Annotated in this window: 38 protein-coding genes and 2 tRNA genes (2 of these 40 cut by a window edge); 16 read left to right on the forward strand and 24 right to left on the reverse strand. The window is 72.7% G+C overall.

Features of this window, described 5'->3' with window-relative positions; all coding sequences use genetic code 11:
• A protein-coding gene (locus tag QSK20_RS26315; protein WP_285791294.1) for a MerR family transcriptional regulator crosses the window boundary here: on the reverse strand, nt 1–85 show its beginning. The gene continues 908 nt to the left of window position 1, outside the view; the window shows 85 of its 993 coding nt (coding positions 1–85); the start codon lies at nt 83–85; its stop codon lies beyond the left edge, outside the window.
• A 139-nt stretch (nt 86–224) separates the two neighbouring features.
• The gene (locus tag QSK20_RS26320) at nt 225–1,460 is read right to left on the reverse strand and encodes a trypsin-like serine peptidase (protein WP_285791295.1); all 1,236 of its coding nucleotides are present in this window, start codon (nt 1,458–1,460) and stop codon (nt 225–227) included.
• Nucleotides 1,461–1,698: 238 nt separating this feature from the next.
• Between QSK20_RS26320 and QSK20_RS26325 the strand changes: the two genes are divergently transcribed.
• Nucleotides 1,699–2,499: a hypothetical protein gene (locus QSK20_RS26325; RefSeq protein ID WP_285791296.1), complete on the forward strand. Its 801-nt coding sequence runs from the start codon at nt 1,699–1,701 to the stop codon at nt 2,497–2,499.
• Between the two features lie 12 nt (nt 2,500–2,511).
• Here the strand turns inward: QSK20_RS26325 and QSK20_RS26330 are convergent, their stop codons facing one another.
• The gene (locus tag QSK20_RS26330) at nt 2,512–3,267 is read right to left on the reverse strand and encodes a HEAT repeat domain-containing protein (protein WP_285791297.1); all 756 of its coding nucleotides are present in this window, start codon (nt 3,265–3,267) and stop codon (nt 2,512–2,514) included.
• A gap of 43 nt (nt 3,268–3,310) precedes the next feature.
• A complete protein-coding gene (locus QSK20_RS26335) occupies nt 3,311–3,700 on the reverse strand; it encodes an MmcQ/YjbR family DNA-binding protein (RefSeq protein WP_285791298.1) in 390 nt (129 codons plus the stop codon).
• A 146-nt stretch (nt 3,701–3,846) separates the two neighbouring features.
• Here QSK20_RS26335 and QSK20_RS26340 point away from each other — a divergent pair, with 146 nt between their 5' ends.
• Nucleotides 3,847–4,494 (forward strand): TOPRIM nucleotidyl transferase/hydrolase domain-containing protein, encoded by a 648-nt coding sequence (locus QSK20_RS26340; protein WP_285791299.1) that lies wholly within the window; start codon nt 3,847–3,849, stop codon nt 4,492–4,494.
• Nucleotide 4,495: 1 nt separating this feature from the next.
• Here QSK20_RS26340 and QSK20_RS26345 read toward each other — a convergent pair whose 3' ends face one another.
• The gene (locus QSK20_RS26345; RefSeq protein WP_285791300.1) at nt 4,496–5,890 is read right to left on the reverse strand and encodes a serine hydrolase domain-containing protein; all 1,395 of its coding nucleotides are present in this window, start codon (nt 5,888–5,890) and stop codon (nt 4,496–4,498) included.
• 174 nt (nt 5,891–6,064) lie between these two features.
• Between QSK20_RS26345 and QSK20_RS26350 the strand changes: the two genes are divergently transcribed.
• The 7 genes from QSK20_RS26350 (at nt 6,065) to QSK20_RS26380 (ending at nt 16,279) form a co-directional block, all read left to right on the forward strand.
• Entirely contained in the window at nt 6,065–7,792 is a 1,728-nt protein-coding gene (locus tag QSK20_RS26350; protein WP_285791301.1) for a DUF8189 domain-containing protein, read from the forward strand.
• A 399-nt stretch (nt 7,793–8,191) separates the two neighbouring features.
• Nucleotides 8,192–9,019, forward strand: coding sequence for a peptidoglycan-binding domain-containing protein (locus tag QSK20_RS26355; protein ID WP_285791302.1), 828 nt, complete (start codon nt 8,192–8,194; stop codon nt 9,017–9,019).
• 49 nt (nt 9,020–9,068) lie between these two features.
• Entirely contained in the window at nt 9,069–10,031 is a 963-nt protein-coding gene (locus QSK20_RS26360) for an exonuclease/endonuclease/phosphatase family protein (protein ID WP_285791303.1), read from the forward strand.
• A gap of 213 nt (nt 10,032–10,244) precedes the next feature.
• The gene (locus QSK20_RS26365; protein WP_285791304.1) at nt 10,245–13,088 is read left to right on the forward strand and encodes an AfsR/SARP family transcriptional regulator; all 2,844 of its coding nucleotides are present in this window, start codon (nt 10,245–10,247) and stop codon (nt 13,086–13,088) included.
• A gap of 30 nt (nt 13,089–13,118) precedes the next feature.
• A complete protein-coding gene (locus QSK20_RS26370) occupies nt 13,119–14,225 on the forward strand; it encodes a CapA family protein (protein ID WP_285791305.1) in 1,107 nt (368 codons plus the stop codon).
• Nucleotides 14,226–14,321: 96 nt separating this feature from the next.
• Nucleotides 14,322–14,984: a GntR family transcriptional regulator gene (locus tag QSK20_RS26375; RefSeq protein WP_285791306.1), complete on the forward strand. Its 663-nt coding sequence runs from the start codon at nt 14,322–14,324 to the stop codon at nt 14,982–14,984.
• On the forward strand, nt 14,981–16,279 hold the full coding sequence (locus tag QSK20_RS26380) for an MFS transporter (RefSeq protein WP_285791307.1): 1,299 nt from the start codon (nt 14,981–14,983) through the stop codon (nt 16,277–16,279). The genes QSK20_RS26375 and QSK20_RS26380 overlap by 4 nt, the downstream gene beginning before the upstream one ends.
• Nucleotides 16,280–16,335: 56 nt before the next feature.
• Here the strand turns inward: QSK20_RS26380 and QSK20_RS26385 are convergent, their stop codons facing one another.
• The 8 genes from QSK20_RS26385 to QSK20_RS26420 all read right to left on the reverse strand — a co-directional run bounded on the left by QSK20_RS26385 (nt 16,336) and on the right by QSK20_RS26420 (nt 24,966).
• Nucleotides 16,336–17,541 (reverse strand): vWA domain-containing protein, encoded by a 1,206-nt coding sequence (locus QSK20_RS26385; RefSeq protein ID WP_285791308.1) that lies wholly within the window; start codon nt 17,539–17,541, stop codon nt 16,336–16,338.
• Nucleotides 17,538–18,710 carry an AAA family ATPase gene (locus QSK20_RS26390; protein WP_285791309.1) on the reverse strand — a complete coding sequence of 391 codons (1,173 nt, stop codon included), beginning with the start codon at nt 18,708–18,710 and terminating at the stop codon, nt 17,538–17,540. Before QSK20_RS26390 ends, QSK20_RS26385 begins: the two co-directional genes overlap by 4 nt.
• On the reverse strand, nt 18,707–20,431 hold the full coding sequence (locus QSK20_RS26395; protein WP_285791310.1) for an ankyrin repeat domain-containing protein: 1,725 nt from the start codon (nt 20,429–20,431) through the stop codon (nt 18,707–18,709). The genes QSK20_RS26390 and QSK20_RS26395 overlap by 4 nt, the downstream gene beginning before the upstream one ends.
• A complete protein-coding gene (locus tag QSK20_RS26400) occupies nt 20,428–21,564 on the reverse strand; it encodes a leucine-rich repeat domain-containing protein (RefSeq protein ID WP_285791311.1) in 1,137 nt (378 codons plus the stop codon). Before QSK20_RS26400 ends, QSK20_RS26395 begins: the two co-directional genes overlap by 4 nt.
• A complete protein-coding gene (locus QSK20_RS26405; protein ID WP_285791312.1) occupies nt 21,561–22,967 on the reverse strand; it encodes an SDR family NAD(P)-dependent oxidoreductase in 1,407 nt (468 codons plus the stop codon). Before QSK20_RS26405 ends, QSK20_RS26400 begins: the two co-directional genes overlap by 4 nt.
• 176 nt (nt 22,968–23,143) lie before the next feature.
• Nucleotides 23,144–23,218: transfer RNA gene (locus QSK20_RS26410), tRNA-Trp, on the reverse strand.
• A gap of 157 nt (nt 23,219–23,375) precedes the next feature.
• The gene (locus QSK20_RS26415) at nt 23,376–23,834 is read right to left on the reverse strand and encodes a GNAT family N-acetyltransferase (RefSeq protein WP_285791313.1); all 459 of its coding nucleotides are present in this window, start codon (nt 23,832–23,834) and stop codon (nt 23,376–23,378) included.
• A gap of 436 nt (nt 23,835–24,270) precedes the next feature.
• A complete protein-coding gene (locus QSK20_RS26420) occupies nt 24,271–24,966 on the reverse strand; it encodes a GntR family transcriptional regulator (RefSeq protein WP_285791314.1) in 696 nt (231 codons plus the stop codon).
• Nucleotides 24,967–24,973: 7 nt separating this feature from the next.
• Here QSK20_RS26420 and QSK20_RS26425 point away from each other — a divergent pair, with 7 nt between their 5' ends.
• The 4 genes from QSK20_RS26425 (at nt 24,974) to QSK20_RS26440 (ending at nt 35,039) form a co-directional block, all read left to right on the forward strand.
• The gene (locus tag QSK20_RS26425) at nt 24,974–27,832 is read left to right on the forward strand and encodes an FAD-binding and (Fe-S)-binding domain-containing protein (protein ID WP_285791315.1); all 2,859 of its coding nucleotides are present in this window, start codon (nt 24,974–24,976) and stop codon (nt 27,830–27,832) included.
• Nucleotides 27,833–27,892: 60 nt separating this feature from the next.
• A complete protein-coding gene (locus QSK20_RS26430) occupies nt 27,893–28,243 on the forward strand; it encodes a hypothetical protein (RefSeq protein ID WP_285791316.1) in 351 nt (116 codons plus the stop codon).
• 7 nt (nt 28,244–28,250) lie between these two features.
• On the forward strand, nt 28,251–31,835 hold the full coding sequence (locus QSK20_RS26435) for a CHAT domain-containing tetratricopeptide repeat protein (protein ID WP_285791317.1): 3,585 nt from the start codon (nt 28,251–28,253) through the stop codon (nt 31,833–31,835).
• 75 nt (nt 31,836–31,910) lie between these two features.
• A complete protein-coding gene (locus QSK20_RS26440; protein ID WP_285791318.1) occupies nt 31,911–35,039 on the forward strand; it encodes a hypothetical protein in 3,129 nt (1,042 codons plus the stop codon).
• Nucleotides 35,040–35,323: 284 nt separating this feature from the next.
• On the opposite strand, the gene QSK20_RS26445 is transcribed toward QSK20_RS26440, so the two are convergent.
• Nucleotides 35,324–38,683: a LamG-like jellyroll fold domain-containing protein gene (locus QSK20_RS26445; RefSeq protein WP_285791319.1), complete on the reverse strand. Its 3,360-nt coding sequence runs from the start codon at nt 38,681–38,683 to the stop codon at nt 35,324–35,326.
• Nucleotides 38,684–39,096: 413 nt separating this feature from the next.
• On the opposite strand from QSK20_RS26445, the gene QSK20_RS26450 reads away from it, so the two are divergent.
• Entirely contained in the window at nt 39,097–40,332 is a 1,236-nt protein-coding gene (locus tag QSK20_RS26450) for a MalY/PatB family protein (protein WP_285791320.1), read from the forward strand.
• 351 nt (nt 40,333–40,683) lie between these two features.
• A complete protein-coding gene (locus QSK20_RS26455) occupies nt 40,684–45,084 on the forward strand; it encodes a S8 family serine peptidase (RefSeq protein WP_285791321.1) in 4,401 nt (1,466 codons plus the stop codon).
• A 147-nt stretch (nt 45,085–45,231) separates the two neighbouring features.
• Here the strand turns inward: QSK20_RS26455 and QSK20_RS26460 are convergent, their stop codons facing one another.
• The 7 genes from QSK20_RS26460 to QSK20_RS26490 all read right to left on the reverse strand — a co-directional run bounded on the left by QSK20_RS26460 (nt 45,232) and on the right by QSK20_RS26490 (nt 54,076).
• The gene (locus QSK20_RS26460; protein WP_285791322.1) at nt 45,232–46,767 is read right to left on the reverse strand and encodes a TROVE domain-containing protein; all 1,536 of its coding nucleotides are present in this window, start codon (nt 46,765–46,767) and stop codon (nt 45,232–45,234) included.
• Nucleotides 46,768–47,603: 836 nt separating this feature from the next.
• Nucleotides 47,604–47,663: transfer RNA gene (locus QSK20_RS26465), tRNA-OTHER, on the reverse strand.
• Nucleotides 47,664–47,762: 99 nt separating this feature from the next.
• Entirely contained in the window at nt 47,763–48,239 is a 477-nt protein-coding gene (locus QSK20_RS26470) for a hypothetical protein (RefSeq protein ID WP_285791323.1), read from the reverse strand.
• Nucleotides 48,240–48,429: 190 nt separating this feature from the next.
• Nucleotides 48,430–50,013, reverse strand: coding sequence for a hypothetical protein (locus tag QSK20_RS26475; RefSeq protein WP_285791324.1), 1,584 nt, complete (start codon nt 50,011–50,013; stop codon nt 48,430–48,432).
• A gap of 262 nt (nt 50,014–50,275) precedes the next feature.
• Nucleotides 50,276–52,549: a catalase/peroxidase HPI gene (katG, locus tag QSK20_RS26480; protein WP_285791325.1), complete on the reverse strand. Its 2,274-nt coding sequence runs from the start codon at nt 52,547–52,549 to the stop codon at nt 50,276–50,278.
• 23 nt (nt 52,550–52,572) lie between these two features.
• Nucleotides 52,573–53,001 (reverse strand): Fur family transcriptional regulator, encoded by a 429-nt coding sequence (locus QSK20_RS26485; RefSeq protein ID WP_285791326.1) that lies wholly within the window; start codon nt 52,999–53,001, stop codon nt 52,573–52,575.
• A 91-nt stretch (nt 53,002–53,092) separates the two neighbouring features.
• Nucleotides 53,093–54,076 (reverse strand): NAD(P)-dependent alcohol dehydrogenase, encoded by a 984-nt coding sequence (locus QSK20_RS26490; protein ID WP_285791327.1) that lies wholly within the window; start codon nt 54,074–54,076, stop codon nt 53,093–53,095.
• 116 nt (nt 54,077–54,192) lie between these two features.
• Here QSK20_RS26490 and QSK20_RS26495 point away from each other — a divergent pair, with 116 nt between their 5' ends.
• Complete coding sequence (locus tag QSK20_RS26495; RefSeq protein ID WP_285791328.1) at nt 54,193–54,909, forward strand: TetR/AcrR family transcriptional regulator; 717 nt, start codon at nt 54,193–54,195, stop codon at nt 54,907–54,909.
• Between the two features lie 70 nt (nt 54,910–54,979).
• Here the strand turns inward: QSK20_RS26495 and QSK20_RS26500 are convergent, their stop codons facing one another.
• The 3 genes from QSK20_RS26500 to QSK20_RS26510 all read right to left on the reverse strand — a co-directional run.
• Nucleotides 54,980–56,452 (reverse strand): NAD-dependent succinate-semialdehyde dehydrogenase, encoded by a 1,473-nt coding sequence (locus tag QSK20_RS26500; RefSeq protein WP_285791329.1) that lies wholly within the window; start codon nt 56,450–56,452, stop codon nt 54,980–54,982.
• Nucleotides 56,453–56,567: 115 nt separating this feature from the next.
• Nucleotides 56,568–57,329 (reverse strand): IclR family transcriptional regulator, encoded by a 762-nt coding sequence (locus QSK20_RS26505; RefSeq protein ID WP_285791330.1) that lies wholly within the window; start codon nt 57,327–57,329, stop codon nt 56,568–56,570.
• An 11-nt stretch (nt 57,330–57,340) separates the two neighbouring features.
• Nucleotides 57,341–57,671: the 3' end of an ABC transporter ATP-binding protein gene (locus tag QSK20_RS26510; RefSeq protein ID WP_285791331.1), read on the reverse strand. 761 nt of this gene lie beyond the right edge of the window; 331 of the gene's 1,092 nt are visible here — the last part of the coding sequence; its start codon lies off the right edge, out of view — the gene reads right to left on this strand; its stop codon occupies nt 57,341–57,343.

A 57,671-nucleotide genomic window follows, 5' to 3' on the forward strand; every position in this document is an offset into this window, starting at 1 on the left:
CGTCCGCGTAGTGCCGGACCGCGCTGACGCTCAGGCCGGTCCGCCGGGCGACGTCCCCGATGGCGTACAGCTCGTTCATGTCCACGACGCCCACTATGCGATCTCAAGCGGCTTGAGATGCAAGTCCGGCCCCGGGGAACGAACGAGCCTCACACCGGGCGATCGCACTGATCACGGGCCGCCGGGGGCGTCGTGCACCCCGGCGGCCCGTGGTCGACCGTCGGTCAGCCGTTGTTGTCGATCAGGCTGGCGATCTCGTTGTAGATCAGGTGCGCCTTCGCGCCCTGGTTCGACGGGCAACCGCCGAGGTGGTGCAGGGCGATCACCCGGTGGCTGCCGTTCAGCACCGGCGAGCCCGAGTTTCCGCCCGAGGTGTCACAGCTGTAGCTGATGTTCCAGCTGTTGTAGTTGGCGTTCTTGACGGTGCAGTTCGCGCCGTTCTGGGTGTCCTCGAAGATCGACAGTCGCTTCGGGCTGCCGTCACCGTGCCCGGGGATGTACATCCGGGTGCCGGTGGTGGTGGCGGTCGTCGCCAGGTACAGCGTGCCGAACCCCTGGATGCTGCTGAAGTTGTTCACCGAGTACAGGGCGTAGTCGAGCTCACCGGAGCCACCGGTGCTCACCTTGTAGAGGGTGAGGCCGCTGACCTTGGTGCCGGCACCGGGGTTCGAGCCGCCACAGGTGGCGCACTGGTAGTTGAACTGCGTCTCGCTGGCGCTGACGGCGGCCTGCGTCGAGAAGCAGTGCTTGTTGGTCAGCAGGCGGTTGGTGTTGCCGACCCGCCAGGCGGTGCACATGCCCCCGCCACTCATCAGCAGTCGCGCCACCGCCCGACCCCGGGCGAACTCGGTGGGGTGGCTGTTCTGGTAGCAGACCACGTCGCGGCGGGCGTCGGTGCTGCAGACGGACTGCGTGGAGAAGTTGTACTGCTTGATCTCCGTGGCGTCGTAGCCGCGCCAGAAGCGGTCGATGGTCGCGGCTTCACCCCGGCCGGCGCGGCTGCTGTGCAGCGTCACCACGGCGGTGTCACCCTCCACCGACATGGCCCAGAAACCCGGCTGGCCGTCGGTGGTGTAGTCCGAGCCGGTCGCCCGGTCCAGGTCGCGGTCGTACCGGTAGCTCTCCCGACCGTCGGGGCTGGCCACGGTCACGTACTCGCCGGGGGCCAGTCGCAGTGCGCTGAAGTGCACCTTGACGTACGACGCCCCGGGATGCCGGATGATCTGCGTCCGGCTGTCCCGAACGCGGGACAGCGAGCCGTCGACGGTACGGAGTTCACCGACCGTGGTGACGCCCTCGACCGAGAACTGCTCCGACTCGGGCGCCCGCTCGGACTGCGGTGCGAGCGGTTGCACCGAGGGCGCCTCGGCGGCGGCGGGTGCCGACAGCAGGCTCAGCCCGAGTGTGCAGGCGCTGAGCGCGACCGCCGCCGTTCGCAGGCGGCGCAGGGTGTCATTCATCGTCGCTCCTCCCCAGGAACCAGCACCAGACGTGCCTGGAGTCTTCATACACGAGCGAAGCAAGACATGCAAATGTATCGATGATTTGGAGTCGTTGAGGTTCCACGCACCGGGCCAGGCCGCACCGTTGATCGGTGCCGCCACCCGGCATAGCATCGCCGCATCTCCTGTCGCGACCCCGGCGGCGGCCACGGCCGTACGGGCTGAAACGTCGACTCTTCACGAAAGGGACGACGTCATGCACCCGATGCTGCGCCGGCTGGACGATCTCGCCACCCACCTCGCCACCCGGCCGGACACGGTGGCCCTCCTCGGCCTCGGTTCGGCGGGGCACGAACACGATCGGCTCGACGAGCACTCCGACCTCGACTTCTTCGTGGTCGTCGCCGACGGCGCCGTCTCCCGCTACGTCGACTCCATCGACTGGCTCGCGGCGCCCTGCCCGGTGGCGTACAGCTTCGCCAACGACCGCAACGGCCGCAAGGCGCTCTACGCCGACGGGATCTTCGTCGAGTACGCGGTCTTCACCGTCGACGAGTTGACCCGGCTGCCGTTCGCCGGCGCCCGCGTCGTCTGGCAGCGACCCGACGCGCCCGCCGGCCTCGCCGAGAGTCGGCGTCCTCCGGCGTGCCCGCCCCACGACACGCCCGCCTTCCACCTGAACGAGGCGCTGACCAACCTCTACGTCGGCCTGCACCGCGAGCTGCGCGGCGAGCATCTGTCCGCGTCGCGGTTCATCCAGTCGTACGCCGTGGACCGGGTCCTCGCCCTGCTCCGGCTCACCTCCCCCGGCGTCGCCCACCGACGCGACCCGTTCGATCCCGCCCGACGGGTGGAGCAGGCGTACCCGCCCGGGGCGCTGCCGTTGGCCGCGATGGTGCCCGGCTACCGGGCGAACCGTGCGGCCGCCCGGGTCGTCCTCGAATGGCTGGAGGCACGGTTTCCGGTGGATCCGGTGATCGCAGTCGCCATCCGGAACCTGCTGGCGACCTCGCCGCCGAACCCGCCGGACGGCGGCCCCGAGTCCGGTCGGGCGTAACGATCAGGTCACTCAGCAGCTTTCCGGAGTCGACGGCGCCGCGTTGTCGAGCTGTAGCCGCGCGCGAAGCCGTCGCGCTTCGCGACCGCGGTACGCACGCAGGGCGCTTTCGAGGGTGTCGCGTACGTGCGGATCGGGATGGTCCGCCAGGTACGCCAGCTCCTCGGCACCGCCGCGCCGGCCACGACCCAGCTCCCACAGCACGTCGATGATCTCGTCGGCGGTGGCTGCCGTCCGCAGTCGGGCCATCAGCTCGCCCTTCGGTCTGGGCGGCTCGTTGTCCGGGAACCGGCGGCGCAGCTTGGCGACATTGCGGGCTCCGCGCGGCAGGCAGGCTGGACACGGACAGGGCCGCCGGCCGTGAGCTCCCGGCAGGTACCGCCAACCGACTCCCTGCGGGACGTCCTGGATCCGGCGGACCTCGGCGGTGGTGACCGCGCGGGGCACGAACACCTCGCAGCCGCGCGGGTCGTCGAGCCCACGCACCGCCGCAACCGCTTGTGCGGCGGTGACCGCGCGCGGTGGGGCACCGTAGTGCCCGACGGTCACCGGCTCGTCGTCGGGCAGCCGCAGATGCACCGCGACCAGTACGCCGGAATGCCAGCGCCGCAGCTCACGCACCCACTGGTAGGTGAGAGTGAACGAGGGCAACACCGGCATGCAGTAAACGCCCCGTCCACCGGCGTGCCCGGTGCTGCGTGCCGCGATCCCCGACCGCTGGATGCGTCGAGCCGAGCGCGCGAGGGTGACATGCACGAACTCCGCCATCGCCACGGATGGTAGCCAACTGCCGGATGGCGGTGGTCGCGATTTATCCGGGACCCGACGAGCCCGTGGCCGCGTCGAGGTCGGCGACGAGCGAGTCCGGGGCACGCATGTGCCACGCGTCGGTGACCAGTTCCGTCAGGCGGTCGACGTCCACCTGCGCCAGCCGCAGCATGACCAGGGGCAGCCCGTCGTACGCGGGCGTCGTGAAGAAGACCTCGGGCTCCCCGAGGAGCAAGGCCTGCTTCTCCGCTTCGTCGCCGACGTAGAGCACCGCGACGTCGGTGCGGATGAGGCGCGACGCGCCGGGTCGGCGTTCGGGGTAGGACCAGACGAACCCCTTGTCGGCGACCCGGAAGTCGAAACCGTCACTGTCGATCTCGGCGACGTGAGGCAGCGCCAGCGCCAGGCGACGGACGTCGTCGGCGTCAGCCATCGAGGTTGCTCCTGAGAACCATGTCCCGCACCCGCACAGGCTACAGCCGCCCACCGACATCGTTGCTCCGGCGCGGAGCCTGTCGACGGGATGAGCCGTGGTAAATCCCTGGTCGGCGGAGGTGTGTATCGCCGATGATGGCGGCCATGTCCACGACTCGACGAGCCGACGTCGACGGCTACGTCAGTGGTCCCGACGCCTGCACCCTGGCGACGGCCCGCGCCCTGGCGAAGGTCGACGACGCGGTGGCCGTGGTGCTGGTCGAGGGGATCAGCGACCAGATCGCCGTGGAGACAGCCGCCGTCGGTCGCGGCCGGGACCTCGCGGCGGAACGGATCGTGGTGGTGCCGATCGGCGGGGCGCACGCGATCGGCCGCTTCCTGACGGGGTCGGGTCCGCTGGGCGCCCGGGTGCGGCTCGCCGGCCTGTGCGACCTGCGGGAGGAGGAACTGTTCCGACGCGGGCTCGCCGCCCGGATCGGCTCGACCCCCACCCGCGCCGAGATGGAACGCCTCGGGTTCCACGTCTGCGTCGACGATCTGGAGGACGAGCTGATCCGCGCGGTGGGCGCGGCCGGGGTCGAGGCGCTCTTCGACGCGCAGGGCGACCTCGGGTCGTTCCGCTCGTTGCAGAGCCAGCCGGCCTGGCGCGGTCGGCAGCCCGAGGCGCAGATGCGGCGGTTCCTGGGCAGCGGCGCGCGCCGCAAGCTGCGCTACGCACGGCTGCTCGTCGAGGCGGCCGTCGGTCGGGACGCCCTGCCTCGGCCGCTCGACGCGCTGCTCACCGCCGTGTGACCTACCGGTCGTCCGCCCCTCGACCGGTCCGCCACCCGGCCGGGTCGACACCGCCGGGCACCGGTGCCGCCGGATCGTAGGGCGCCCGGGTGAAGACGAAGGTGCCGAGATCGAGGTGGCTCACCGCGCCAGCGGCGTCGCGTTCCACCCGCAGCCGCTCGCCGGCGAAATAGCCGTTGAGCCCCTCCCACCGGCCGTCGCCGGTCGGGCGCAGCCGGGTGCCGCGTCCGCCGCCGGACATCGAGGCCAGTTCCAGGAAGCCGTCGGCCAGCGGGCGCAGCAGGTAGGGAGCGGGTCCCCAGTACCACGGGCCGGCGAGGTCCAGCAGCTCCGGATCGACCGTGGGCAGCGGACGCCACGGCTCCGGGATCCTCGGCTCCCGCTCGGCGACCGTCCGCAGCAGGTCGGCGGCGACCGCGCCGGCGGCGAGGCCAGCCGTCACGTTGCCCAGCACGACGGTGCCCAGACCGTCGTCGGCGCTGACCCAGACGGCGGCGACGAAGCCCGGCATCGAGCCGGTGTGACCGGCCAACAGTCGGCCGTCCCGGCGCAGCAGTTGGGTGCCGAGCCCGTAGCCGCTGTCCCAGCCGGTCGCCTCGGGCGGGCAGGCGGGGGTGCGCATCTCCGCCAGCGTGTCCGGGTGCAGCACCCGCTCGTCGCCGTCGGTGAGGAAGGCGACGAACCGGGCCAGGTCCGCCGCCGTCGACCAGAGCTGCCCGGCCGGCGACATCCGCCCCGTGTCCACGGCGGGCTCCGGCAGCAGCACGTCGGCCCAGGGGTGGACGGCCCAGCCGGTGGCGTGCGGCGCGACCGGCAGCAGGGTGGTGCGGGTCATCCCGAGCGGCGCCAACACCTCACGCCGCAGCACCTCGTCCCACTGCTCGCCGCGCACCCGCTCGACGAGCGCGCCGAGCAGCGCGTAACCGGGATTGGAGTAGTGGTGGCGCTGCCCGGCCGGATGCACCTGCGGGTCCTGGCCGAGCACGTCGGCCAGGTCGGGCCGGAGCGCGCCCGGGGTCCGCTCCCACCACGGGCCGGGCGGCTCGGCGGCGAGCCCGGCGGTGTGCGCCAGCAGTGCGCCGACGGTGGCCGCACCGGCCACGGTGCCGGGCAGGTGCGCGGCCAGCGGGTCGGTGAGGGCGAGCCGCCCCTCGTCGCGCAGGCGCAGCACCAGCAGCGCCACGAAGGTCTTGGTCACCGACCCGATCCGGTACTGGGTGTCGCCGTCCGGCGGGTCACCGTCCACGCTTCCCCGGCCGTCCATCCACACCGGACGACCGTCACGCACCACGGCGGCGACGACGGAGGGCGCGCGCCCCTGCACCTGACGGGTGGCGAGCAGGTGACGCAGCGCGCGTCGCGTCTCGGGCAGCAGTTCCGTCTCGGTCGGCGACATGCCGGCAAACGTACCCCGGCAGCCGTGGCGGTCGGTGTCGGTTTTCGCCGTCGGTGGCTGCGGCACGGGTGGTCGGGACGGGAACCCGACAAGATCTGTCCACCGCAGGAGTCGAGAGGTTCTCATTGCCAGGTGCCGGGCCACCGTCGGGCACGGGTGACGAGGAGGCCTTGGGTGCGGAGGATCGCGGTGGGGTGGCTGGCGGCGTTGAGCGTCGCGGGCACGATGCTGGTGGGCACGCCGGCAGCGGCGCAGCCGGTGCCGGACGGCGCGGCGCTGGAGCGGCTGAAGGTCCGGTTGGACCAGGCCACGAGCGTTCCGGCCGAGGTGACCGGCTGGCACGCCGACGTGGACGGCGGGGCGCTGGTGATCCAGGCGCTGCCGGGTGGAGCCCCGGCCGCCCGGCGGTTCGCCCAGGGCGTCGGGGCGCCGGAGAGCAGGGTACGCGTCGTCGAGGTGGCCGGGCGACCGCAGCAGCAGGCCGACCGGTTGAGCGCCGGCAACGGCTATCTGATCGGCGGGACGGCCGGCTGCACGACCGGCTTCGCCGTGACGGAGAACCTCAGCGGGGACGCCGGGTTCCTCACCGCCGGACACTGCGCCCTCGAGGCGCCCCCCGGGGCGCTCACCGCGCAGGGCCGGCCGCTGGGCGTCTGGGGCGGCTACTCCTTCCCGTCCGCCGACATGGCCTGGGTGCGGACGTACGCCGACTGGCGTCCGAACGCCGAGGTGCTCGGTCTCGGCCCGGTCAACGGCGACGAACCGGCCGCCGAGGGCGCCTCGGTCTGCCGTACCGGCGTCACGACCGGTGTGCGGTGCGGGACCATCCTGGCCAAGAACGTCACCATCGTGTATCCCGGTAGGAACGGCGGCCCGGACAAGGTGGTCACCGGCCTGACGATGACCGACGCCTGCTCCGAACCGGGCGACTCCGGCGGCCCCTACGTCGCCGGTGACCAGGCCCAGGGGGTGCTCTCCGGTGGGCGCAACCTCCCCTGCGGTGACGAGGACGACCGGTCGTACTTCCAGCCGATCCGACCGATCCTGCACACCTTCGGCCTCACCCTGACCCGCTACTGGCAGGGCGCGCTCCCGGTGCCCGGCGGTCAGCCCGTCGCCTCCAGCCCGGCGGTGACGAACTTCGGCGGCGGCGAGCACGTCTTCGCCCGCCGCGCCGACGGCCAGATCGTCTACACCGTCCGCACGGGCACCCACTGGTCGGGTTGGCTCCCGGTGCCGGGTGGTCGCACCACCCCCAGCGCGCCAGCGGTCGCCGTCCACCACAACATGCTGTACCTCTTCGTCCGCGACGACGCCGGCCGGATCCACGTCAACACGTCCACCCGCACCGCGTGGTCCGGCTGGGTCGAGTTGCCCGGCGGCGGCACCACCCCGAGCGCCCCCGCCGTCGCGGTCGTCGGCGACAAGCTGCACCTGATCGTCCGGGCCGGCAACGACAAGCTCGTCGAGAACGTCCACGGCGCCACCGGCTGGTCCGGCTGGAACGTGCTGCCCGGCAACGGCTCCACCCCCGACGCGCCCGCCGTGACCGAGTACAACGGCACGCTGCGCCTGGCCGTGCGCGCCACCGACGGCCGCATCTACCTGAACACGTCCTCGGCCGGAGTCTGGACCGGTTGGGTCCCGGTGCCCGGCAACGGCTGGACCGCCAGCCCGCTCGGCCTCGCCAGTTACGACGGCCTGCTGCGCCTGTTCGCCCGGGGCGGCAACGACCACCTGTTCAGCGTCACCTCCAACGGCACCACCTTCAACCGTTGGACTCCGCTCTCCGGTGCCGGCACGACCCCGAGCGGCCCGGTCGCCAACGTCTACGACGGCGAACTGCACCTGTTCGTCCGTGGGCCGGACGACCAGCTCCACGTCGACACCGCCCGGGTCTGACGCCCGGGGGCCGTTGCCGCCGGAGCCCTCCATGCCGCCGGACATGGAGTCATGAACCCGCCGGCAACGGCCCCACCGGACCCGGCTCAACCGATGCGGCACCGTTACACGCTGCGGCTGCCCGAGGCGGAGGTGGACGGACCACGGGTGACGCGCCCCGCCCCGAGGCCGCCTCGACCGGCTGGTCCCGCGTTCCACCACATGCCGTGGCGTACATTCCCGGCACATCCGGAGCCCATTATCGACGATCATCTTGACCGTCCTGCCGTACGCCCCGATAGTCGGGCGAAAGCGACCTCCGGCTTTCCGGCAGAAGAGCCGTCCCCGGCTCCGGCACCCGCAGCGTCCACGCGACGTTCCGCGCTGCCGACCATCCACAGCGCACCCCACGGAGAACATGTGATCACGAGAAGAAGTCTGCTCGTCGCCGCCGGCGCGGCCGTGGCCGCCGCCGGTCCGTTGGCCCGCCCGGTCTCCGCCGCGCTGCCCGAGGTCAACATGGAGGCGCTGATCAAGGCGGCGCAGATCGACCCGCGCCGCGCGGACACCGCCCTGACCGACGGCGCCAAGGACAGCGTCCTGCTGGTCGAGCGCGCCCTCCAGGCCAGAGGGCTGCTCTCCGCCACGTACGTGGACGGGCACTTCGGGACCAGCACGGTCGCCGCCTACGCCGCCTACCAGCGGTCCCTCGGCTACACCGGCCTCGACGCGACCGGACTGCCCGGTCCGACGTCGCTACGGCTGCTCGGCGAGGGACGCTACACCGTCGCCCGGGCCATCTCGCCCGGCACCGTCGTGAGCCTGCGCGGCGTGCGCGTCAACACCCGGACCCGGTCCATGTTGTTCGAGGCGGAACGTCTGCTCGGACGCCAGCTCACCATCACGCAGGGGTCGTACAACACCGGGGTCGGCGCGTCCGCGGGCACCCACGACGGCGGTGGCGCTCTCGACCTGTCGGTGAGCGGGCTCTCCTCGGCCACCCGGACCGACATCCTGCGCCGACTGCGCACGGTGGGCTTCGCCGCCTGGCTGCGCACGCCGAGCCAGGGCGACTGGGGTTACCACATCCACGCCATCGCGCTCGCCGACACCGACCAGTCGACGGGTGCGCAGAACCAGGCCGGCGACTACTACCTCGGCCGCAACGGGCTGGCGAACCGGGGTCCCGACGACGGTCCGGCGGTCAGCCCCAAGCGGACCTGGGAGGAGTACCAGCGGACGCTCTGACCGCACGCCGCGATTCGACACCCGCAGTTCAGCGCGTTCAGGAGGAACGTTGTCCACTCGTACCAGCCGCGTCGTGCGCGGTGCCGTCGCCGCGCTCACCACGGTCCTCACGACGGCGGTGGTCGGCCTCACCGGTGCCACCGCCGCGCAGGCCGCCGTGAACACCTCACCGAACTATCTGGTGGTCTACAACAACAACATCGAGAACTGGCTGCCGGCCTCCTGTGCCGACGGTCTCGTCTGGGACCGGCTGATCACCTACCTCAAGGGCCGGCCGCTGAGCCCCGACATCTTCACGGTGCAGCAGGTCTCGAACCAGACGCAGCTCAACCTCCTGACCCAACGTCTCTCCGACGAGTTGCCCGGCACCTACGCCGGACAGATCGCGATCGCGAACCCCGGCTCGATGGGCTACACCAGCACCTGCGGCAAGATGAAGAACCAGCAGACCAACGCGGTCGTCTACCGGTCCGACCGGTTCACCTACGAGGCCGCCACCCGCTGGCGGTCCGACGCCCCGGAGGACTACGACGCCGGCACCGGCCCGTGCCGGAACCTGGAACCCACCAGGAGCAGCCAGGACCGGGTCCACAACATCGCCGTCCGGTTGCACGACAGGGTCGCCGGACAGGACGTCTCGGTGGCGTCGATCCACTGGCCCACCAACACCTGGCACGCCCCGAAGTGCGCGGACGAGAACATCAAGGAGGCCGACGAGGCGATGGGACGTCTCGGCGGCGACCTGAAGATCGTCGCGGGTGACACCAACGCCGAGCCCGACACGGCTGGCTGGTGGAACGACGGCAGGGCGTACGGGTACCGCGACCCGATCGCCGAGAAGTGCGGCAGCCGCAACTGCTCCTCGGCCTACGACACCCTCAACAGCCGGCGGATCGACTTCCTGCTGGTCAAGAGCGGCAACGGGTTCAGTAACGTCGCCACCGTCACCGAGTCGATGACGGGCGGCGCGTACTCCGACCATCGGGCCGTCACCGCCTACGTCAACTACTGAGGACCGGCGTCGCCGACCGCCCGTACCCGCTGGTCGGGACGCTCGTCGGCAGGCCGACAGCCGACGTTTCCCGGACTCCCGGCGCGCACGCGTCCGCCGCCGGGGGTCCGGGCCGGACCCGGCACCTCCCGCCACGAGACCGAACGTCTAGGCTCACCGCGTCCATGGATGGATGGCGATCGGATCTCCAGGGATCGTGGGAGGTTCGCGGGTATGACGATCGAGTTCGGTCTGTTGGGGCCGGTGACCCTGCACGTCGGCGGTGACCAGGTCGCGCTGCCGGGTGGTCGGCCCCGGCTCCTGCTGGCCGGGTTGCTCCTGGGTCGAGGCCGGCGGGTGCCCGCCGACCGGCTCCTGAGCGGTCTGTGGGCCGATCCCCCACCGTCGGCGCAGGCCAACCTACGGACCTACGTGACCCGGTTGCGGGCGGCGCTGGGGCCATACCGTGACCGGCTGACCTGGGTGAACTCCGGTTACACACTGCTTGTCGAACCGGGTGAGCTGGACCTCGACCGGTTCGAGAGCGACGTGCGGGACGCCCTGGGCCCCGGCCGCGCGACCCGACCGGAGCAGTGCGCGGACCTGCTCGCCGCCGCGCTCCGCCGCTGGCACGGCGAGGCGGCCGAAGGGCTGCCCCGCCACGGCGCGCTCGGCCGCAGCCTCGACGCGCTCGACGAGAGCCGGTGGATGGCGGTCGAACGGTACGCCCGGACATGCGTCGAAGCCGGCCGGCATCAGCCCGCGGTCGCCGCCCTACGGTCGCTGCTCGCCGACCAGCCGGCACGTGAGTCCGCCTGGGAGGGCCTGGTCCAGGCTTTGGTCTCCTCGGGTGACCGGGCCGAGGCCATGGCGGCCCTGACCGCGGCGGACGCCGCGCTGCTCGGCGCGGTCGGCCGGCGTCCCGGGAAGGTGCTCCGGGAGGTCGAACGCGAACTGCTCGACGGGGCGTCCGGCCCGGCCCGCCGCCCGACGCCCGTGGTCCGTGACGCGTCACCGCCGGAGGGGACGCCCTCCACCCTGCCGCCGCCGGTGGTCCTGGTCGGTCGGGAACACCTGCTGGCCCGGGTCGAGGCCGAACTCGGCAGGGCGAACATGATCGTGCTGCACGGGCCGGCGGGGGTGGGCAAGTCGGCGCTGGCCGGCGCCCTCGCCACCCGGCTGGCTCCGTCGTGTCCGGGTGGACAGCTCTACCTCGACCTCTGCGGCAGCAGCCCCGGCCTGGCCCCGATGACGGTCGAGGAGGCGATCGGCAGCCTGCTCCGCGCGCTCGGGGGTGACCGGTCCGGCGGTACGCCGGGCGCGGAGGCGGCCGAGCTGCGGGTACGAGCCGGCGAGCGCCGGGTGCTGGTGGTGCTGGACAACGTGGTCGACGCCGGTCAGGTGCGACGGTTGTTGTCGCTCCTGCCCGGCGCCACGGTGATCGTGACCAGCCGAACGACGTTGCCGACGCTGGACGTCACCCACCTCGCCGTCGGCACGTTGGGCCCCGAGGAGTCGGTGACGCTGCTCGCCCGGCACGCGGGTCCGGAGCGGTTCACCGGTTCCGCCCGGCAGGCCGAGGCGCTGGCCGCGTTGTGCGGCCACCTTCCGCTCGCGCTGCGGATCGTCGGCGCCCGGCTCGCCGGACATCCGGAGTGGACACTCGCCGCCATGGTCGCCCGGCTCGCCGACGAGCAGTACCGACTGGACGAGTTGAGCTGTGACGACCTGGCCGTACGGGCGAGCCTCGCGGTCACCTGCGATGTTCTCGCCGAACGGCCCGGTGGGCCGGAGTCCCTGGAGTTGTTCGACCGCTGGGGCATGGTCTGCGCGCCGGTGCTCGGCCTCGACCTGGCCCGGGTACTGACCGGGGCCACGGCGCGGGCCACCCGTGCGGCGCTGGACCGGCTCGCGGACGCCGGCCTCGTCGAGACGTGCGGGATGGACCGCTACCGCCTGCACGACCTCGTACGGATCTTCGCGACCGAACGCGGCCGTCGTGACCCGGCGGCACGGGTGGCCGCCGTGCACGCGGCCCGCTGCTACTTCCTCGACACCGCGCGGCGCGCCCGGGACCAGATCCGGCCCGTCTCCCGTCGGCCGTCGGACGGGTTCGTCGAGACGCCCGCCACGGTGACCTTCGCTCATCCGCAGGAGGCCCTCCGGTGGCTGGAGACGGAGCGGGACAACCTCGTCGCCGCGGCGCGCGTGGCGGCGCAGGACGGCACGCCCGAGGGGGACCTGTTCGCGGTCCGGTTGTGCGCGGAGCTCTACCCGTTCCTGCCGATGCGGGGTTACTACCGCGAGCTCCGGGAGGTGGCCGGCGGCGCGTTGCGGTCCGCCCGGCGGCTGGGCAGCCGTCCGGACGAGGCCACCTCGTTGACCTACGTCGCGGTGGCCCGGTCCCGGCTGGGCGAGACCGACCAGGCCGTCGACGCCCTTCTGGTGGCCCTCGCGCTGCGGGAGGCCGACGGGGACCTGCACGAGGTGGCGGTGACCCTGGACCATCTCGGTGTCCTGCTGGCCGCCGCCGGCCGCCTCGACGAGGCCCGGACCGGCTTCCTGCGGGCGCTGGAGATGCACCGCCGGGGCGACGACCGACGGCGGGTCGGTCTCACCCTGAACAACCTGGCCGACGTGCTGCTGCAACTCGGCCAGACCGGCAGCGCGCTGGTCCACCTGCGGGAGAGCCTGCGGCTGCGCCGGGAACTCGGTGACGAACTCGGCCTCGGCATCACCATGGTGACCATGGGTCAGGTCTATGCCCGTCGGGGCCAGTGCCGGCAGGCGTACGGGTGGCTCGGCCGGGCCCTCACCGTCGCACGGTCCACCGGGAACCGTGAGGCGGAATGGCGGGTGCTCACGGTGCGCGCGGAGGTGCACCGCGCCACGGGGCAGTGGCGGGCCGCACGCGAGGACCTGCACCGGGCGCTCGCTCTCTCCGAGCAGATCGGTGACGTCAACGGTACCCGCGAGGTTCGTCGGGCCCTGGTCGTGCTCCGTCAGCCTCCGGACGTTCCTCGAACGGCGGCACCGGCAGGTGAGCCGGCGGCGGTACGCGGGGTCGCCGGCAGGTGAGCCGGCGGCGCGACGGGGAAAGCGGCCCGGATGCCCGAGCTGACGTTCTTCCTCGGCGGCGACGTGATGACCGGCCGGGGCGTCGACGCGATCCTGCCCGCGCCCGGCCCGCCCGAGCTGCGGGAACGGGCGATCCGCGACGCCCGCGACTACGTCGACCTCGCCCGCTCCGTCAACGGGCCGGTCCCGCGTCCGGCGCCCCCGGCCTGGCCCTGGGGCGAGGCGCTCGACCTGCTCGACGCGCTCCGCCCGGACGTACGGGTGGTCAACCTGGAGACAGCGGTGACTCGCCGGGGCGCGCACGCGTCGGCCAAGGCGATCCACTACCGGATGCATCCGGGGAACCTGGCGTGCCTCACCGCGGCCCGGCTCGACGTGTGCGCGTTGGCCAACAACCACGTCCTCGACTTCGGTCCGGTGGGGCTCACCGACACCCTCGACGCGCTGGCCGGCGCCGGCATCGCCACGACCGGCGCGGGCCGGGACGCGGTGTCCGCCGGCCGACCCGCCCGGGTGCCGCTCGGCCAGGGCCGCGACCTGCTCGTCTGGTCGGTGGCCGCGCCGTCGAGCGGCGTGCTCCCGTCCTGGGCGGCCACCTCGGGCGGGCCCGGGGTGGCGTACCTGCCGGAGGTCTCGGCCGCCTCGGCGGACGCGCTGGCCGGGCGGATCGCCGCCGTGGCCGGGCCGGCGGACCGGGTGCTGGTCTCCGTGCACTGGGGCACCAACTGGGGGTACGACGTGCCGCCCGGACACGTCGACTTCGCCCACCGGCTGATCGACGGCGGCGTGGACGTGGTGCACGGCCACTCGTCGCACCATCCGAGGCCGGTGGAGGTGTACCGCGACCGGCTGGTCCTCTACGGCTGCGGCGACCTGATCGACGACTACGAGGGGATCAGCGGGTGGGAGGAGTACCGGCCGCACCTGCGGCTGCTGTGGCTGCCGACCCTCGACGCGGCCACCGGCGCGCTGCGGCGACTGCGGGCCGCCCCGATGCGGATGCGCCGGATGCGGTTGGAACGGGCCGCGTCGGACGACGCCCACTGGTTGGCCGAGCTGCTCGGCGGCTTCGGCCCGCCGTTCGCGCCCGGGTTCGACGTCGCGGCCGACGGACTGCTGACCCTGCGCCCGCACTGACCGGGTGCCGATCGGCATGGCTGGTCGGGCCGTGGCGCAGGCCACCTTCGACGGGGGCGCGGCGGCACCGTCCGAGGCGGGATTCACCATAGATACATGCCGCATCCCTCCCCCTCGGGCCGGACGACCGCGCCCTCGGCCGCCGAACGCGCCTACCAGTACCTCAAGCGCGCGATCCTGGAACAGATCCACCCGGGCGGCTCGCTGGTCAGCGAGGGAGAGATCGCCGAGGCCACCGGGGTCTCCCGCACCCCGGTCCGCGAGGCGCTGCTGCGCCTGGAGGCCGAGGGGCTGGTCCGGCTCTATCCCAAACGGGGCGCGCTGATCCGTCCCGTCTCCGCCCGAGAGATCACCGACGTGATCGAGGCGCGGCGGCTGGTCGAGCTGCACGCCGCCGAGCAGATCTGGCCCCGGCGCGAGTCCCTGCGGACCGACCTCGCCGCTCGGCTGGCCGAGATGCAGGAGGCGTACGCCGCCGGTGACCTGCGCGCGCTGATCGAGGCCGACCGGGCGTTCCACGCCACGGTCGTGGACGCGGCCGGCAACGAGATCCTCGCCGAGCTGTACCAGCGGCTGCGCGACCGGCAGCTGCTGATGGGGATCACCAGCTTCCGGCTCTCCCCCGGCTCGGCCGAGCGGGCGATCGCCGAGCACGCCGACCAGCTCGCCGCGCTCGACTCCGACGATCCCCGGCGCTGGCTCGCCGCCGTCGCCGCGCACATCGACAAGGTCGCGGACGTGTTGCGGACACTGCGGTGACCGCACCGACACCAGCGGTCAGCCCGCGCAGGTCGGCGCCCGGACTGGTCTGGGGCGTGGCGGTGACCGCCTACCTGGCCGCCGTGTTCCACCGCAGCACGCTCGGCGTCACCGGCGTCGACGCCGCGCACCGCTTCGACATCAACGCCTCGGCACTGGCCACCTTCTCCGTCGCCCAGCTCGCCGTGTACGCGGCGATGCAGATCCCGGTCGGCGTGCTGCTCGACCGGTTCGGGTCCCGCCGGCTGCTGGTCGTCGGCGGCGCGCTCATGGTCGCCGGTCAGCTGAGCTTCGCCCTCGCCACCGACGTGCCCCTCGCGATCGCCGCCCGGGTGCTGATCGGGCTCGGTGACGCGATGACCTTCATCAGCGTGCTGCGGATCGTGTCGCTGTGGTTCCCGGGGCGGCGTTACCCGATGATGACCCAGCTCACCGGCATGCTCGGCCAGCTCGGGGCGATCCTCGGCGCGGTGCCGCTGGTGGCCCTGCTGCACCAGGTGGGCTGGACCCCGACATTCCTCACCGTGGCGGCGGTGGGGGCGACGGTGCTGCTGATGATCGTCGCCGCCGTCCGGGACACCCCGGACGGGGAGGGTGCGGCCGGTACGGCGCCCACCCTCGCCGACGTCCGGCGGAAACTCGCCGACGCGTGGGCGCACCCGGGCACCCGACTGGGGTTGTGGACGCACTTCGTCACCCAGTTCTCCGGCACCGTGTTCGGCCTGCTCTGGGGTTATCCGTTCCTGGTGCAGGGGCAGGGGCTCAGCCCGACCGCAGCCGCGTCGCTGCTCACCCTGATGACGGCCGCCATGCTGGTGACCGGGCCGGTGGTGGCGCACTTCTGCGCCCGGCACCCGTTCCACCGCTCGGCGCTGGTCTTCGCGATCACCGGCGCCACCGCCGTCGTCTGGGGCGTGGTGCTCGCCTGGCCGGGACGCGCCCCGGGCTGGCTGCTGGTCACGCTGGTGCTGGTGCTGGCGGTCAACGGCCCGGGCTCCCTGATCGGGTTCGACTACGCGCGCAGTTTCAACCCGGTCAGCCGGATCGGCAGCGCCACCGGAGTCGTCAACGTCGGCGGTTTCGTCGCCTCGATCCTGCTGGTCCTGGCCGTCGGCGTGGTGCTCGACCTGGCCACCCCGGCGGGCCGGGCCGCCCCGGACCTGGCCGCCTTCCGGTGGGCCTTCGCCGTGCAGTACGTCCTCTGGGCACTCGGCGCGGTCCAGGTGCTGCGGTACCGCAACGCCGCCCGCCGCGACCTGACCGCGCGGGCGCGCGCCACCGCCGCGCCCGCCTGACCGGCGCACCGGCGTCCGGCACACCACGCCCCGCGCCGACGCCCGACCCGGCCCGATCAGTCGTCGATGGTGATGCTGGTGATCCAGGACGGCGGCTGCGGCGCACCCGTGCCGATCAGCCCCGCGACGACCCGGGTGGACTCCAGCGGCGCGGCCGGCCACGGCGTCAGCCCGTCGGTCAGCACCACCACGATGTGCGGTCGGTCGCGCAGCGCGGCCTCGATCCCCACCCGCATGTCGGTGCCGCCGCCCCCGGCCAACCGCACCTCGCCGACGGTGTGCACCCGCCGTACGACGTGCACGGCGGCGTCGCAGGAGAGCACCGTCACCCGGTTGCCGCCGACGCCCACCGCCCGGAGCACCCCCGAGACCTCGGCGAGCGCCGCGGCGAGCTGCCCGTCGCCCATCGAGCCCGACGTGTCCACCACGATGGCCACCCGGGGCACCGGTTGGCGCAGGCTGGGCAGCACCACCCGCCGCATGGCGGCGGCGCGCCGCGAGGGCCGCTGGTAGGTGTAGTCGACCGCGCCGACCGCCCAGGCCGCCGCCTCACGGACCGCGCCGGTCAGCGCCCGACGCCAGTCCACCCGGGGTTCGAGCACCTGGGCGGCCCAGCGTTCCCAGCCGGCCGCGACGGTGCCCCGGGCCCGCACGTGGGCGCGGACCGCGTGCGCGGTCTCCCGGCGGATCGCTCCCGCCTCGACCGTGCTGACGCCACCCACGCTGCCGCGCTCCCACGGCCGGTCGACGCCGTGCGCCCCGGACCCGCAGTCGTGCCCACCGGACCCCGACGCGCAGTCGTGCGCCCCGCCGCACATCCCCGCAGGCAGCAGCGGCAGGTACGCCTCGAACAGCAGACCTTCCGGCAGCCCGAAGGTCCTCGGCTCGATCCGGTCCGGCGGCAGCGGCAGACGGTCGGCCAGCAGGTCGTCGTTGATCTCGCAGTCCTGCGCGACGTTGACCCGGTGATGGTCGCGCCGCTGCCCGACGGGGATCCGGTCGGCGCGACCGTGGTGGTCGCGGAGCAGGTGGGCCACCTCGTGGATCCACACCGCCGCGAGTTGGGCCACCGGCAGCCGGTCGACGAACCCCGGCGAGACGTAGCAGCGCCAGTGCCGGTCGACGCCCATGGTGGGCACCTGCGGGGACTCCACCACCGTGACGCTGTACAGCGCGGTGGCGAGGTAGGGCCGGTCCTGCGCCGCCCGGAACCGGGCCGCGAGCAGTTTGGTGCGGTCCAGCCGGCCGCCACCCGGGCTCATCCGGGCAGGCGTCCCGACAGCCGCAGCACGTCGGCGAAGGCGTGGATGCTCGGCGGCACCGGCCAGGACGTGTCCCGCAGCGCCGCGAGGTCCATCGCGGCACGCGCCGCGACGTCCGGCACGCCCGCCTCGACCGCCTTGCCCAGCACCACCCAGCCGGCCTCCCAGCGGGACCGGTCGACCTTCGCCTGCACCGCCGAGATCACCGCGGTGAGGAACGCCAACTGCCGGTCGCCCCGCTCGGGCAGCCGGAACGCGTCCGGGTCGGCGAGCACCCGCTCCGGGTCGGGCAGGTCGAGGTTCTCCAGGTAGGTGACGAACTCCAGGCCCGCGCCGTCACCCACCGCGCCGATAACGGCCAACGCCAACGCCTGCGCGTCGGTCCCGGCCGCGTGGTGGACGGTGAGCAGCCGCAGCACCATCTCCCAGGTACGCGGCGACGGCCAGGCGCCGCCCCGGGCCTCGGCGTCGGCGGGCAGGTGGTGGGTCAGCCCCGGCCGGGCGGTGAGGAAACCCGCGATCGCCCCACGTGCCCGGGCCAGCGCCGTCGCGGTGCGGCCGGGCCGGACCGCCGGCACGGTCACCGCCGGCCACGTGCCGGCCAGGCCCCGCGCGACGGTGCGCGGGTCGTGCGTCCAGTGCAGGTGCACGAACCGGTTCGCCAGCGGCGGGGCCAGGTGCCAGCCGTCCGCCGCGCTGGTCGGCGGGTTCGCCGCCGCCACGATCCGCACCGACGGCGGCAGCGCGAGGCTGCCGACCCGCCGCTCCAGCACCACCCGCAGCAGCGCCGCCTGCACCGCCGGCGGCGCGGAGGAGAGCTCGTCGAAGAAGAGCAGGCCCGATCCGGTACGCGCCAGCCGGACCGCCCAGTCCGGCGGGGCCATCGGCACCCCGTCGGTGGCCGGGGAGTCCCCGACGATCGGCAGCCCCGCGAAGTCCGACGGCTCGTGGACGCTGGCGATGACCGTCTCCAGCGGCAGGCCCAGCCCCTCGGCGAGCTGCTGGAGGGTGGCGGACTTGCCGATGCCCGGCTCACCCCAGAGCAGCACCGGCAGGTTCGCCGTCACCGCCAGGGCCAGCGCCTCGACCTTCGGGTCGGCGGCCGGCTCGGTCCGCCACCCACGGGTCGCGGCGACGAGGTCGTCGGCCGCCGCGAGCGCACCCGTCACCGCTGCGTCCCCTCGGTCAGCACGTCCCGGATCCGGAGCACCGGTCGCCCGTGCTCGTCCTCGTCGTCGTACATGCCCGCCTTGCCCTCGGCCAGGTCGAACGGGGTGAGGTCGCCCCCGTCGGGGGCGTGCGGGTCGGCGCCGGCGTCCAGCAGCGCGCGGACCATCTCCGGGCTGCCACCGTCGCCGACGGCCACGTGCAACGCGGTACGCCCCCGGCGGTCCCCGGCCATGACCGGCACCCCGGCGTCGAGCAGCCGCCGGACCAGCGACACGTCCCCCACCGCCCGCAGGTGGTGCAGCAGCGTCCCGCCCCGGCCGTCGCCCATCCTCGGGTCGAGCCCCGCGTCGAGCAGCGCGGTCAGCGCCGCCGCACCGCCGTGCTGGATCCGCAGCAGCACGTCGCGTCGCAGCGCGCGCAGTGCCCGGGGCAGCCGGCCCTCGCCGCCACGCCACGCCTGCACGGCGGCGAAGCAGCCCGCCGACCGCCCGCCCAGCGCGCGCAGCAGCTCCTCCCCGGCGACCTCCTCGGGGGTGTGCGAGATCGGGTCGAGCCGGCCGTCCCCGTGCACGAGGGTGTGCCATTCGCCGCCACACCGCACCGGCACCTTCACCCGCAGGCCGCCCGCCTCGGACGGGGCCGCGTCCGGTCGGGCGGCGTCCGTCGCGGTTGGACGGTCAGCCACCAGGACCGCGTCGCGCGCCACGGCGGGTGCGGCCGGAAACAGGGCCCGACGCACCAGGGGGTGCAGCTCGGCGGGACGGAGCAGGCCGTGCCACAGCAGGTCCAGGTCGACGGGGCGCTCGTGGACCACGCCGACGACGCGGACGCGGTTGACCTGCCTCGGGTCGTACCCGACGAACCGGGCGGCCACCGTGCCGTCGTCCCGTCGCCGCAACTCGACCCGCCGCCCGGCGGACCAGGTCATGACCCGGTCGACGCCGTAGCGATCATGAATTCGGGCCAGCTCCGCGTCCAGCCTGAGCGGAACCAGGCGGCCGAGCACGGCTCGCTCCGAACCGTGAGCGCGGTGGTAGGTGTCCCGGGCCTCCGGGTCGAGGTCGACGCCGGCCACCGCCCACGCCTCGACCAACTCGCCGTCGGCGACCAGCCGGTCGAAGACCTCGGCGCGGCTCGCCGGATCGCCCGGGTCGACCACCGTCGCGTACGACTCGAACGGCCGCCGGGTGCCGTCGGGTGTGAATCCGGGCAGCCGGGCCGGGGAGCCGCCGTACGCGCCGGCGAGCCCGTCGACGGCGACGGCGCTCCAGTACACCGACGGCAGGTCCTGGACAGGGTGGTCCCCGGCCAGTGCGGAGCCGACGGTCAGCCGCAGCCGCTGCGACCCGTCGACGGTCTTCGGCGTGTCCACCACCAACACGACGTCGTGCTCGTCGAACCGTCCGTTTCCGGTGGACAACACGAACCGCTCGTGGGTGGCCACCCCGGTGCGGCCACCGAGCACGCGCGGCAGGTGCCAGCGCAGCAGGTCCGGGGCGAGCACGTCGAGATCCGCCTCGACCCGGTCGGCGCGGGCCCGGCCGTGCTCCCGGGCCACCTCGGTCAGGTCGAACGCCACGTCGATCCGCCCGGCGGCGCAGGCGGCCCGCCAGTCGCCGGCCGCCCGGGCGGCGGCGCACGCCTCGACCATCGCGGCCGGCACGGCGTACCGGCGGACACGCTGCCAGGTGCGGATCTCGTCGATCACGGGCGGTTTCACCGGTAGACGCTCGCGATCGCCCGGATGTCCTCGTGCGGCGGGGTGACCGGCCGCTCGGCGAGCAGCGCCGAGGCGCGGCGCCGCTGCCGGCGCGGCACTCCCCCGTTGATGCCCAGGTACTCCAGCGTCGGGTGGCCCTCGACGGCCTCGACGAGCCGCCGCGCGCCCCGCCCGCCGACCTCCGTACGCCGCAGGTCCAGCCGGCGCAGCCGGGCTGCGGGCAGCGCGTCGGCGAGCAGCGCCGCGCCGTCGTCGCCGACCACGTTGCCGCGCGCTCCGAGAGCCCGCTCGGACGGTGGCCGGGCCAGGTCCAGCGCCCGCCAGGCACCCAGGTGCCGGGCCAGCGCCGCCACCCCGGCCGGGGTGATCCCGTTGCCGCCCAGCCCGATCGTCACCGGCACCCCGTCGAGCAGCTCGGCGAGGGCGGCGGCGCCGGCGTCCCCGAGGTGGTTCGCCGCCAGGTAGAGCTCCCGGACCCCGGCGTCCCGCACGAGTGCGCCGAGCGCCGGCACGGCGTCCGGGCCGAAACCGTTGCCGCCGAGGAAGAGCCGCTGCACCGGCTGCTCCCGGGCGGTCAGCGCGGCGGCGAGCGCATCCAGCCCTCGAACGCTCATCCCGACGTTGACCAGGTCGAGCGTGCGGATGGCGGAGTTCACCGCGAGCGCGCCGGCGAGCCGGCGGACCCCCTCGTCGCCGACCGGGTTGCGCTTGAGCCACAGCGCGCGCACCGTGTCGTCGTCGGCCAACCGGGTGGCGAGGGCCTCGACGCCGGTCGGGTCGATCCGGTTGCAGCCCAGGTAGAGCGTCTGGAGGCGGTGCCCCGGACGCAGTGCCTCGGCGACCGCCCGCGCGCCGTCGGCGCCGAGGCCGTTGGTGCCCAGCAGCAGGTGCCGCACCAGCGGCGAGTCGACCACGGCGGCCACGATCCGGGCGGTCTGCGCCGGGCCGATGCCCTGCTTGCACAGGTCGAGCCGGCCGTCCGGCTGCACCGTGCCGCGCGGGAACTCCTCGGCCGCCACCACGGCGTCCGGCACGGCGAGGCGGGCCAGCAGCGGGTCGAAGTCGCCCGGGTGGGCGAGACCGGCGTCGGGGTCGGCGATGGCCGGGCAGCGCACCGGCGTCGGGTCGGTCACCAGGGCACGCTCCGGTAGTCCTTGAGGAACTGGCCGCTCACCGGGGCGCCGCGCACGCCCCGCACGATCGGGTCGTAGACGCGGGCGGCCCCGTCGACCACGTCGAGCGGAGGCCGGAAGCCGAGTTCCCGCTGGGCGGCCTTGTCGGGATGGGGACGCTCGTCGGTGACCCAGCCGGTGTCCACACTGTTCATGTGGATGCCGCTGGTGAGGTAGTCGGCGGCGACCGTACGGACCAGCATGTTCAGCGCGGCCTTGGCCATGTTGGTGTGCGGGTGCCGGGTGGTCTTGCCGGAGCGGGAGTAGCTGCCCTCCATCGCGGAGACCTGCACGACGTGCCGCTGCGGGTGGGCGCTCGCCTCCATCAGCGGGCGCAGCCGGGAGGTGAGCAGGAAGGGCGCGAAGGCGTTGACCACGTGCACCTGCAACCATTCGTGCGGGCTCACGTCGGCGTCGCTGAGCACCCACGAGTTGACCGCACGCAGGTCGAGCGGCTGACCCGTCTCGTCGACCTGTCCGGCGGGGAAGAACGCGTCCAGCCCGACGGGCAGGTGCCGTGACGCGGTGGCGGCCGGGGCGGCGCCGACCGCGATCCGCGCCGCCGGCCCCGCCAGCGCCGTGGACTCGGCCGCCCGCACCTCCCGGTGGTACGCCTCCGGCCGGTACAGCGTCTGGGCGGCGTTGTTGACCAGGACGTCCAGCCCGGCGAAGCGCCGCCCGACCAGGGCCACGAAGTCGAGCGTCCCGGCCAGGTCGAGCAGGTCCAGTCCGTGCACGTAGAGCCGGTGGGCCCAGTCGTCCGCGTCCGGCACGGCGGCGAAGCGGCGGGCGGCGTCCCGGGGGAACCGGGTCGTCACGATCACCTCGGCGCCGTCGCGGAGCAGCTTGAGCGCGGTGTGGAAGCCGATCTTCACCCGGCCGCCGGTCACCACGGCGGTACGGCCGGTCAGGTCGCAGCGGGCGTGCCGCCGCTCGCGGTTCTCCGCCGCGCACGGCGGGCACATCAGGTGGTAGTCCACGTCCACCTGCCGGTAGGGCAGCTTGCACACGTAGCAGTACCGCTCGCGGCGCAGCGATCCGTGCCCGGTCTCTGCGACCGACCCGACGGCGTCCCGGTCCACGCCGTTCCCCACGGCAGCGGGCCGGTCGGTGGTGGCTCGATCGGCGGTGGGCGGGGCGGAATCCGGGATCTCGGTGTGGAAGCGGGTGGCGCCGGCCAGCAACGCGCGGTCCGCCGCCCGGGTCGCGGCGTCCCGACGGGCCTTGGCCCGCTTCTTGACCCCCCGGTGGGCGACGGCGACCGCCCGCTCCAGCTCCTGCCGCGTCACCTCGTCCAGGTCGGCGTCGTCGAGGCGGGCCAGGACGGCCAGGCAGGCCGTCAGCTCGGCACGCTCGACGGGCACGGTGCTCCTTCGGGAAGGGTGGGGGCGAGACCGACCGGATTCGAACCGGCGTCCTCCAGCTTGCCGTCAAGGCGCGTCGACCTCTGCGCTACGGCCTCGCCGCGCGGCAGCATACCGAAGGCCACCGACAGTCGTTCTGCCACCGTCCGATCAGCATGCCGCGCCGGTGTCCGGCGGCGAGTGGGCCGGAATCGAACCGGCGTCCTCCCGGTTTTGGAGACCGGGCGCGACGACCTCTGCGCTACCACCCGCCGGGAGCGAGTGTAGGCAGCCCTGAACTGCTTGCTGCGGCCACACACCCCCTAAACCGTCCTAGGACATTGATGTCCGGAGTGCACTCGGCTCCACTTGCGGCATGTCGGGGTCTCCGGCCGGTCCGACACCCCGACGTGCCGCAACCCGAGTTGATCATCTGTAGTTGTAGACGATGTAGCCCCGGTAGCGGCCCACCTTCTCGTACAGCGCGCGAGCGTCGGCGTCCACTTCGGTGTTCCAGTAGAGACGTGGGGCGCCGTGCTCCTCGGCGTCCCGTGCCACCCACGCGATCAGCGCGGTGGCGACACCTCGCCGTCGTACCTGCGGTTCCACGAACAGGTCCGCCAGATAGCATCTCCCGACCGACCAGACGCTGGCGGGGAACAGGTAGTGCGCGATGCCGACCATCCTGTCGTCGAGCCTCGCGGAGATGCCACGTATCTGCCCACGGTCGAGCAGGCGTTGCCAGGTGTGTTCGTAGCCGCCGTCGTCGACCCTGGTCTCGGGCCGACCCGGCCGGCCGGCGAAGTGCGCGTGAAAATCACGGGCCAGCCCTTCCCACTCGTCCCGGTCGCGAACCGTCAAGGGGCCGATCGTCAGCACGGTCGCCATCCTCGCACCGTCCCAGCGCCGTCGGTGCGCACCGCGGCTCGCCTCACCGCCGGAAACCGGCAGAGGGGACCGCCAGCTCTCGACCCCGGCCCGAGACACCCCCAGTCACCGTGACGGTGGGATCTCACGATGCGTGACCAGATGCCGGGGCGGCAATCTCCCCCGGCTTCCTTTGCTCTGCACCCGAATAGGCGACACGGGTCCCGAGCAGCGTTTCGGGCGTGCGGACCAGTTTCGGCCCGGAAGGGAACCAATGACCGAGCGTGTCTGGCGCGTGCGGGGGTGCAGAGCAAAGGGCGTGGAGGCGGGGCATGTCAGGCTGTCGCGACTCAAGCTGCGACGTACGGCCAGATTCGTGCGACGGGCCAGCGCCGGGCTGCCCTGACGGCGTCCGACGTTCCGTACGCGGTTGTCCCTGCTCCGGAGCGGGCCGGCGTCATGCCACGACGGCGTCCCAGATCTGCGCCACCGCCGGCGCGTCGGGCGGCAGGCCGGCGACCTGGGCGACGAGGAGCCGGCCGGTGTCGACGAGGTGCCGGCGCATCGCCGCCTCGGCGGTGGCCCCGTCGCCCCGCGTGATCGCCGCGATCACCGGTTCGTGCTCGCCCCGGATCTCGTGCAGCGATCGGCCTCCGGCCGACGTGGGTGGCGCGAGCAGTTCGGTCGTCGCGCGAAGGGACGCCACGATGTCGGCCGCGCGTCGGTTGCCGGCTTCCCGCAGGATCCGGTCGTGGAGCATCCGGTCAGCCGCCCAGAAGGCGCGCTCGTCGTCGTGCCGGAGGGCGGCGTCGAGGGCGTCCAGGGTGTCGGCGACGTCCAGGCCGGCGTCGGCCGCCCGGCGCGCGGCCGGCGGCTCCAGAGCGAGCCGGACCGCGAAGATCTCGGCGACGTCGCGCGGGTCGGGCAGGACCACGCGGAAGCCACGGTTGCGTTCGAACTGCACCAGTCCCGTCTCGGCCAGGCGGAGCAACGCCTCCCGGACCGGGCTGCGCGACACGCCCAGGAGTTCCGCGAGCTGGTACACGGAGTACAACTCGGTGGGCACGAAGCGGCGGGTCCTGATCCCGTCCCGCACGACCTCGGCCACCCGGTCGGAGAGGTTCGGCGGCACACTGAGGGGCAGGTCAGGCATGAGTAACATGTTACATGTGACGCGCGATCCATCCCCCTCCCCCGACCTGGTCGGAGAACTGCGCCGCGCCGGGCTCGAGGTGCGAGACGACACGGGGACCAGAGCCATGTACTCCACCGACGCCTCGCTCTACCGCATCCCGCCGCTGGCGGTGGTCCGACCGCGCGCGGCGGACGAGGTCGCGGCCACCCTGGAGATCGCCCGTACGACGGGTGTTCCGGTGACCTCGCGAGGGGCGGGCACCTCGATCGCCGGCAACGCGGTCGGGCGGGGTGTCGTGCTCGACTTCAGCCGTCACATGAACCGGGTGCTGAGCGTCGACCCCGAAGCGCGCACGGCGATCGTCCAGCCCGGCACGGTCCACGCCGCCCTGCAGAAGGCCGCGCTGCCGTACGGGGTCCGCTTCGGCCCCGATCCGTCGAGTCACACCCGGTGCACGATCGGCGGGATGATCGGCAACAACGCGTGCGGCAACCGCGCGCTCGGTTACGGCCAGACCTCGGACAACGTCGTCGGTATGCGGCAGCTGCTGGCCTCCGGCGAGTCCCTCGTGACCGGGTACGACGCCGACGGCCGTCCGGTCGCCGACGGCCCGGCGGGCCTGCTGGCCGCCCTGCGTCAGGTGACGGGCCGCCACCTGGCCACCGCCCGCACCGAGTTCGACCGGCTCGGCCGGCAGGTCAGCGGCTACGCGGTGCAGCACCTGCTGCCGGAACGCTTCGACCTGAACCAGGCCATGGTCGGGTCCGAGGGCACCCTCGCCGTCGTCACCGAGGCGACCGTCCGTCTGGTCGAGGATCCCCGCCACCGCGTCCTCGTCGCGATCGGTTTCGACGACATCGTCGGCGCCGGTGCGGCGGCTCCGACGGTCAAAGCCTTCGGGCCGACCGCCTGCGAGGGCATGGACGAGCGACTCGTCGCGGTGCTGCGGTCGCGCCGGGGCGACGCCGCCGTCCCGCCGTTGCCCCGGGGCCGGGCCTGGCTGTTCGTCGAGATCGCCGGGAACGACCGGGTGGAGGTGCTCGACCGGTCCCGCGCGCTCGTCCGGGCCGGACTGGGCGTGGAGTCGATCCTGGTCGACGATCCCGCCACCGCCGCGAGACTGTGGCGGATCCGCGAGGACGGAGCCGGCCTCGCCGGCCGCGCGCCGTCCGGCCAGCCGGCCTGGCCCGGGTGGGAGGACGCGGCGGTCCCGCCGGAGCAGCTCGGCTCCTACCTGGCCCGCTTCGACGAGCTGGTCACCTCCTACGGCATGACCTCCGCGCCGTACGGCCACTTCGCCGACGGCTGCATGCACGTCCGTCTCGACTACCCGCTCGACCGGCCGGACGGCCTGCGGCTGCTGCGCCGGTTCCTCGTCTCCGCCGCCGAACTGGTCGCCGAGTACGGCGGCTCGCTCTCCGGCGAGCACGGGGACGGTCGGGCCCGGGCGGAACTGCTGCCGAAGATGTACTCCAGTGACGCCATCGCGCTCTTCGGCGAGATCAAGCACGCGTTCGACCCCGACAACCTGCTCAATCCCGGGGTGCTGGTCGACCCCGACCCGTTCGACGCCGACGTGCGGGTCGCGGCGGTGGCGCCGTACCGCCGACGGCTGGCCTTCGCGTACGAGGACGACGGCGGGGATCTCGCGCAGGCGGTGCACCGGTGCACCGGGGTCGGGAAGTGCCGGGCGGACAACTCGGCGGCCGGCGGGGTGATGTGCCCGTCGTACCTGGCCACCTTGGAGGAGAAGGACTCCACCCGGGGGCGGGCCCGGGTGCTCCAGGACGTCGTCCGGGGCGCCGTCGACTGGCGGGACCCGGCGGTCGCCGAGTCCCTCGACCTCTGCCTGGCCTGCAAGGGCTGCGCGTCCGACTGCCCGACCGGCATCGACATGGCGACGTACAAGGCGGAGGCCCTGCACCAGCGGTACCGGGGCAGGCTGCGTCCGCTCGCGCACTACACCCTGGGCTGGCTGCCCCGGTGGAGCCGGCTGGCCGGTCACGTCCCGTGGCTGGCGAACCTCGCCCTGCGGCTACCGCTGCTGCGCCGGCTGGTGCCGCTCCTCGCGGGCGTCGACCACCGGCGGTCTCTTCCGACCTTCGCGCGTACGCCGTTCCGGCGCCGGTGGGCGGCGCGGGTGACGCCCACGGCCGGCACCGGCAGACCGGTGATGGTCTTCGTCGACACCTTCACCAACTCGTTCTCGCCGACGGTGGCCGAGGCGGTGGTCCGGCTGCTCCGGTCGGCCGGCTTCGAGCCGCGCCTGCCGGCGACGCAGGTGTGCTGCGGGCTGACCTGGATCAGCACCGGACAGCTCGACTCCGCCCGACGCATCCTGGGCCGGACCGTCGCGGAGCTGGCCGTCGCGGCACGGGCGGGTGTGCCGGTGGTGGGCGTCGAACCGTCCTGTACGGCGGTGCTGCGCTCCGACGCGGTCGAGTTGCTGGCCGACACCGACCACGCGGCCGACGCCCGCGCCGTCGCGGCGGCCACCACGACCGTCTCCGAGCTGCTGGCGACCGCCGACGGCTGGAGCCCACCCGATCTGACCGGCACCGTCGTCGTGGCGCAACCGCACTGTCACCACCACGCCGTGCTCGGCTGGTCCGCGGACCGTGCCCTCCTCGAACGGACCGGGGCCACCGTGACCACCCTGGCCGGGTGCTGCGGGCTGGCGGGCAACTTCGGCGTGGAACGGGGCCACTACGAGGTCTCCGTCCGGGTCGCCGAGCAGAACCTGCTGCCGGCCCTCGACGTCCACCCGGAGGCGGTCGTGCTGGCCGACGGCTTCTCCTGCCGTACCCAGGTCGCCGACCTACGCGACAGACCGTCGCTGCACCTGGCCGAACTGCTGGCCGGACCGGGTTGCTCCTCGGGTTGACAATTGCTCCAGTCGTTGCATCGACTGCCGTGACCCGACGTGAGCGAGGAGCGCATCCCGATGCCCGAGGTTCAGGTTGACGTGGAACGGGCCGCCATGGCGGCCGTCGAGAGGGTCGGTGGCGGAGAGGAGCTGCGCTCGGGCGTGCTCGCCGCGTTGCACACGCCCGGCCAGCCATCGCAGCGGTACAACGAGACGATCGACCTCATCGCGCTGATCGTCAGCGTGGCGACGTTGGGTTGGACCGTGTTCTGGAGTCTGCGCGGCCCGACGTCACGGCCGAACCCGGAGGTCGTCGCCCGGCGGATCCGCGTCGAACTGTCCGCCCCTGCCACGATCACCCCCGAACAGCGTGACCTCGTCATCGACGCGGTGGTCGAAGAGATCCTGTCCACGGACCAGGACCGGTAAGCGCGCGGTGCGGGTCCGGTTCCCGGAACCACACCGGGTGGTGGTGTCGGCGGCCGCCGGTGACCTCGATCTGCTCGACGACGCGGAGATCGGTGAGCTCCGCTGGTACCTCGAGGACTATCTCCAGGCCCCGTTCGGGGTCTACGCGACACGCGGGACACAGGTGGCGGGCCGGCTGGCGACGTGGGGCCAGCGGATGTTCGAGGCCATCTTCGCCGACGTTTCCGAGCAGTACGAGTCACTTCGGGCGGCCGCCGCACCGGAGATCGTGCTGTGCGCCGACCGGGCCGACTGGCTCAGCCTGCCGTGGGAGCTGCTCACCGACCCGAACCGGCCGACACCGTTGGCCCTCGACGGGGTCCGGATCACCCGGATGCTGGCCTCCGCCGACGCGGTGCCGGGATTCGCGGTGCCCGACGACCGGCTCCGGGTGTTGATGGTCATCTCCCGGCCGGACGGCCCACGGGACGTCGCGTTCCGCAGCATCGCCCGGCCGATGCTCGACGCCGCCGAGGGACGGGCGGACGTGGTGGTCCTGCGGCCGCCGACGGTGGAGGGCCTCGCCGAGACGCTCCTCGACGCGCGGGCGCAGGGCCGCCCCTTCCAGATCGTCCACCTGGACTGTCACGGACGGTTCGACGGCGAGGCCGTGCTGCTCTTCGAGCAGCCGGGTGCCGGCGCCGAGCGGGTGCCCGCCTCCCGCGTGGCGCGGGTGCTGGCCGACGCCCGGGTGCCGGTCGTCGTGCTCAACGCCTGCCAGTCGGGCACCATGGGAACCGTGCTGGAAGCGGCCGTGGCCACCCGGCTGATCGCGGGTGGCGCGGTGTCGGTGGTGGCGATGGCCTACACCGTCTACGCCGTCGCGGCCACCGAGTTCATGTCCGCGTTCTACGGCAGCCTCTTCACGGGTCGCACCACGGCCGAGGCGGTGCTGGCCGGACGTGCCCGGCTGGCTCGCCGGCCGGAACGACCGAGTCCGTCCGGGCGGCTGCCGTTGGAGGACTGGCTGGTGCCGGTTCACTACGCCCGCGCCGATGTCCGCTTCACGCGACTGGGTGACTCCCCCGCCCCGCCCCCGGAGACCGGCCCCCTGGGTGCCGTCGGGACCTTCGTCGGCCGGGATCACGAGTTTCACCGGTTCGAGGCGTCAGCGGCGGACTCACCGGTGATCCTGCTGCACGGCCCGGCCGGCGTCGGGAAGTCGGAGCTGGCGAAGGCATTCGGACGGTGGTGGCGCGACACCGGCGGTGTCCGCTCGGCGGCGCACGTGGTGTGGCACTCGTTCGATCCCGGACTGCCGACCTTCGGGGTCGAGGGGGTCGTCACCACGATCGGACTCCAGGTCGTCGGCGCGCCCTTCGCGGCGGCTGACGGCGAGCGGCGGCGGGTGATCGTCCGGGAGCTGCTGCGCCGGGAACGCGTGCTGGTCATCTGGGACAACTTCGAATCCGTCGGCGACGAGCTGTTCGCCGACCTCCAGAGATTCCTGGACGAGACCGGGCGCGGCGTCGTGCTGATCACCAGCCGGACGCCGGAGCCCCGCCTCGGTGACGTACGTCGGATCAAGCTGTCGGGTCTGTCCCCCGAGGAGGCCGGTGAGTACGCCGACCGTCTCCTCGCCCCGTACCCGGACGCGCTGCCCCGCCGCCGGATGGCCGCGTTCCAGGAGTTGCTCGACTGGATCGGCGGGCATCCGCTGACCATGCGCGTGATCCTGCCCCACCTGGACACCACCGATCCCGCCGCGCTCCTCGCCGGCCTGCGCGGACTGACCGATCTACCGAGGAGCTACGGCACCGACCGCACCGGCTCGCTGGAGGCCAGCCTCACCTACTCCGTCTCCCGCCTGCCCGCACGCTGCCAGGAGCTCCTCCTGGTCACGGCGCTGTTCCGCGGCGTCATCGACGCCGACGTGCTGGCCCTGGTGTCGCTGCGCGTCCAGACTCCCGCTCGGTTCCGTGACGTCACCCCCGACGAGTGGGGAACCGTGCTGGACGAGGCGACCCGGGTGGGACTCCTCGTCGACCTGGGCGGCCGGATCTACCGGCTGCACCCGGCCCTGCCCGGCTTCTTCCTGAACCGGTGGCGTGCCGCGACCAGCGACGTGACCACGGAGACGGAGGCCACCCGCCAGGCCCTGGTCCACGCGATGGCGGTGCTGGCCGACTGGTCGTGGCGGCAGCTCACCGAAAGCGACGAGCAGACCGGTCACCGGGTCGCGCTGGCCCACCGCGCCAATCTCACCCAGGCCCTGCAGGAGGCGCTGGACCTGCGCCTGTGGCCGCAGGCGCTGAGCCTCGGCCGGCTGATGAACGAGGTGTGGGGCCGGAGCGGCCGGACCGATGAGGCCAGCGGGTGGACCGACCGGGTCCGGCTCGCGCTGGAGGACGAGGAGGGCAACCCCCCGACCACCCACGAGGACGGCAGCACGCTCTGGCTCCTCTTCGTCAGCGCCCAGCTCAACCGGGCCACCGCAGCGACGAGCATCGCGTCGGAGCCGCTGTACCGCAAGGTGCACGACACGTTGGCCAACCAGCCCGAGACCCCCGAACGGCAACGACAGCTGGCGGTCGTGGCGAACCATCTCGCCGTCCTCTGTCGACAGACGGGACGGCTCGCGGAGGCGACCTCCTGGCTCGACCGGGCCCTGGAGATCGTGCAGGGGTTCGACTACCTGCCCGCGGTCGCGCAGATCCACCACTCGTACGGCGACGTCGCTGTCGCGCGCGGGCAGTGGGACGAGGCCGAACGGTGGTACGGCCAGGCGCTCGCAGCCTCCCGTTCGGCACGCCACCCGGCAGGTGCCGCAGCCGACCTGCAGGCTCTCGGCTGGGTGGCGTGGATGCGGCGCGACTGGGACACCGCCGAGCGGCACTACCGGGCCGCGTTGGACCTCCGCAGCACGGCCGGGGACCAGCCGGGCACGGCGGCCTCGATGCGCGCGCTGGGGGAACTCGCCCAGTACCGCGAGGACCACGAGGGTGCCGAGCGTTGGTACCGGAAAGCGCTCGTCGTCCTGGAGACGCTCGGCGATACCACCGGCGCTGCCGTCGTCTGCTACGCCCTCGGTGCCCTGGCGCAGGCCCGCCAGCGCTGGGTCGAAGCCGAACAATGGCTGCGGCGCACTCTTGCCGTCCACACGACCGTGTCCGACTTCGCCCAGCTCGGTATGTCTCGCCATGCCCTGGGGACACTCGCCGAGGCGCAGGACCGCCTCGGCGAGGCCGAGGACCTATACCGGCAGGCTCTGGCCGACTTCACCGCAGCGGGCAACCGAATCGGTGTGGCGTCGAGCCACGGCTCCTTGGGGCTGGTCGCGGAGAAACGGGGTGATCTGACGTCGGCCCTGGAGCACACGGTGCGGGCCATCCTGCAGTTCGAGGACTTCCCGAATCCCGCGACCGGCCCTGCGCCCGACCACGTCCGTAGGTTGACCGAGATGCTGGGCGTCGAGGCCCTCGCGGACGTGTGGCTCCGACTCACCGGCGACAAGCTGCCCACCGACGTCCGGGAACACGTGACGGGCGCCCCGGACGCGTCCCCTCGCGAGAGCCCGGTTCCCGGCGACGACGGCGCGGTGCCGCAGGAGTGACCAGAAGCGGTAGGGACGGATCGTGGCCGCCGCCGCACACCGGGTCCGGGTCCACAGTGGCACTACGATGCGAGCGTGACTCACGTTACCCGGGTCCGGAGGCCGTATCCGCTGTTGGTCGCCGTCGTCGTCCTGTTGGCGCTCGGCGCGGCGGTGGCCTGGGGCGTCGGCGACACGCTCGGGCTGAGCCACTCCCCCGCCGACGTGCCGCACGAGGAGGTCACCGCCGCGCCGCCCCGGGTGGCGGCACCGGCGCCGCCGCTGGCGTCCCTCGCCGTACCCGACGAGCTGCGCACCCGGAAGGCCGCGACCGCCGTCGCCGACGCGCTCGCCTCCCGGGGCCTGCCCCGCCCGGTCGTCACCCCGGCCGCGCCGCGTCCCGGCACGACCGCCACCGCCCCAGGTGGGCCAGCAACGGCCGGACCGGGCAGCGGCCCCCGGCCGGCCGGCTCCGCCAGCGCCCCGGCCCTGTCGACAGTCACCACACTGCGCGCGGACGTGCTCGCCCCGTCGGCTGGGACGCCGGAGTCGTACCGGCTCGGGGTTCGCGGGACCGAGCTGACCGTCGAGGGCGGTGACCTCGCGGGCGTCGCGGCCGGGCTGTACCGGCTCGCCGACCGGATCCGCTCCGGCGCCGAGCCGCTCCCCGCCGCCGAGGTCGACCGGGTGGTCACGCCCCGGCTCGGCCTGCGGCTGACCGACGCGGGCTCGGTGGGCCGCGAGCCCGACCCGGCCGCCTTCGCCGCCGGCGACGACTACAACCTGAACACCGACGTGGTCTCACCGGCGCTGCTGCCGCGCGCGCCGTGGGTGGACGCCGACGCGGTGGCCCGCATCGACGCGCAGTTCCGGCAGTTCGTCGACCACTCGGTGGCGCAGGGCTACAACGGGATCGTCGTGCCCGGCTTCCTGGAGTACGTCACCTTCGCGGGTGTCGGCGACGGGCACGCGGTCTACCCGCCCGGCGACCCGCACGTCGACCGGGCGCGGGCGATGGTCGCGGCCTTCGGTCCGGTCTTCCGGTACGCCGACCAGATGGGCGTGAAGGTCTTCCTGCTCACCGACATGCTCGCGGTGTCGCCCCCGCTGGAGGCGTACCTGACCAGGACCGTCGGCGGACTCGACGTGACCGACCCCCGGCTGTGGGCGGTCTACCGGGCCGGGCTGGCCGAGCTGTTCGAGAGCCTGCCGTTCGTCGACGGCCTGATGGTCCGCGTCGGCGAGGGCGGCGAGGTGTACGCCGAGGACGGCTGGACCTACTCGTCGAAGCTCGTGGTCACCACCGAGACGGCCGTACGCGCGATGCTGCGGGCGCTGCTGGACACCGCGGGCGCGGCCGGCCGGGAGATCGTCTTCCGCACCTGGACGGTGGGCGTCGGCGCGGTCGGTGACCTGCACACCAACCCGGAGTCGTACGCGCGGGTGCTGGGCGGGTTCGACGACCCGCACCTGGTCGTCTCCACCAAGTACACCCTCGGCGACTTCTACAGTCACCTGCCGCTGAACACCACGCTGCTGACCGGTGGACACCGTCGGATCGTGGAGTTCCAGGCCCGGCGCGAGTTCGAGGGGTTCGGCGCGCTCCCGAACGACCTCGGCCCGCTGCACCGCCGGGCGCTGCGCGAGTTCCTCGCCGCCAACCCGAGGGTCGAGGGCGTCTGGAACTGGACCCAGGACGGCGGCCCGCTGCGCGCCGGGCCCATGTCGCTGCACCTGCGGGCCGGGTTCTGGCAGCTGTACGACCTGAACACGTACGCCGTCGGCCGGCTGGCCTGGGATCCGGACGCCGACCCGGCGCAGGTCACGGCGGACTGGGCGTACCGTACGTTCTCCGCCGACCCGGCGACCGTCGCCGCGATCGGGCAGGCCATGGCGCTGTCGAGGGCGGCGGTCACCCGGGGCCTCTACGTCGGGCCGTACGCCGACCGGTCGGTGCGGGCGCTCGGGCTGGAACCGCCACCCATGATGTGGATCTTCGAGTGGGACATCCCGACCGGCGACTCCGCCGCGCTGAGCAGCGTCTACGCGGTGACCGGCGGTCGCGTCGACGAGGCGGTCGGCGAGGGTGGGCAGGCCGCCGCGCTGGCCCGACGCATGCGCGACCTGGTCGCCGCCACCGATCCGGCGACCTGGCGGGACGCCGGGCTGCGCGCGTACTTCACCCGGACGCTCGACTACCAGGTGGACCTGTTCGAGACCCTGGGCGCCTACCGGACCATGGTGCTGCGGCACGCGCAGTGGCTGGACACGGGTTCCCCGGCCGCGTACGACGACTGGCGGCTGGCCGCGACGGCGTACCGCGACGCGCGGGACGCGCACCGGCAGCGCTACGGCGCCGATCTCGACCTGCCGGCGTACAACTTCACCGCCGCCGACCTGGGGGCGGACCGCGCGGACCGGGACCCGGCGATGGCCTGGGTGGCCCGGGTGCTGCTCGGGTCGATCCTGGTGGTGGTGCTGCTCGGCCTGCGCGGGCGCGGGTTCGGCGGTGCCGCCGCGCGGGGGCTGCTGCTCGGCGCGGTCCGGCCGTGGCGGGTCGCCGCGCTGCCGACGCCGACGTCCCGGGCGGACCGGGTGCTGGTGTGGCTGGTCCCGGCCGTGGCGCTGGTGGCGAGTCGGCTCGTCCTCACCTGGTTCGCCGCCCCGGCGCACCTGCTGGTCACCCTCGGCGGGTGGGCGCTGTTCGCCCTGGTGGTACGGATCGTCGTCGGCCGGCGGGACCCGTTCCACCTGTGGGCGGTGGTCGGCGGCGTCGCGTTGCTGCGCAGCGTGTTGCTGCTGGCGGCGCTCGCCGGGCGCGGACCGGGGAGGTACTGGTTCGTCTTCTGGACCGGGCCGACCCTGCGCACGGTGTACGTCACCGTCGCGTTCGCGGCGTTCTGCTGGCTGTTCGTGGCCACCGCCATGGTCCTGCGGGACCGGTACGGTCTGCGGTGGCGTCCTGCCGTCGGGCTGACCCTGACCGCCGTCGGCGTCCCGCTCGGCGTGCTGTCCGGCCTGGTCGCGGTGGTCGGGCTGGAACGCGCGCTGACGGTGTGGAACGACCAGTTGGCGCTGCTGCCCTGGGGCCTGTCGCGCATCCTCGGCATCACCGTCCATCTGGGCATTCCCACCGACCTGCCCGGGTACGCCGCCGGTGCCGGCGCCGCCCTGGCCGCCGTCGGCCTGCTCCTGTCCCTGCGCTGCCGCCGGCAGGTCGCCTGACCGTCTGCCCTCAATCACCCGGTGGGGTTGTGGTCGCCGCTGGCGGCGAAGACCGGCTGACCCCTGGCCGGGGCCGCCGGTGACGCGACGCCGGACCGGATGCGGCGGCCGCTCAACCGCTCGTGGTGGGACGCCGACGGGACGGCACAGGGTCCACGACCGCAAATCGATCATGGACCCTGTGCCTGCGGTAGCCGAGCTGTGCCACCCGGCGGTCAAGGACACCGATGGCAGCCAGATCCGCCGCTACCCGGGCACGCCCGAGGTCGGCTGGCCGCCGGAGTTCACCGGCTCACGGCCGTCACGCCCTTGACGTAGTGGGCCTTCACCCTGTCCGGGGTGAGCGCGCGGTCATAGACGGCGACCTCGGACATCCATCCGCCGAAGGGGTTCCCCGAGTCGTCCCCTCGTGCCCCGATCTTCAGCGAGGCAGCCCCGTCGGTCGGCACCCGACTCATCGGCACGGACGCGCGCTCGGTGCCGTCGAGATAGATCTTGAGCGTCGAGCCGTCGAAGACGGACACCAGGTGATGCCAGCCCCACTGCAGCACGGGGACACCGGCCGGACCGGTGGTGGACAGGGTGTCCGAGAGGTTCATCGCCGCCGGCCGGTTCTTCGCGCCCAGACGCAGGAGGTATCCGTTACGCGCGGGCGAGTCGTACTTCTCCAGCACGCCCTGGTCACCGCCCTCCCGGACGTAGACCCACGCCTCCAGGGCATAGGGGCCGGTCAGGCTCAGGCTCGCCGAGTCGGGCACCTCGACGTAGCCGCCCTCAAGGCTCATCGACCGGCTGTTCTCGGCGGCCAGCGGTCCCGGCTGGCCCGGGACCACGGTTCCCCGGACGACCCCGTCGTTGCCGTGCCCGGACCGGTCGAGCACCGTCGCCCCGCTGTCGTCGAGCCGCCAGTAACCGACCGCACCGTCGGCTCGTACCAGGTCCGCGTAGGTCCCGGTGGCCGGCCGGGCCACCGTCACGGTCCTGGTGAACGCTCTCGGCTCCCCACCGTCCGGACGGGCGGTCATGGTGATCCGGTAGTCACCCGGGGCCGCATCAGCCGGGACCGAGACTCGGGCGCGGACGTTCTGCCACACGAGCCCGTTCTTGGCATTGCGGGCGAACGGGGTCTGCCCGGACCGTGACGTCCATCCGTTCGGCAGGTCCAGCGAGATCCGGCCCTTGACGACACCGGTCCCGGACATCTCGACGAGCATCCCGAGGTCGGCCGTCGCCCCTGGCGCCACCATGGTCGCCAGGTCTGCCGAGACGATCTGTGCCCGGGACACCGGGGCCACCGGAACCGGCTTCACGGTGGCGCGAACGGTCGTCGCCCCCGTGCCCGGGATGGTCACGGTGTCGTCCTCCTGGATGTCCACCGCCCGGCCGTTGGCCGTCGCGCCGTCCAGCCGGTAGCCCGCGGGCACTCGTAGGTGCAGCTTGACCCGCTGAAGTTCGGGCCGTCCCGCCGCGGCGGGTGGCGGCGTGATCGTGGCTTCGATCGTGCCCCGAGCGACCTTCGAGGTGATGGCGTAGGTCACCGGGCCGAACAGGGTCGGCATCTTGGTGGCCCCGACCGTCTGGCCGTCGGACAGCCACGGCCTGGGCGTCGCCGGCGCGAGGTCGAGCCCGGTCGGCACACCTGCGGCGTCGAGGGTCTCGTTGACGAGCATCCCCCGCAGCGCCTTGAGGTACGTGGCGTTGTTCGGTGACAGGGGTGCCCGGAACTGGGAGCGGTAGTACTCCATCGGGCACGGCGCGACGGTTTCGCCCTCGCCGCCGATGAAGGTGTTGCGGGTGAAGCCCTGGGCGAGCATGCCGTAGAACGTCAGCCCGATCCGGTCGGCGTCACCGATCTGGTCGAGGTACTTGAGGTAGGACCAGCCGTACTGCTGGTCGATGCCGCTCGAGCGGTAACCGTCCGCTGCGGGCCACGGGCCCGCAGGGCGGGTCTGGCACGCCTCGACCGGCTCACCGGAGAGGTTGAACCGGGTGAGCCCGAGGAACAGGCCGCCGTGGTTGTTGAGAAAGGCCGTCAGGCCCTGCCCGAGCGGGCTGTTGTGGTCGATCAAGCCGCTGCCCAGCGCGTACGGCATGATGAGGTTCCAGTAGCTGCCGTGCTGCGAGTCCGTGATCATCCCGGCCGGGTCGAAGTCGTTGGGATCGAGCAGCGCGATGGGCACGAAGATCGAGCCGTCGGGCAGCTGGGTCTTGCTCCGGTTGATCGCGTCGAGGGTCGCGGCGCGCAGCCCGTCGGCCTGCGCGGTGAAGGCGGCCGCGTCGTCGGGGCGGCCGATCAGGCGTAGCACCACGCCCATGTCACGCAGGCCCCGCCACACGTCGGACTGGTGGTGGATGCCGTGGGCCTTGGTGCTGTTGTCGGAGTAGAGGCTCGTCTTGGCGAGCAGCCCGTTGGGGTCGTTGGCGCGCTGCTTCGCGATGTCGGCGAGCCACGCCTTGAAGTCGGCAAGGTGAGTGGTGAGGAGCGCGGAGTCGCCGGTCTGGAGGACGTACCGTGCGGTTGCCTGGAGCTTGATGCCCCGCTCCCAGGTCGTGAACCCGTCGAGGTACTGCCCCCGGACGAGGAACTCGTCCATCGTCTGCCGGGTGCGCGGCGCGTAGCCGAAGTCGCCGAGCGACCCCACCGTGGCCACCACCTCGGGGATCCACGCGAACTTCGGGTCGTCGGGCAACTCGTAGCCGTTGCCGATCGTGAGGTTGTAGCCCATGACGAGGTTGGTCAGCAGCATGGACCGCATGGCGTCGGCGGCGTACTTCTCCGGAATCTGCACCCCGCTCCCGGTGTCGAGCTGGCCCTTCCAGTAGGCGATCATCTGCGCCCGTCTGGTGTCGTACCCGCTCTTGTCCATGACGACCGTCCCGAGCGCCTGGGGCTGGTTCATCAGGAGCAGGTGGACCTCCGCCGGGCCCTCGGTGAGGTCGAGGGTGTAGGTCAGGTCCGGTGCGCTCCACGCCGCCTGGCCGCTGTGGGCGAGGGCGAGCTTGTCGCCCACCTTGAGGTTGTTTCCGGCAGCCACCGCCCCGGCGACGTACATGCCGTTCAGGTTGACGCGGAGTGTCGCCGACGTCTGGCCGGAGTCCCCTGGCCGGACGGTGAAGCGGACCATGCTCATGAGCCGGGCGGAGTCGGAGAACCGCGTGACGAAGGACTCCCGCTCGTAGATCCGTCCCTGGCGGTCGGTGTAGCGGTTCTGCAGCACCGGCTGGTAGCCATCGGCGAGCGTCGGCTCGTGGAGCCTGGTCTCGGCCGACCCGTAGAGTTCGGCCCCGTCGCCGACGTAGAACTTGACCCACTGCCGGGTCCGCCCGTCGGCGAAGTCCGAATTGATCTGGCTACCGTCGGTGAAGTGGAAGCTGAAGTCCCGCTGCGCGCTGAAGTTCTTGAGGTCCGGCATCGGGTACGTCAGCGGGAGGTTGTTCCACCGGGTGTCGTGCCAGAAGTCGTCGCCGTGGTTGGCCGGCACGAGAAGGTCCTGCATGTTCGCCATCGTCGGGCCGCCGGGCAGCGCCATGAGCTGCTCGCCCCACGTGTCGGTTCCCTGCCGCAGGGCCGCCTGAACGCGCTGGACGTATCCGTCCGGGAACGTCGGTTGGTCCGGTCGGCCGCCGACCGGCCCGTCCGGCATGGTGTCTCCACCTGACGGCCCGGACGCAGCCGGTGGTGAAGCCGGCGCCGCTGCCGTGACCGGCGCTTGGACTGCTCCCCCGGAAGCAAGACAAACCACCAGGAGTGCAGCCACGCGTGCCCATCGGTTCGTACGTCGTCTTGTAGCCATCAGCCCTTCTCCTCATCGAGTCGGTGACCGCGACGCAGGCTGGCGGGCGTGCGCTCGGTGCCCGGACCGCCCGCAGGTTCGGGCAGGTGCGGCGTAGGCTAATACTGGTATAGACCAATGGTCAAGGACTGTCCTGGCTGCGACGACAGGCTGGCGTGTGACCGCCGAGCCCCGAAGGCTCGCGGTGCGGGCCGCCGGGACCGCCCGGCGGGAGCGGCCAGGTCGGGATCACCAGGTGCCACTGTCGTACTAGGGTGGCTCGCATGGCACGGCCTTCCGCCGACGGCACCGCGAACCCGCTGACCTCGCTGACCCTGAACGAACTCCGGCAGCGCACCAGCGTCAAGTGGCGTACGCACCCGTCCGACGTGCTCCCCCTCTGGGTCGCGGAGCAGGACGTGCCCCTCGCCGCGCCGGTGGCCGACGCGCTCCGCCGTGCGATCGACCTCGGGGACACCGGCTACCCGCACGGGACGGCGTACGCCGAGGCGCTCGGCGAGTTCGCCGCCCGGCGTTGGGGCTGGCACGACTTCCGCGTCGACCACACCACGGTCGTGCCCGACGTGATGATGGGCGTCGTCGAGGTCCTCCGGCTCGTCACCGATCCCGGTGACGCGGTGGTGGTCTGTCCCCCCGTCTACCCGCCCTTCTACGCCTTCGTCGGCCACGCCGGCCGGCGGGTGATCGAGGCTCCGCTCGGACCGGACCTGCGGCTGGACCTCGCCGCACTCGACGACGCCTTCCACCGGGCCCGCGCCGCCGGCCGCCGGCCGGCGTTCCTGTTGTGCAACCCGCACAACCCGACCGGCGTCGTCCACCGCCGGGACGAACTGGAGGCGGTCGCCGAGCTGGCCGACCGGCACGGGCTACGGGTGATCTCCGACGAGATCCACGCCCCGCTGGTGCTCCCCGGCGCGCACTTCACCCCGTACCTGACCGTGCCCGGCGCCGAGTACGCGTTCGCCCTGACCTCGGCCTCCAAGGCCTGGAACCTCGCCGGCCTGAAGGCAGCGCTCGCGGTCGCCGGGCCCTGGGCCGCCGCCGACCTGGACCGTATGCCGGAAGAGGTGGGTCACGGGCCCAGCCACCTGGGCGTCATCGCACACACCGCCGCGTTCCACGCCGGCGAGCAGTGGCTCGATCTCCTCCTCGACGGCCTCGACGCCAACCGGACGCTGCTGGAGACGCTGGTGACCCAGCATCTCCCCACCGTCGGGTACCACCGCCCCGAGGGCACCTACCTCGCCTGGCTGGACTGCACCCGACTGGGCATCGCCACCGACGTGCCGACCGGCGAGCCCGGTGTGGTCAGCGATCTCGCCGGTCCGGCGAAGATGTTCCTCGACCACGCGCGGGTCGCCCTCAGCTCCGGGCACGTCTTCGGCACCGGCGGGACCGGCTTCGTACGGCTCAACTTCGCCACCTCCCCCGCGATCCTCACCGAGGCCGTCACCCGCATGGGCCGGGCGGTCGACGCGCTGTCCTCGTCGGCGGGCTGAGCCCGACCCGGTTTTCCGGCATCCGATTTCCGATTTACATTCGTCATGATGCGAAGCCGGACGGCGCGGCCGGGGGATGCGGGACGTCTGGGCTGCCCAGGCCACGGACCGTGGGCGTTTTGCTCCAGACGACCGCCGATGTCCTTAAAGATCTCCTAAGGTTTTGCCGCGCAAAATATTGATCGGCGATCATCTTGATCCTAGTGTCAGTCCCGGGGCCGCTGGCGTAGATCCGCAAAGTGCCCGGGCACAGAGGGCCGTCCGTCCCTGCTCATACCCAGGGAGACCCTCTTTGCTCTCTCCACCATGGCTCGATCAACTCAGGATCGTTCTCGCTAGGAGAAAGCACGCATGTCAAAACGTACAACCCCGCGACGCCTCGGGCGCTCGCTGGTCAGCGCCGGTGCGGCGCTGGTACTCACCGTGTCGGGGCTTGCCGCGACCGGTTCCGGCGCGCTGGCCGCGCCGGGTGATTCGTCCTCAGTGGAGGGCAAAGTCCGTTCCGAGCTTACCAAGGCGTTCGAGGCCAAGGAAGAGACGGACTTCTGGATCCGGTTCGGACCACGCGCGGACCTGAGCAAGGCCAGCGCGATCAAGGACTGGAACGAGCGCGGCACGGCGGTCGCGGCGGCGCTGAAGAAGACGGCCGCCGAGAGCCAGGCGAAGGTCCGCGCCAAGCTCGACAAGGCCGGCGTCAAGTACGAGACCTTCTGGGCGAGCAACGCCATCAAGGTGAGCAGCGCTTCCTCGTCCATGGCGCAGGACATCGCCGCGCACGGCGAGGTCGAGGGACTGTACGCCCCGGTCGTCTACGAGGTGCCCAAGCGGACCGACGGCGACGACCAGAAGACCGTCAACGCGGTCGAGTGGGGCATCGCCAACATCAATGCCGACGACGTCTGGTCGGAGTACGGCGTCAAGGGCGCCGGTATCACCGTCGCCAATATCGACACCGGCGTGCAGTTCGACCACCCGGCGCTGGTGGGCTCCTACCGGGGCAACAACGGCGACGGCACGTTCGACCACAACTACAACTGGTTCGACGCGGCCGGGGAGTGCGCCACCGCCCCCTGCGACACCGACGGCCACGGCACGCACACGATGGGCACGATGGCCGGCGAGGCCGGCGCCAACCAGATCGGCGTCGCGCCCGAGGTCACCTGGATCGCGGCGAACGGCTGCTGCCCCAGCGACGCGGCGCTCATCACCTCCGGTGAGTGGATGCTGGAGCCGACCGACCTCAACGGGCAGAACCCGGACGCGAGCAAGCGGCCGAACATCATCAACAACTCCTGGGGAACGCGCCTGCCCTCCAACGACCCGTTCATGGAGGACGTGACGCTGGCCTGGGCGGCGTCGGGCATCTTCGGCACCTGGTCCAACGGCAACAGCGGCTCGGCGTGCCAGACCAGCGGATCGCCGGGTAGCCGGACCGCCAACTACTCCGTCGGCGCGTACGACGTGAACAACAACATCGCCAGCTTCTCCAGCCGGGGCGCCGGGCAGGGCGGCGAGATCAAGCCGAACATCGCGGCCCCCGGCGTCAACGTCCGGTCGAGCATCCCGGGCAGCAGCTACGCCAGCTACAACGGCACCTCGATGGCCGCGCCGCACCTGGCCGGCGTCATCGCGCTGCTCTGGTCGGCGGCACCGGCGCTGGTCGGCGACATCCCGGCGACCCGCGCGCTGCTCGACGGCTCGGCGATCGACACGCCGGCCAGCCAGTGCGGCGGCACCGACGACGACAACAACGTGTTCGGCGAGGGGCGGCTGGACGCGCTGGCCCTGCTCAACGCCGCGCCGATCGGTGACACCGGCACCCTCGCCGGCACCGTGACCAACGCGGACACCAGCGCGCCGCTCGGTGGCGCCACCGTCACCCTGACCGGTCCGGCGGAGCGCACGCTGACCACCGCCGCCGACGGCACGTACTCCTCGCTGCTCCCGGCCGGTGACTACCAGGTCGCCGTGTCGGCGTACGGCTACGGGAGCAAGACCGTCCCGGCGACGGTCACCACCGGCGCGACCACCACGGTCAACGTGGCGCTCACCCCGGTCCCCAGCGTCACGGTGAGCGGCCGGGTCAGCGACGGTTCCGGACACGGCTGGCCGCTCTACGCGAAGGTGACCGTGGCCGGCGCCGGTGGCGTCTCCGACTACACCACGCCCGCGAACGGCCGCTACAGCCTCACCCTGCCGGCCGGCGGGACGTACAAGCTGACGGTCGAGTCCCAGTACCCGGGCTACCAGACCGTGACCAAGGACGTCGTGGTCGGCTCGGCCAACGTGGTCGCCAACGTCGACGTACCGGTGAAGAGCGACTCCTGCTCGCTCGCGCCCGGCTACCGCAACGGCTCCGACGGTGTCTACGAGACCTTCGACGGCACCACCACGCCGGCCGGCTGGACCGTGGTCGACCACATCAACAGCGGGTTCGTCTGGCAGTTCAACGACCCGGGCGCCCGCCGCAACCTGACCGGCGGCGCGGGCGGCTTCGCCATCATCGACAGCGACGAGTACGGCAGCGGCAAGCAGCAGAACACCTCGCTGGTCAGCCCGATCGTCGACCTGACCAACGTCACCGCGCCGGTGATCCGCTTCAACCAGGACTTCAACCACCTCGGTGGTGAGTTCGCCGACGTCGACCTGAGCATCGACGGCGGCGCCACCTGGACGAACGTGCTCAAGCAGTCGGCGGACGTCCGGGGGCCGAAGCTCACCGAGGTGGCGATCCCGCAGGCCGCCGGCAAGTCGCAGGTCCAGGTCCGGTTCCACTACCACGTCGGCTCCTACGACTGGTGGTGGCAGGTCGACAACGTGCTGATCGGCAGCCAGATCGTCTGCCAGCCGGTCAACGGTGGCCTGGTGCTCGGCCACGTCCGCGACAAGAACACCAACGGCTACGTCAACGGCGCGACCGTCACCAGCAACGACCGGCCGGCGGAGACCGCCACCACCGTGGCGACGCCGGACGACACCGAGCTCGCGGACGGCTTCTACTGGATGTTCTCGTCGGTGACCGGTGCCCACCGGTTCACGGCCAAGGCCTCCGGCTACGTCAACCAGGCGAAGTCGATCGACGTCGAGGCCGACTGGGCGACCGCCGCGAACTTCCAGCTCGCCGCCGGCCGGCTGTCGGTGAAGCCGGCGACGGTCTCCGCCACGCTGCGGATGCCCACCGGCAAGACCACCAAGACGTTCACCGTGACCAACACCGGCGGAGCGCCGGTCGACGTCACCTTCGGTGAGCAGGACAAGGGATTCGAGCTGCTGCGCGCCGACGGGTCCCGGATCAGCCAGCAGCAGATCCTCGGCTCGACCGGTGCCCAGCGGGTGCGCCTCAACGCCCCGACGTCGTTCGCGGCGGCCTCGCGGATGGGGACCGGCGTGATGCCGGCGGCGACCGGCCCGCACGCCGCGCCGTGGACCGACATCGCCGACTACCCGAGCAACGTCATGGACAACGCGGTGGTCACCCTCGGCGGCAAGGTGTACTCGATCGGCGGTGGCAACGGAACGGCCTCGTCGACGAAGAACTACGTCTACGACCCGGCCACCCAGGCCTGGACGGGGATCGCCGACCTGCCCGAGGCGCGCAACGCCATGACGGTGGGTGTCGTCGGTGGGAAGATCATCGCCACCGGTGGTTGGGGCCCGTCCGGCCCGGACGCCGCCACCTGGTCGTACGACCCGGGCGCGAACGCCTGGTCGGAGCTGGCCGACAACCCGGCGCCGCGGTCGGCCGCCGGAGCGGCGGTGGTCGGTGGCAAGCTGCTGGCGATCGGTGGTTGCACCACCGCGAGCTGCACGCCGATGTCGAACGACGTCGTCGCGTACGACCCGGCCGGTAACAGCTGGGCCGCGCTGCCCGACTACCCGAAGTCGGTCGCCTTCGCCTCCTGCGGCGGCATCGACGGAGTGGTGTACTGCACCGGCGGCAACGACGGCACGAACCCGCAGAAGGCCGGCTACGCCCTCAACCCGGGCGCGGCCAGCTGGACCGCGATCGCCGACGCGCCGGCCACGAGCTGGGCCAGCTCGTACGCGACCGCGAACGGCAAGCTGATCGTTGTCGGCGGCTCGCAGGACGGCGCGATCACCAACGCCGGGTTCTCCTACGACCCGGCCGGCAACGCCTGGTCGGCCCTGCCGAACGCCAACACCGCCCGGTACCGGGGCGGCGCGGCGTGCGGGTTCTACAAGGTGGGCGGCTCCTCGGGCAGCTTCACGGCCACCCCGGACAGCGAGGCGCTGCCCGGCTTCGAGGGCTGCTCCGTGGCTGCCGCCGACGTCAGCTGGATGACGATCGACAAGACGGCGGCCACCCTGGCCCCCGGCGAGTCGGTCACCGTCACCATCGGGCTGGCCGCGAACGTCGACCAGCCGGGTACGTACTCCGCGGCGGTCACGATCGGGGAGAACACCCCCTACACGGTCGACCCGGTCGCCGTGACCATGGTGGTGCAGCAGCCGACCACCTGGGCCAAGCTGACGGGCACCATCACCGGCACGAGCTGCCAGGGCGCCACCGCGCCGATCGCGGGAGCGACCGTGCAGGTGGACTCGTGGGCGTCGTCGTACACGTTCCAGACCGACGCCGCCGGCAAGTACGCCTACTGGATGGACCGGCGGAACAACCCGCTGACGCTGATCGTCGCGAAGGACGGGTTCAAGCCGCAGACCCGCCAGACGAAGCTCAACACCAGCACGCCGACGGTGGAGGACTTCAACCTCTCCGCCACCGGCTGCTGACGTAGCGTCGGCTGACGAACTCCGGCCCCGCCTGGTCTCGGACCGGGCGGGGCCGGACCTCGTTCCGGCCCGGATGCTCAGGTGGTAGCAGGGGTCCCCTGCTCATCACCAGGCGGTAGCAGGGGGCCCCTGCTACCACCCGGGGCGTCAGAACGGCCACCGGTCGCGGGACCCGGCCTCGATGAGCGGGATCATCGCGAACGCCGCGTCGGACAGGCCGCCGAACGTGTGCCGGTTGCCGACCGTCGGCGTGTGCCCGACCCGGTATCCGGCCAGGTTCCAGGTGTACACCGGGACCTGCGCGGGCACCGCCGCCGCCACGTCCGTCGAGCCGTGCCAGTGCGCCTGCTCGTCGGTGAGGATCACCACCCGGTCGTGCCGGTCGTAGTGCGCCCGGACCGCCTTCTCGGTCTGGGTCCCGCCGCCGTAGAAGTAGCCGCCGTCCTTGAACCGGCGCACCGCCGACAGCACCGACTCCCCCGCCACCGCCGGGAACACCCGGGTGTCGTTGGAGAACGACACCACGGTCGCGTCCTGCGCACGGGCGGCCAGCGCGAGACCGAACACGGTGGCCGCGTCCCAGCAGCGCAGCGTGCCGTCCTTGCTGAACCCGCTGTTCATCGATCCGGACGTGTCGATGAGGATCAGGGTCCGCCCGTCGAGGGCGGGCACGTTCGCCAGCGCGTGCTGCAACGCCTTCTCCAGCGGGTACGCCCACCGCAGGCTCGGTGCCGCGTTGTACGCCGACAGGAACCGCATCGGCAGCGCACGCGACCGCGCCACCGCGCCCGGGTCGGACAGCTTCGCCGCGACGCTCCCGGCGACGGCGTCGCCGACCCCGGCCTGGTCGAAGTTGCGCAGGTTACGCAGCAGCGCCAGGTACCCCATGGTCGGGATGACCGCCTCCCAGGCCGTGGCGTCCATGGCGGTCTGCCGCCAGCCGGCGAGGGCCTCCCAGGTCATGCCGGCCGCGCCCAGCACCGTCGGGTCGGTGACCTCCCGACGCCGCTCGACCGGCAGCGCCATCAGCTCGGCCCGGGCCGCCAGCACCGCCAGCGACGCCGGCAGCGGGTTGTCGCGCCGGTGACGCCGGTCCAGCGCGTGCCGGAACAGGTCGCCCTGTCGTTCGTCCCGCGCCCTCGGGTGGGTCAGGTCGATGACGTCACCGAACCGCACCGCACCGCCGTCGGAGTCGTACTTGAGCAGGCTGCGCTCGTGGTACAGCCGCACCACGGCGTCGGCGACGCCCCGCTTGACCGGCTTCGGCAGCGCCCGGCCGTGCCGGCCCAGCCAGTACGCCAGCGCCTCACCCGGCTCGTCGGCTCGCTGCAACGCCGCGTCCACGATCGCCCGCGACCCGGGAATGCCGGCGGCGACCTGCGCGCGGGCCCCCTCCAGGGCGGCCACCACCGAGGCCGTCCGCAGCATCGCGCCGGTACGCAGCCACGGCACGAACCGGCCGAACCACTCGGGGTCGGCGACCGCCACGGTGGCGACCAGGTCACGGAAGCGGGCGTCCCGGTCGGCGGCGCCCTCGTAGAACGTGTGCTCGCCGACCATGTTGGACACGGCCAGCAGGAAGAGCTCGGCGCGCGGCTCACGGCTGAATCCCGGCGCGCCCTCGGCCGTCACGGCGTCGGTCTCGCGCTGGTTCCGGCGCAGCTTGAGGTTGAACTTGGCCATCACGCCCCCAGGTCGGTCGAAGACAGGGAGGCGCCACCACACCGCACACCCGAGATCGAAGGTCGGCGACGGACTGTGTCCGCTGCTCTGTCCGATTGAGCTATCGGCCCGAGGGCTCCGGGGGACTCGAACCCCCAACCTGCGGATCCGGAAGTAACCGTTGCCTGCGCACCGGGTGTACGGCGTGGTCGCGCCTCCCGAGATCAGGGTCCGGTGACGGACGGGCCACCCACCGGATCGTGGGTCCCGTCCGGAGGTGTCGTCACCGTCGCACCGGGAAGTGCGTGCCCGACGCTAGCCGTGGCGACGACGGCCGGGCAACGGAGTTTGCCGTCCTGTGATCATGGGCGGAGACGACACACGCCGCACACCCGAGATCGAGGGCGACGACGGCATGCCCATTGCTCTGCCCCTGAGCTACCGGCCCGTCGGACCGGGAGGGATTCGAACCCCCGCCCCATGGATTACGAAGTATCCGTCGTCTGCGCACCGGGTGTACGGCGTGGCCCTTCCCGAGTCCGAGGACGGCGACGGGCTTGGTAAGAGAAGGATCCGTCACCTTCGCACCGGGAAGTGCGGCGACAGCCTACGTGCGCCGCCGTCGGGGCGACAACACGATTCCGGTCCCGGAACCGATGACGCCGCACACCCGAGGTCGAGGTTGGACACGGCGTCAGCGGACTTGAACCGCAGGGCCACAAGGGCCCCTTACCAGAGAAGTAGCCGTGACCCTCGCACCGGGTGTGCGGCGTGCCGGCACCTCCCGAGACCACGGCGGCGACGGCGACTGGCCCTTGCGGGCCAAGGTGACCTGGGCCTCTGGTCGATACCGCCGAAGCGGCAGCGGGATTCGAACCCGCGGCTCCCCGTTGAGAGCGGAAGTAACCGTTGCCTGCGCACCGGGAGGTGCCGAAGAGGACGGTAGGGGACCACACCCGTGGCAGCAAGCCAGATTGGGCGGGCCTGGTCCGCGCACGCGGGCCGGCCGTGCCCGCTCAGCAGCCGGGCTGGTGGATCCAGCCCACCCCCACCCCGTGGTCGGAGTCGACCGAGCCGACCGCACGGACGCACTCGACCGGGGCGTAGAGCATGTCGCTCCAGCTCACGGCACCGGCGACCCACGGCCGTGTCCAGGTGAACAGGGCCTGTCCGGACGGGGTGTCCCGGTAGGTGTTGGTGGTGATACCGCCGGCCCATCCGCTCGGCGAGGCGTACTTCGTCCGCACGGAGATCCAGTTCGTGCCGCAGTTGCGGCTGTACCAGAGGTAACCGGTGCCGACGCTGACGCCGAACTGAGTCACGATGTCCACCGTTTCGAGCAGCACCTGGGACGAGGCGCATCCGGTGTCGTACGGATCCCGGTTGTCGTATCCGTAGCCGCTGTAGGCGGCGGCCGGGGTGGCAGGGGCCAGGACCAGCGCGAGGCCCATGACCGTGGTGGCGGCGGTGACCGCCAGGTGTCTGATTCGCATCGGGGTCTCCATTCGGTTCCGCCCGCGGGGCGGGTCGCCGCGTCGGGCTACTCGACCTGCCGTCGACGCTAGGGCCCGGACAGGGTGGCCGGAGTCCGCGTTGCACACCCGGACGGATCGTGCACGAGGGGTTCCGTCCCGGCCCCGGAGGACCCCGGTCAGCCGGTGGACCGCTCGCGGGAGACCGCCTTCAGCCGTTCGACCGGACGAAGTCCGGAAGGTTCAGCCACCAGCGCGCGGCGTCGCGGCTGGAAGCCGGCAGACGAGGATCGTCGCGTACCCGCCGCAGCGCCGGCTCCTCCGTCGCCATGCCGAGCGCGAACACCGCCCGGTCGAGGGCCGCCCGATGGACCGGGGCACCGCTGTCGAGCCATCGGGAAACGTGGAACGCCAGCACCGGGGCGAGTTCCCCGCTGCTCCGTCCGACGCTGTCGCCGAGGACGCCGACCGCCGCGACGACGACGGAGTCGGCCGCGCCCGCCGCGACGGCGACTTCGCTGAGCAGCGCCCGCTCCGCCGGCCCGGCATTCATCCCGAGCGCCGAGACCATCGCGGTCGCCAGCCCGGCTTCGGCCCGAACGGCGGGGCTCCTCAGTTCCGTACGGAGCGCCGCGCAGAGGTGCGCACCGTACGGGGTCGACCGGAGCATCCACATCGCCTGGAACCGGCGGTCGGCGACCGGGCTGAAGAGGAGTTCCTCCACGGCGGCTCGGAGCATTCCGTCCTCGCCGGCGCCCTGCCCGTCGGGCATCCGGTTGACGACCGCCCCGATCAGACGTCGGCACAGCACCGCCCGCGCCGCGGCGGCCGGGGCCGTTCCGGCCGCTGGACGGACCGCGCCCCGGCCGGACGTGGCCAGCGCGGCCGGGGACGCCCGTCCGGTGCCCATCTCGGCGAGCAGGTGCGCGGCCAGCACGGCGGCGTCGCCGGGTCCCGAGGCTCCGGTGGCGAGGCGGCGGCACTGGGCGGCGAGCCGCCTCCGCTCCTCGGGCCCGAAATGGCCGTGGCGGATCTTCCGTACGCAGGCGGTCAGGGCCGCGTAGCGGGTCGCGCCACTCGTCGGCTCCGTGATCTCGCGCAGAAGGTGCGCGTTCGCCTCAGGATGGCGACTCGCGTCCAACATGCTGACCGTCTCGAAGGGCGCCTGGTTGGTGGGATCACGAGCCAGGTCGGCGCAGGAGGCGATGGCGTGGCGTGCGCCGACCGGGTGCCCGAGCAGCCGGTGGAAACCCTCGAAACGTTGGGTCCACCCGATGTCGGTGGCGACGAGCATCTCCATCAGCAACCGGTCGGTCACCGTACGCCAGCAGGAGGAGGGAACCAGCAGAAGGTCCGGGGTGAGGCTGATCGCCGTCGTCAGTCGGTCCCACTCGTCCCCCGACATGCGGTCCCGGGAACACGCCTTCTCGACCAGCGTGTCCAGGGTGGCCCGTCGGGTGTCGACCCCGGGCGCCGGCGCACGCAGGACCGAGGGCACGGAGGCGTCCACCATGGCGTAGCGGCCGAGCGCGTTTACCAGCGACGTGAGACCTCCCGGCGGGATGCCGAGCAGTTCCTCGTACCGCCGTACCGCCAGGTACGGCACGGCGATCCGACCGGTCTCCCACCGGGAGATCATCGACGGGCTCACCGGGCCCGACCAGCAGCCGCCGCCGAACTGCCGGCAGAAGGCCGCCGCCGATCCGTAGTGCGGCAGGCGGTTGACCCGCAACAACCATCCCAACGCGTTACGGTTCGACCACCGTGGTCCGAAGATCAGGTCTGCCACGTCCACCTCACTCCTCGAAGCGGGTGTGGGCGATGCCGGGTACCACTTCCGTGCGGCGGCTGACGTGGTACGACCGTTCACGAGTGGGGAGGCAGCACCGTTCCAGCCGGTCCAGTCTGACCTGCCGGCGACCGTTCGGCCAGCGGGTCGACGGCCAGGACCGGTGAACGGACGGCGGGAAGGACCCGGCCCGGACGACCGAGCCCAAGACGGACGGGCCCCGGCCGATCGCTGGTGGATCGGTCGGGGCCCGTCGGTTCAGGCAGGATCAGGCGAGGTCGAACCGGTCGAGTTCCATCACCTTGGTCCAGGCGGCGACGAAGTCGGTCACGAACTTCTCCCGCGCGTCCTCGCTGGCGTAGACCTCGGCGAGGGCCCGCAGCTGGGAGTTGGAGCCGAAGATGAGGTCGACCGCGGTTGCGGTCCACTTCACCTCGTCGGTGGCCAGCTCCCGGATCTCGTACACGTGCTCCTCGGACGCCGACGCCTTCCACCGGGTGCCCGGGGAGAGCAGGTTGGCGAAGAAGTCGTTGGTGAGCACACCGGGCCGGTCGGTGAGGACGCCGTGCGACGTGCCGCCGACGTTGTTCCCGAGGGCCCGCAGACCGCCGACGAGGACGGTCATCTCCGGCGCGGTCAGGTTGAGCATGTAGGCGCGGTCGACGAGCAGCACCTCCGGCTGGGTCTTCTCGCCCGGCCGCAGGTAGTTGCGGAAGCCGTCAGCGCGCGGCTCCATGACCCGGAAGGACTCGACGTCGGTCTCCTCCTGGCTGGCGTCGGTGCGGCCGGGCCGGAACGGCACGGTCACCTCGACGCCGGCGTCGCGGGCCGCCTTCTCGACGGCGGCCGAGCCGGCCAGCACGATCAGGTCGGCGAGGGAGATCGTCGCGCCACCGGCGTCGTTGAACTCCCGCTGGATGCCCTCGAGGGTCGCCAGGACCGTCGCGAGCTGCTCAGGCTGGTTGACCTCCCAGCTGCGCTGCGGTTCGAGGCGGATCCGCGCGCCGTTGGCGCCGCCGCGCTTGTCGGTGGACCGGTAGCTGGCGGCCGAGGCCCAGGCGGTGGAGACCAGCTGGGCGGTGGTGAGGCCGGACTCCAGGACCTTCGCCTTGAGGGCGGCGACGTCGGCGTCACCCACGACCTCGTGGTCGACGGCCGGCACCGGGTCCTGCCACAGCTGCGCCTCGGGGACCCACGGTCCGAGGAAGCGGCTGACCGGCCCCATGTCGCGGTGCAGCAGCTTGTACCAGGCCTTGGCGAAGGCCAGCGCGAACTCGTCGGGGTTCTCCAGGAAACGGCGCGAGATCTTCTCGTACGCCGGGTCGACGCGCAGCGACAGATCGGTGGTGAGCATCGTCGGCTTGTGCTTCTTCGACGGGTCGTGGGCGTCCGGGATGATCGCCTCGGCGTCCTTCGCGACCCACTGCTTCGCCCCGCCGGGGCTCGTGGTCAGCTCCCACTCGTAGCCGAAGAGGATCTCGAAGAAGCGGTTGCTCCACTGCGTCGGCTTGTCGGTCCACGTCACCTCGAGACCGCTGGTGATCGTGTCCCCGCCCCTGCCGCTGCCGTGGGTGCTCAGCCAGCCCAGGCCCTGCGCCTCCAGCGGGGCGGCCTCGGGCTCGGGACCCACGTGGTCGTCGGCGACGCCGGCGCCGTGGGTCTTGCCGAAGGTGTGGCCGCCGGCGATGAGGGCGACGGTCTCCTCGTCGTTCATCGCCATCCGGGCGAAGGTCTCCCGGATGAAGTGCGCCGCCGCGAGCGGGTCCGCGTTGCCGCGCGGGCCCTCCGGGTTCACGTAGATGAGGCCCATCTCGGTCGCCCCGACGCCGGCCACCATCTCCTTCTCGGAGGCGTAGCGCTCGTCGCCGAGCCAGGTGTCCTCCGGACCCCAGAAGATCTCCTCGGGCTCCCAGACGTCCTCCCGGCCGAAGCCGAAGCCGAAGGTCTTGAAGCCCATCGACTCCAGGGCCACGTTGCCGGCGAGCACGAGCAGGTCGGCCCAGGAGATCTTCTGGCCGTACTTCTGCTTGACCGGCCAGAGCAGCCGGCGGGCCTTGTCCAGGTTGGCGTTGTCCGGCCAGCTGTTGAGCGGGGCGAACCGCTGGCCGCCGTCACCGGCGCCGCCACGGCCGTCCTCGATGCGGTAGGTGCCCGCGGCGTGCCAGCTCATCCGGATCATCAGGCCGCCGTAGTGACCGAAGTCGGCCGGCCACCAGTCCTGCGAGGTGGTGAGGACCTCGACGATGTCCCGCTTGAGGGCCTCGACGTCGAGCTTGGCGAACTCCTTGGCGTAGCTGAAGTCCTCCCCCAGCGGGTTGCCCTTGGACGAGTGGGCGTGCAGCACCGAAAGGTCGAGCTGGTTGGGCCACCAGTCCCGGTTGGTGCGCGGACGACCGCCGGTCTTCGGGGTCGGCGAGTCGATCGCCGGGTTCTCGCTCTCGCTGCCGTGCGCGGTCACCGAGTCGTGCGCGACCGGGCAGCCAGCCGCCTCCTTCCGGTCCACGCCCTGCGCGCTGGATGGGACGTTGTTCTGGTCGCTCATCTACTTCCTTCCGACTGGCGGTTTCACTGGGAGATACGTTCGGTCGCGCAGTCGGGGCAGGTGCCCCAGTAGACGACCTCCACCTCGTCGACCCCGAAGCCATGGTCGTCGGAGGCGGTGAGACAGGGAGCATGGCCGACGGCGCAGTCGACGTCGGCGATCGCGCCGCAGGAGCGGCAGACGACGTGGTGGTGGTTGTCCCCCACCCGGGACTCGTACCGGGCGGTCGCGCCGGCCGGCTGGATGCGCCGCACCAGCCCGGCGTCGGTGAGCGCCCGTAGTACGTCGTACACCGCCTGGTGGGAGACCGTGGGCTGATCCGCCCGGACCAGCGCGATCACCGTGTCGGTGTCGACGTGCGGATGGTCACGCAGCGCGGCGAGCACCGCCAACCGGGGTTTGGTCACGCGCAACGAGACCGCCCGCAGCTGGGTCTCGAAGTCGGCCGTCATACGACGAACCTAGCACTGTTCTGGAATGAATCAAGTTTTCCCGGGCCATCTTTTGCCGACTTCTCGCCCCGGTGGCGGTGCGGTCGGCGGGTCAGACGGTGATGACCACCTTCGCCCGCGCGTGTTCACCTTCGAGGTACCGGATGGCCTCGGGCACCTCGTGAAGCGGATAGGTCCGGTCGATGACCGGGGTGAGGCGGCCGGCTTCGGCGTGGACGCGGAGCGCGTCGAGGTGCTGCCGGCCGGGCACCGTCGCCAGCGTGACGATGCGGTGCCGGACGAAGGGCGCCAGCAGCTGTCCGCGCGTGAGGAGCCAGACCGGTCCGACGAGACTGCCGCCCCGGTACACGCCGCCGCCGGAGAGCACCAGCGTGCCGGTTGGGGTGAGCGCCCGCCGGAGCGCGGTGAGCGAGCGGTTGCCGACCAGGTCGAACACGACGTCGTGGCGGCGGTCGTCGCGGGTGAAGTCGTCGCGGGTGTAGTCCACGACGCGGTCGGCGCCGAGGGAGCGGACCAGGTCGACGTTGCGGGTGCTGCACACCCCGGTCACGGTCGCGCCCAGCGCCTTGGCCAGCTGGACGGCGAGGGTGCCGACGCCGCCGGAGGCGCCGTTGACGAGGACGCGGTGGCCGGGCTCCACCCGCCCGACGTCACGCAGCCCCATGAGCGCGGTCACACCGGCGAGCGGCAGGGCGGCCGCCTGCTGCGGCGTCAGGTTCGCCGGCTGCGGCGCGACCAGGGTCTCGGGCACGCACACGTACTCCGCGAACGCGCCGTTGGCGTCGCCGAGGTCGCCGAAGACGGCGTCCCCCGGTCGCACCTGTCGCACCCGGGCGCCGACGGCCTCGACCCGGCCGGCGAAGTCGCGGCCCCGGATGCGGGCGCGGGGCCGCGACCGCCCCATGGCCAACCGCGCCATCCGCGGATCGCCCCGCATGGCGTGCCAGTCGTACGCGTTGAGCGCGGCGGCCTCGACCCGCACGAGCACCTCGTCGTCGGCCGGCACCGGCGGGTCGACGTCCGCGAGCGTGAGCGTTTCCGGGGGGCCGTACCGGTCCTGGACGATCGCCTTCATCGCTTCCTCCTTCAGGTGTACGGCGTACACCGCCGCGGGATTCACGGTAGGTGTACGCCGTACACTGGTCAAGGCGGTTATGGTTTTTTCCACCGCTGCCGGAAGACGGGACCGAGATGGCTGAGCAGGCCGAGACGCTGCGCCGGACGCCGCTGAGCAGGGACCGGGTCCTGCGCGCGGCCGTCGCGCTCGCCGACGAGGCCGGCATCGAGTCGCTCAGCATGCGCAACCTCGCCCAGGACCTGGGCGTCGTGCCGATGGCCCTCTACAAGCACGTGGCCAACAAGGACGAGCTGCTCGACGGCATGATCGACGTGGTCGTCGGCGAGATCGACCCGCCGGTGCCCGGCGCCGACTGGAAGCGGACGATCCGCGAACGCATCCTCTCGGCCCGGCAGATGCTGCTCCGCCACCCCTGGGCGCCACTCGCGATCGAGTCGCGGAACATGGCGACGCCGGCCCTCCTCGCCTACCTCGACTCGATGGTCGGGACATTCCGGGCCGGCGGGTTCTCCGCCAACCTCGCCCACCACGTGATGCACGCGATGGGCAGCCGGATCCTGGGCTTCAGCCAGGAACTGTTCGACCCCGCCCGGCGCGCCGGCCGGTCCGGCACGACCAGCGCGGACCCGCCGACAGGCCTACCACCGGAGGCCGCGGCCCGGTTCCCGCACCTCGCGGAGATCGCCACGGCGGCGTCCCACGACGACGCGTCGGTCGTGGGACAGGGCTGCGACGACCAGTTCGAGTTCGAGTTCGCGTTGGACCTGCTGCTGGACGGCATCGAACGGCTGCGACAGCAGGGGTGGACATCGTCGCACCGCCCCCGGTGAGCGGGTCGGGACGAGGCCCGGCCACGCCGCCGCCCGAGGTGGGTTCAGCCTGCCTGGACGCCGGTGGCCGTCACGTGGCGTGCGGCACGGTGGCGGGGAGCGCCACGTACGTGGTCTCCAGGTACTCCTCGATCCCCTCGAAGCCGCCCTCCCGGCCGAATCCCGACGCCTTCATGCCACCGAACGGCGCGGCCGGGTTCGAGATCAGCCCGGTGTTGACACCGACCATGCCGTACTCCAGCGACTCCGCCAACCGCACCGTCCGGGCGAGGTCCCGGGTGAAGACGTAGGCGGCCAGGCCGTACTCGGTCGTGTTGGCACGGCGCACCGCCTCCTCCTCCGTGGTGAAGACGCTGACCGGAGCGACGGGCCCGAAGATCTCCTGGCCATTGATCTCCGAGTCCGGATGGACGTCGACCAGCACGGTGGGACGGTAGAAGTAGCCCGACCCCTCCACAGCGGAGCCACCGACCACGAGGCGGGCACCGTCGCGGACCGCGCCGGTGACGAGCCGGTGCACGGAGTGGACGGCGCGCTCGTCGATCAGCGGACCGACGTCCACACCCGGGTCCTGGCCGCGACCGACGACCAACCGGCCCATCCGCTCGGCCAGTCTCGCGGCGAACTCCTCGGCGACGTCCGCATGGACCAGGAAACGGTTCGCGGCGGTGCACGCCTCGCCCATGTTGCGCATCTTGGCGAGCATCGCGCCCTCGACGGCGGCGTCGACGTCGGCGTCGGCGAAGACGAGGAACGGGGCGTTGCCGCCGAGCTCCATGCTCAACCGCGGCAACTGGTCGGCCGACTGACGCACGAGCTGCCGTCCGACCGGGGTGGATCCGGTGAAGGACACCTTGCGCAGTCGCGGGTCCGCCATCAGCGCCTCGCTCATCGCGGCGGCACGGGAGGTCGGCACCACGTTCAGGACACCCGGTGGCAGCCCGGCCTCGTGGAGGATGTCCGCCAACGCGAGCATCGTGAGGGGCGTGAGCTCGGCCGGCTTGACCACCATCGTGCAGCCGGCGGCGACCGCCGGACCGATCTTGCGCGTCCCCATCGCCATCGGGAAGTTCCACGGCGTGACGAGGAGGCAGGGGCCGACCGGTTTGCGGACGGTGAGCAGGCGGCTGGCCCCGTCGGGAGCGTGCATCCACCGGCCGTGGATACGGACCGCCTCCTCGGAGAACCACCGGAGGAACTCGTTGCCGTAGGCGACCTCGCCCCGGGCCTCGGCGATCGTCTTGCCCATCTCCAGGCTCATCAGCTCGGCCAGCTCGTCCGTCCGGCCCCGGACCAGGTCGAACGCCCGGTGCAGGATCTCCCCCCGGTCACGCGGCGCGCTCGCCGCCCAGTCCCGCTGCGCGGCGACAGCGGCGTCGAGGGCGTCGACCGCGTCCCGGACCGAGCCGTCCGCGACCGAGGCGAGGACGGACCCGTCGGCCGGGTCGCGCACCGTGAAGGTGGCTCCCTGCTCCGCCGCTCGCCAGCGACCACCGATGAAGAGGCCGCGCTGATCGGGTCCGGGCAGAACACGTCCGGGCATGGCCGAACTCCTCGGGATCGTCGGGTGGGGACAGTCGCACCGGGTCCGGCGACCCGATCGGGGGCAGGACGACGACCGGCGGCTCCGGGCGCAGGTGACGGTGCCGCCCGGGGCCTCAGCGGCTGGCTGCCGCCGCCGCCCGCCGCAGCGCCGCCTGGACCTTCGTGACGTACTGCTCGTCGGAGCGGGTCATCGGCACGACCACGGCCAGGACGCCGAGCAGGACGTCGCCCCGGAAGACCGGCGCCGCGACCGCCCACGACTCCTCGGTCGACTCGCGACCGCTGTAGCCCATGCCCTCTTCCCGGATGGCGGCGCATTCGGCCCGCAGGTCGGCCAGGGTGCGCACGGCCCCGGACTCCGTCGTGAACTCGTCGGTGCCCGGCGGCAGACCGAGGTACCCGTGCTCGGCGTGGCTGAACGCGATCAGGGCCTTGCCCGCGGCGCCCAGGTACACCGGCCCGCGCTCCCCGGGGTGACAGACCCTCCGTACGAGCCGGGCGGACTCCGCCGACTCGATGCAGACCCGGTCGTTCCCGGCGCGGACGAAGAACGCCACGGTCTCGTCGAGTTCGTCCCGGAGGCTGACCGCGGCCTCTCCGGCGAGCTTGCGGATTCCCGACCACTGGTCGCTGGCGTACAGGAGCGCGGTCAGCTCGGGCCCGGGGACGAACTGGCCGTGCTCGTCCTGCTGGAGGAAGTCGGCCATCCGCAGGGTGGCCAGGAGCCGCGACGCGGTGCTCAGGCTGACACCGGCCTCGCCGGCGAGTTCGGTGAGGGTCCGGCTCCCGCGAGCGGCCGCGGAGAGCAGGTTGAGCGCCCGGATCACCGACCTGACACCACGCTGCTCCGTCGGCTCGCAGTCCACCTCGGTCACCAGGGCCTCCTTCATCGTTCGGCCGTCGGGCCGAAGACGTTCACGTCACGTGTCCGCCAGATCATGCCCACCGTCTCGCCGGTCCGGTAGGGATGCTCGCCGTCGTCGTGCTGCATCTGTACCCGTACCGGGCCGAGTGTCTCAGAGTGGACGGTGTACATCGTGTGCGAGCCGAGGTACAGGCGGTGCGTGACCTTTCCGGTGCAGTGGCTGTATCCGTGCGGTGGGGCAGCCGCGACGTCCGTCAGGGCGATCCGTTCCGGACGCACGGCAGCGACCGACGCGTCGGCGGGCAGGGTCCGGTCGTCGTCGAGGGACAGCAGTCCGCCGTTCTCGACGCTC

This window comes from Micromonospora sp. NBRC 101691, assembly GCF_030269285.1.
In the GTDB taxonomy this organism is placed as follows: Bacteria; Actinomycetota; Actinomycetes; order Mycobacteriales; family Micromonosporaceae; genus Micromonospora; species Micromonospora echinospora.

Bases quoted from the DNA above. Each gene is read 5' to 3' on its own strand.
- QSK20_RS26330 (WP_285791297.1), bottom strand. From the start codon at position 3,267: ATGGCGGAGTTCGTGCATGTCACCCTCGCGCGCTCGGCTCGACGCATC.
- QSK20_RS26345 (WP_285791300.1), bottom strand. From the start codon at position 5,890: ATGTCGCCGACCGAGACGGAACTGCTGCCCGAGACGCGACGCGCGCTG.
- katG (WP_285791325.1), bottom strand. From the start codon at position 52,549: ATGAGCGACCAGAACAACGTCCCATCCAGCGCGCAGGGCGTGGACCGG.
- QSK20_RS26335 (WP_285791298.1), bottom strand. From the start codon at position 3,700: ATGGCTGACGCCGACGACGTCCGTCGCCTGGCGCTGGCGCTGCCTCAC.
- QSK20_RS26420 (WP_285791314.1), bottom strand. From the start codon at position 24,966: ATGCCTGACCTGCCCCTCAGTGTGCCGCCGAACCTCTCCGACCGGGTG.
- QSK20_RS26325 (WP_285791296.1), top strand. From the start codon at position 1,699: ATGCACCCGATGCTGCGCCGGCTGGACGATCTCGCCACCCACCTCGCC.
- QSK20_RS26375 (WP_285791306.1), top strand. From the start codon at position 14,322: ATGCCGCATCCCTCCCCCTCGGGCCGGACGACCGCGCCCTCGGCCGCC.
- QSK20_RS26340 (WP_285791299.1), top strand. From the start codon at position 3,847: ATGTCCACGACTCGACGAGCCGACGTCGACGGCTACGTCAGTGGTCCC.
- QSK20_RS26425 (WP_285791315.1), top strand. From the start codon at position 24,974: ATGTTACATGTGACGCGCGATCCATCCCCCTCCCCCGACCTGGTCGGA.
- QSK20_RS26365 (WP_285791304.1), top strand. From the start codon at position 10,245: ATGACGATCGAGTTCGGTCTGTTGGGGCCGGTGACCCTGCACGTCGGC.
- QSK20_RS26485 (WP_285791326.1), bottom strand. From the start codon at position 53,001: ATGACGGCCGACTTCGAGACCCAGCTGCGGGCGGTCTCGTTGCGCGTG.
- QSK20_RS26415 (WP_285791313.1), bottom strand. From the start codon at position 23,834: ATGGCGACCGTGCTGACGATCGGCCCCTTGACGGTTCGCGACCGGGAC.
- QSK20_RS26320 (WP_285791295.1), bottom strand. From the start codon at position 1,460: ATGAATGACACCCTGCGCCGCCTGCGAACGGCGGCGGTCGCGCTCAGC.
- QSK20_RS26500 (WP_285791329.1), bottom strand. From the start codon at position 56,452: ATGCCCGGACGTGTTCTGCCCGGACCCGATCAGCGCGGCCTCTTCATC.
- QSK20_RS26490 (WP_285791327.1), bottom strand. From the start codon at position 54,076: ATGAAGGCGATCGTCCAGGACCGGTACGGCCCCCCGGAAACGCTCACG.
- QSK20_RS26460 (WP_285791322.1), bottom strand. From the start codon at position 46,767: ATGGCCAAGTTCAACCTCAAGCTGCGCCGGAACCAGCGCGAGACCGAC.
- QSK20_RS26450 (WP_285791320.1), top strand. From the start codon at position 39,097: ATGGCACGGCCTTCCGCCGACGGCACCGCGAACCCGCTGACCTCGCTG.
- QSK20_RS26385 (WP_285791308.1), bottom strand. From the start codon at position 17,541: ATGAGCCCGGGTGGCGGCCGGCTGGACCGCACCAAACTGCTCGCGGCC.
- QSK20_RS26445 (WP_285791319.1), bottom strand. From the start codon at position 38,683: ATGCCGGACGGGCCGGTCGGCGGCCGACCGGACCAACCGACGTTCCCG.
- QSK20_RS26455 (WP_285791321.1), top strand. From the start codon at position 40,684: ATGTCAAAACGTACAACCCCGCGACGCCTCGGGCGCTCGCTGGTCAGC.
- QSK20_RS26370 (WP_285791305.1), top strand. From the start codon at position 13,119: ATGCCCGAGCTGACGTTCTTCCTCGGCGGCGACGTGATGACCGGCCGG.
- QSK20_RS26470 (WP_285791323.1), bottom strand. From the start codon at position 48,239: ATGCGAATCAGACACCTGGCGGTCACCGCCGCCACCACGGTCATGGGC.
- QSK20_RS26495 (WP_285791328.1), top strand. From the start codon at position 54,193: ATGGCTGAGCAGGCCGAGACGCTGCGCCGGACGCCGCTGAGCAGGGAC.
- QSK20_RS26430 (WP_285791316.1), top strand. From the start codon at position 27,893: ATGCCCGAGGTTCAGGTTGACGTGGAACGGGCCGCCATGGCGGCCGTC.